This window comes from Gracilimonas mengyeensis (assembly GCF_900182705.1).
In the GTDB taxonomy this organism is placed as follows: domain Bacteria; phylum Bacteroidota; class Rhodothermia; order Balneolales; family Balneolaceae; genus Gracilimonas; species Gracilimonas mengyeensis.
The window spans coordinates 173,015-230,685 of the sequence record NZ_FXTP01000002.1; the positions used below are offsets into that span (position 1 = coordinate 173,015).

The window sequence follows — 57,671 nt, forward strand, 5'->3', positions numbered from 1 at the left end:
GACAGGGGTTCCGGGGCTCTGGCATAATTTACTTCCTGCCCGTCGATGAGCCATGAGGTTCTGCCCATGCCAATTAGTTGCCTAAAGGTATTAACGCCCACATTTTGATTTCCAAGTTTACCGTAGGAAGCACGGATTTTTAAAGAGGAAATCACATCATCCAGAGCAGGAGTCCAAAAATTTTCCCGGTCTACCTGCCAGCCGAGACCCACGGATGGAAATAGTCCCCACCTGTTGTCTTCGGGGAATCTGGACGACCCATCATACCGGGCGTTCACTTCTAAGAGGTATTTGCCATCGTAATCGTAATTAAAACGTCCAAAGTATCCTTGCAGAGCCCATTCCAGCGTAGAACCTTCCATATCCAGTATTTGGGTTCCGAATGCAATGTTTGATTTTTCTACCGTAAGTAAGTCTTCAATCCGGGCTCCTATTCTGTCCCGGTCAAATACTTCCTGGTTAAAGCCAAGCATAAGTTTAAAATTATGCCTGGAAGCTATATCCTCTGTATAAGTTCCGTAGATATTCAGCGCTGTGTAATAATCTTTCCAGCGATATTCATTGTGACGATTCAAGCCGGCATCTTCAATGAGCTCAAGTTCATCACCTGATAAATAACTAAAGGGTTTATATGTGTAGGTTCTGTCCGTTCGGTCAATACTGTAATTGTAATCCATATTGAGCTCCAATTGGTCGAATGGACGTACTTCGGCTTTAAGCGTATTCGTCTGTTTTTCGTACTGCCATTGGCGATGAGCGGCGCCTTCCATTAAAGCTCCAAGCCGACCTACGTATCCGTTCCTGGTACGTCCTACACTTACACCTACTCCATCCACAGATACCGGGTGATTTGGAAAGAGGTCTCGCCATTTACTTACTCCAAGCGTACCACCCCAGCCATTTTTGGTACCCGCATACTGTTCATCATATCTGCTGCTAAACCTGCTAATAGCAGAAAGCTTGAGCCAATCATAAGGTGTAGCTGCTAAATTAAGTTGAAGGTTATATCTCTTCATCTCTGCATCCTGTATGTTTTGGATTTTCTCTCTTTCATATATTCTTCCTGATATGACGCCGGATAATTGTTCAGATCCTCCGGAGATAGAAATATTATGTGATGCATGTGGGCGCCTTTCCTTGAACAGCACATCGTAGAAGTCGGTATTCATAAAAAACTTGTAAGAGCCATCTGGTTGCTGTTCATAGAAAGGGTCTCGTTCGCCGTTGCCTACTTGCCGGGCAATTTCCCAGTCTTCTCCCTCATAACACACATAGCAGCCACTATGGTACGAGCCAATGGCTCCATCTGCCCATTGAGCATAGGTATAGGGATTTGTTACAAAATCAGTACGCGCCGTATTTTTGGTAAATCCAAAATTGTTGGAGTAGCTCACCTCAAATTCTCCTTCCCGGCCAGTTTTTGTTGTTACCAGTACTACCCCAAAGGATCCTCTGGCACCGTAAATGGCGGCTGATTGGGCATCTTTTAATACCGTTATACTCTCAATGTTATTCGGGTTGATATTTGCGAGATCTTCCTCTATCCCATCCACTAAAATAAGTGGCGAACCTCCGTTTATGGAGTTGAAACCACGAATATTGATTTCGGGTGTTTGTGAAGGATCACCACCCGATGCCGAGCGGATGTTTAAGCCGGGAACGGCGCCTTGTAAGGAGGTAGCAATATCAGCCGAAGGACGGCTTACTATGCCATCAACTTCTACCTGAGCAACCGAGCCAACAATGTTTTCTTCCCTTTGGGTACCATATCCTACAACTACAATGTCTTCGCCTGTCATTGTTGCTAACTGTAATTGTACATTGATAACTGTCCTGCCGTTAATGGGTATTTCCTTGTTCTCAAATCCAATAAAAGAGAACCTAAGTGTATCTTGGGGGGAAAGAGCCGTCAGAGAATATCGGCCTGTACTGTCCGTTGAGGTACCAATTGTTCTGCCATAAGTTTTGGCAGATCCTTTAACTCTTACGTTTACCCCGGTTAATGATTCAGAGTTTGAAGCGTCCGTAACACGTCCGGTTATTTCAAAGCTTTGTTGGTTGTCGGATCCTTCTGTAGTGTTTGATTGGCCATAAAGGGTATGATGGGAGAAGATAAAAACGAATAATATTAAGCAGAGAGTCGTTTGCTTAAGAATTCGTAGCCTATCTTTCCTTTGGTTGGGAAAGTAATTTTCCATAGTATAATGCCTTCCTTTAGTGTTACTGGTTATAGTTATTTCCGGTGATGCTAAATTCGGCCCGATTTCTAATCGATGACTGACGTGCAAATCTATTATCGAATTAGGTCGGGCTTTTTTTTAGATGTCAAAGAAAGGGAAGACCTCGATTTATTTCTTTATGGGAATGTTACTAAACTGTAACTCTTCTGTTGGCTTGTAATCAATTATTAATTTTGCACTTCTTTATTGGAAAAATGGTTTGCGCTATTACTGTTAAGCGTAAAGAAGCCCAGGCAATCTTTAAGCGGGCATAAGTTCGGGATGAGAAGTCAGCCTGTGGCTGATGAACAGATAGGTGAGATTTTTTACGTTAAGGCGGGCTGAAAGGGGGGGATAATAAAAAAGCCCTTCGGATGAAGGGCTTTTCAAAAAGTTCTCAAATGATGTGTCCTAAAATGAGGGGACTACATCAACGCGGTAAAGCATATCCAATAGAGTGATGCTGACCATCAGTATAAAAAAGGCAACGGCCATAAGCAGCAACATAGCATTGAACTTGGTATCCCAGTATAGGTTCATAAAGAAAGCGGCTACCAGGAAAGCTTTCACCAGGGCGATGCTCAAGGCTACAATAACATCAAACGGTGGGGGGATGGCAACAAATTTTGCCATTACCACTGTCAATATAGTTAAGATGAATAACCCTGCAGCAACGGCCCAAAGTTGGCCTGCAGAAGAAACATGGTGTTCGTGATTTTGTCCGCTCATAGCTTGTAAAAGTAATTAATTCGGTGTTGAAAGAGTTGGTTGAGAAGGATAGCTGTCATTCAATGAGATATAACAGAGGGAACAGGAAGATCCAGATCAGGTCAACCAAGTGCCAGTAAAGGCCTGTCATTTCCACAGGAGTGTAGTAATCGCTGCCAAACTCTCCGCGTCGGGCACGTACGTAAATCCACATCATCAACCCAATACCAATGATAACGTGCAAGGCGTGAATGCCGGTCATCATATAGTAGATGCTAAAGAAAATGGGCGCCTGTGCATGTTGCAGCCCTTCATAGCTGTAAAACTGTCCGGGGAAGATGCCTAAATGGAATTTATGGGAGTATTCAAAGCCTTTAATCACCATAAACACAATGGCAAGGCCAATGGTTATAAGCAGGTTTATTTTAAGGCCTTTGGTCTGATTCTTCTGTGCCGAACGGATAGCCATGGCCACGGTTAAACTACTACCAATAAGCACGATAGTGTTTACTGCTCCCCAGAACGTATTCAGTTCAAGGGCGGCTTCCGTAAACAGTTCGGGATACCAGGCTCTGTACACGATATAAGCCATGAAGAGCCCGCCGAAGAATAAGATTTCATTTACCAGAAATACCCACATGCCCAGTTTGGCGGTATCAAATTGCTGATCTCCATCAACAAAGTGATGCTGCACATGAGCCGTTTGTGTTGTCGAATGATTCGCCATTTACTTGCGGAGTTATGTTAGTTTTAAAAAATGTTTTAGTGAGCCGAGACTTTTTCTACGTCGATGTCTTCGGCGTGTCCATGACCATTATGGGAGTTTGCCAGCCCAAGCTGAAATTCTTCCATTGGTTTGTGATAGTCATATGGTCCATGAATTACTACCGGAGTGTGATCAAAGTTGTGCAGATCGGGAGGGGAGGTAGCTTGCCATTCCAGTCCACGGCTTCCCCATGGATTTGAAGGAGCTTTCTCTCCGCTCATCAGCGAACGGAACAAGTACCAGGCTATCAATAAAAAGCCAACGCCGAGGATGTACGATCCAAGGGTGGATGTTTGATGGAAAATGGTGAACTGATCGATGTAGTTGTAATAACGACGTGGCATCCCTTGCGAACCCATAATGAATTGGGGCAGGAAGGTCATGTTAAAGCCGATGAAAATTAGCGCGGCTCCAATCTTAGCCTGGAACTCATTGTACATCTTACCCGTCATTTTTGGCCACCAGTAGTGGATACCGGCCAGGAGGGCAATCAGCGTTCCGCCCATCATCACATAGTGGAAGTGAGCCACTACGTAGTAGGTGTCGTGCAAGTGGATATCAGCGGCCAGAGAACCCAGCATAATACCGGTGAAACCACCAATCGAGAATAGGAACAGGAAGATGAATACATAAATCATCGGGGTCTTCATCTCGATAGAACCTTTGTATAAGGTTGCCACCCAGTTCAAAATCTTAATACCGGTTGGAATTCCTACCAGGAAGGTGAGGAATGAGAAAATGGTGGTAGCAACGCCACTTTGGCCAGAGGTAAACATGTGGTGTCCCCAAACCAGGAAGCCGATAAAGGCAATGGCAAGGGAGGACAAGGCAATAGCCCAGTATCCAAAAATGTGTTTCTTGGAGAAGGTGGTAATCACTTCAGAAATAATACCGAAGCCCGGTACAATCATGATATATACCGCAGGGTGTGAATAGAACCAGAAAAAGTGCTGGAATAAAATCGGGTCACCGCCCATAGAGGCATCAAAGATTCCCATTCCAAGCACACGCTCCATAGTTAGCAGCAACAGGGTAATAGCTAATACCGGAGTAGCCAGAATCTGAATGATACTGGTGGCATACAAGGCCCATAGGTTCAATGGCAACTTGCCCCAGGTGATACCCGGTGCACGCATCTTGTGGATAGTGGCAATAAAGTTGGTTCCGGTTAAAATAGATGAGAACCCAAGTATAAAGACGCCTAAAGTAACCCAGATAACGCTGGAGGTTGAATCGGTACTGTAAGGAGTGTAGAAAGTCCAGCCGGTATCTAAGCCATTGTTAGCCAGAGCAATAAATGTAAAGACGGCACCAATCACGTAGATATAGAAACTGGTGAGGTTAAGTTTGGGGAAGGCTACATCCTTGGCTCCCAATTGCATAGGCAATATGAAGTTGCCAAGGGCGGCTGGAATGGAGGGGACCAGTACAAAAAATACCATAATGGCCCCGTGCAGTGTGAAAAACTGATTGTAAGTGTCAGCTTCAATAAAGGTTTTAGCTGGTGTTAGCAGCTCGGTACGTAGTAACAGGGCAAGAGCTCCGCCCAGTAGAAAGAAAAATGTTACCGAACCCAAATACATCAGGCCAATTTTCTTATGGTCAACGGTAGTTAACCAAGACCACAGACCCTTCTCTTCGGTCAGGTAGGTTTTCTTAGGATTTTCAGACGGTTTATAGCGCTTTACCTGTAGGGTCTTCATATTCCCTGAGGGTGATGCTTCAGCAGTTGCCATATTATTCTTCTAAAGTTTTTATGTATTCAATAATGTCGGAAATGTCATCGTCACTCAAACGGCCCTCATAGCTGACCATTTGGTTTTGGTAGCCTTCAACAATCTTGGCCCCGGGATCGAGAATGGACTCACGAATGTAGTTTTCATCAGCTGTGATCGTAGATCCGTCACTCATTGTTTCTTCACGTCCGTATAAGCCCTGGAAAGAAGGACCGATTTTTTGGGAACCATCCACAGAGTGGCAGGTTACACAGCCTTGGAGGGTAATGAGGTTTTCGCCGCGTTCAGCAGGAGTTCCGCCTCCACCTGAGCTTTGTTCAGATAGCCAGTTTTCAAAATCTTCCGGGGTATGTACTATTACTTTGGCAAGCATGTCAGAGTGGGAGGTACCACAATACTCAGTACAAAATACCTGTGACTCGCCGGCTTCCTCTGCCTGGAACCAAACGTAGGTGTATCGGTTTGGCAGTACATCCTGCTTAATCCGGTAATCCGGTACAAAAAAGGAATGGATAACATCCTCTGAACGCATCACAAGTTTTACGGGTTGCCCGGCGGGTACGTGCACTTCGTTACCAACCTGGGCACCATTTTCATACGAAAAAGTCCAGCCCCACTTGTAAGCAGAAACCTGGATTTCATACGCATTATCCGGTACGGATTTGAGATTAAGCCAACCTTTATATCCCCAGCCAAACACGATAAACACCAAGAGCAGCGGTATAACCGACCAGGTGATTTCCAGTTTGTTATTGTGAGTGATTAAAGGGGTTTTATCATCGTCTGATCTACGCCGGTATTTGATGGCGAAATAAATCATGGCGACGGTAACACCGGCCAAAATGATGAAACTGACGATGTGGATGAAACCCATCAGCGCATCGGTAGTAGCCCCCGTCATCGGAGATTTAAGCTCCGGGAGCATAAAGTCGAATAAACTGCCCATTATGTAGTGAATTCAGTTATTAAGATTGGATTTTCTTCGTTTTTCTCGAAGCCATAGCATACCAAGGAATATACCGAGAATAATCAGCGTAGCCAAGCCGCCCAGCTTCATAATATTGATCGCAACCGGAGCATAACTTCCGGATTCGGGATCATATTGGTAGCAATACATCACCACTTTATCGATGGTACTGCCAATATTGCCGTCCGCCGCTTCGTAGAGAGCGTTACGAACGTTAAATTCATCGTAGGAAATACCGTATAAGTACCGGGTTATTTTTCCCTCGGGACTCAGGAGCATAATAGCCGCTGAATGGGCATATTCTCCAGTTTCTTGTATTTCTTTGTATTGAAAACCAACTGATTGAACCACCTTGTCGATTTGGGATTTCTTGCCGGTTAAAAAATGCCAGCTGTCCCGTTCGCTTTCGGTCAGGTTTTTCAGATAGTTTTGTTTTGATGTTCTAGCCAGCGTTGCATCCTCTTGAGGATCAATACTGAACGAAATAACAACAAAGTCTTTGCCGGGTTTCCAGCTTAAATCATTCACCACATTTATCACACCGTCAATCACCAGGCCGCAAAGCATGGGACAGTCATAATAAAGGGGATTAAGCAGAACCGGTTTTCCTTCCTCCAACAAATCGCCTAAACGTACAGAATCACCTTCCGAGGTTGCAAATACAGCATCCAAGGGGATGGTCTCTCCAAGGTTTTCATCAATGCCGAGCTCTTGCAGCGCATCCGGCTGTTCACGGTTTAACTGCGCTTGTGCAGCTTGTGAAGTCAGAAGCACTGTGAGCCCAACAACTGCTAACAGTGCAAAGCGTCTCATGTATTATTTAGTCGACAGCTATTTTACTAATAGCGCTATCTATTGGGATTCTATAAATACCTTCTTCAATGTCTACTACGCCAAAACTATTCAATTCTTCTTCCTGGCGTTCATACAAATCATTAACATCGGAAAAAACTGTTTGGTTCGAAACTTCCCGCTGTGCTTCAAACAAGCTGTATTGCGAGAAGAACACCAAACCAATCACAAAAATGATAACAAGTGCTGTACCAAAGGATGACCAGAAGATCAGCTTCTTATAATTGAGCTCATCACTCATTACTCCCTGGCTTACGGCCACTGCAAACTCATCATCTTCCGTAGCAATTTCTACGTCTTCGGCATCACTCTCTTCTTCATGGGCTGATTGTGCCGCAAAAATGCGAGCAGCATCCTCATGTAACTGAGCTGTCCAGGCAATCACCTGGTCTTCAGACAGGTCGTACTTTTCAGCAATCTTCTCAATTACGGTACGGCCTTGTGAAACAGCTTCGAGAGCAACTTTTGCTTTAAATTCTGAACTATACTTTTCTGACATCGGTCAAATCAATTATTGATGATAAGTTTTGGATAAACAATCTTCGAGCTTCGGATCGTTCTTTGGCACCATATTGTGCTTTTTAAACGTTCTGAAGAATAATCCAAAGAAAATTCCTCCCAATCCAAGGAAGGCCGCAATGTCCATCCAGCTGAAGTGGATGCCGTGATCATAAAAAGCGGGCATCGCAATCCAGTAAATTTCTGCAAAGTGAACAATCAGTACCAGGGCTGACACAAGGCCAAGCACGGTACGGTTTTTCTTGGCTTCCCGGTTCAACAAAACAATAAAAGGAAGCACAAAACGGAAAATGAGTAAGCTGTACGCAATGTATTGCCAGCCACCCTCCAAACGGTGGTAATACCACAGGGTCTCTTCAGGAAGGTTTGCATAATAGATCAATAAGAATTGGCTAAATGCGATGTAAGCGTAAAATACAGTGAATGCGAAGAACCATGCGCCAAGATCGTACACATGTACTTGTCGGATGGTTTCTTGCAGCAGGCCTTTGCGGTGCAGGTAAAACACGGTAAGAATCATAACCGCCCAGAAAGCCTGGAAGCTCATGGCGAAAAAGTACACGCCAAACATGGTAGAGAACCAGTGTGGATCCAGAGACATCAACCAGTCAAAGCTTGCAAAAGCAACGGTAAAGGCAAATAACAGGATGCCTGGTGCACTGAACTTTCGTAGCAGGGAAGTAAGTCCCCAGTCGTTGGTTCTGTCCATCTTAACAGACACTTGATGGAGTTTATATCCTAAAAAGCCCCAGATGGCGAAATAGATGAACTGACGAATTACAAAAAAGGTAGAGTTCAGGTAGGCGGATTTACCACTGATAATCTTGTCGTACTCTTCGGTGCCGTATTCCAATAATTCAGGATGACTCCAGTGGAACAGGTTATGAATACCTAAAATGATAGGCAGTACAAAGATAGCCCATATCCAAAGGTTTGAGAAGAAAGACTCGGATATCCGGCGAACTACTACGCCCCAGCTGCTGCGTGTTATGTGATGTAACATCACCATAAGAAGAGCGGCCAGTGCAATACCGGTAAAAAAGACAAAACTAACCAGGTACGAGAAAAAGAACTGGTCGGCATCCAGGAAATAGCCGATAATAGTGGCAATTAAGCCTGCGGCACCCAATCCAAACAGGGCGCGCGGAACTTTGCTGTCGGCTGGAAATTGTAAAGAATCTGTAATTGTAGGCTTATGACTCATTGTGTAAGTGTATTAAGCAAAGTTCTTAGTTATTAAGATTTTCGATGTACAGGATAATGGACTCAATCTCTTGCTCTGAAAGATAGCTGTAGGAGGCCATAACACCCTGTTCAAAATCTACAGGTTTCTTGGCTTCGGGGGAAACTATCGATTCGCGAATGTAGTCTTCATCTTTGGTTACAGTGATGGTTTCGCCTTCAGCTGTCACTACCTCGCCAACACTGCCAAATAATCCTGCCCAAGTAGGTCCAATTCCGGAAGAACCGTCTTCGCTGTGGCAAGTACCGCAGGCATTTGCGGTGATAGCTTCTTTACCCATTTCTATAGATGGTTCGGCGCTTCCGGCACTATCTTGCTTAGCTGCTGCAGCAGAATCGGCTGCAGCCTGCTTTTCTCTAAATTCTGCCTGCATTTCAGAAAGGTCTACATCATATTGATTCATTTCGGCTTCAGGCACGTTTTGGCTGGCCTGTAACGCTCTGATGTAACCAACAATAGCCCAGCGGTCTTTAGGTGCAATCTGCGTTGCATACGAAGGCATCGTTCGTACACCGCTGTAGATAGCATCGTATAGCTGGCCGTCTGGTAAATCAAGAATTCTTTGGTCGTGATAGGAAGGAGCAGGTACATATCCGTAGTTACCTTCCATGATTACTCCGTTGCCGGCTCCGCCTTTACCGTGGCAAGGCATACAGTACACTTCGTAGCGGTCTTTACCGCGGTAGAGAAATGATTTTGTGAGCTCAACGGGGATATAGTCAATGTAATCGCCGTTCTCGTCAACGCCTTCGTAATAGGCACGATCGGTTTTGGCGTAACCGCGGGCAACCGTCCCTTCAACCGGGGCACGCATAGAGCGTCCATCTGCAAAGAAGTTGTTTTCTTCCTGTGCTTCCATGCGAGGCTGCTGATCCATGTTCATATTGGGATGAACAGGGGGCTTGTCGGAAAGTTGTCCCTGGCAGGCCGTAAGCCCAAGACCGAGCGCAACAATACCGGCAAGTTTAAACATTCCTTTAATCTTCATTCCTGGAAATGATATGTAGGTATTCATGTTAGTCATATACTTCCTCGATGTGGGTAGCACCGGCTTCTTCAAATAATGCTTTGACTTTCTCAGTCTCAAACAGCTTGTCGTCTGCTTCAATGCAGGCAAAAAAGCCATCGTCGGTTACTTTTTTAAATCTTTTTGAATTGAATAGCGGGTTGTGAAGTTTTGGCAGGCCGTTCAGGAAAAACATCCCGAAAACAGCGCCAAAAGCTGAAAGCAACACCGTTAGCTCAAAAGTAATGGGCACCCATGCCGGAGCATTTAAAAAGGGTTTACCACTAATATTGATAGGATAATCCACTACTGACATGAAATACATCATGGCAATAGCACCGGTAAATCCTACAAGCCCATGGCCAAGTACAATCCAGCCCAGTTTTGATTTTTCCAACTTCATAGCCTTATCCATTCCATGAATAGGGAAGGGGCTGAAAGTATCAAATTGCTTATAGCCGGATTCGGACATGACTTTAGCCACGTCTGTTAACTCCTTGGGGTTTTTAAATTCGGCGAGTATGCCGTGTAATTCTTTTTCTTCAGTCGTACTCATAATCTTTCTTATACCTTCTCTGGTTGAGGTTCAGGTACTTCTACTTTCGGTTCGTGGAATTCACCGGTTTCCTCATCATAGTTATGAGGATCGCCCAATGGGATTACCGCCTTAACTTCGGCGAGAGCAATCATAGGCAGGAAGCGCAGGAACAAGAGGAACATGGTAAAGAACAGTCCGAATGTGCCTACGTAAGTCAACACGTCCCAGATGGTTGGTGAGAAATAATCCCAGCTGGAAGGTAAATAGTCATTTGCCAGTGAAGTTACGGTAATTACAAAACGCTCAAACCACATACCGATGTTCACTACAATAGAAATAAAGAAGGTAAAGCCTACACTACGGCGTAATTTCTTGGACCAGAAGAACTGGGGAGAAAGCACGTTACAAGTCATCATAATCCAGTAAGCCCAGGCGTAAGGTCCGGTAGCACGCAAAATAAAGATGGCTTTTTCATATTCAACGCCACTGTACCAGGCGATGAAGAACTCCATCATGTAAGCAAAGCCTACCATAGAGCCGGTAACCAGGATCACAATATTCATTTTCTCCATGTGATCGTCGGTCATAATGTCTTTCATGCCGTAGATCTTACGAGCGATAATCATCAGCGTAAGCACCATGGCGAAACCGGAAAAAACAGCACCGGCAACAAAGTAGGGAGGGAAAATGGTGGTGTGCCAGCCGGGAATCATGGAAACGGCAAAGTCAAAAGATACAATGGTGTGTACTGAAAGTACCAGTGGAGTAGCCAGACCGGCCAGAATCATATAAGCTTTTTCATAATTCCACCAGTGACGGTTGCTACCGGTCCATCCCAGCGAGAAAATACCGTAAGCTACTTTTCGAATCTTGTCGGTAGCGCGGTCACGGATAGTGGCAAGGTCAGGAACCAGGCCTACATACCAGAATAGCAGTGAAACGGTGAAATAGGTGGAAACCGCAAACACATCCCAAAGCAGGGGAGAGTTAAAGTTGGGCCACATGGCCATTTGATTGGGGATGGGGAATACCCAGTAAATCACCCAAATACGACCTACGTGAATGGCGGGAAATACCCCGGCACACATTACGGCAAAAATGGTCATAGCTTCCGCAAAACGGTTAATGGCGGTACGCCAGTCTTGGCGGAAGAGGAACAGGATAGCGGAAATCAAGGTTCCGGCGTGGCCGATACCAACCCACCATACAAAGTTAATAATGGCCCATCCCCAGCCTACAGGGTTATTTAGTCCCCATATTCCGGTTCCTTCCCAAATCAAATATCCAATAGCTACTACCATAAGCATCAGCAGTGCATTGGCCCCAATCATGGCTACATACCATGCTTTGGGAGTGGGTCGTAAATTTATATCAGTAACCAGTCGTGTTAGGCTCGAAAAATCGTGATCGCCTTTTACAAGAGCGGGTTCCGGTACGTATTGGTATTTACTCATCTTTTGGTTCTGTTCCTGATTAATATCTTAAGCCAAGGCCGGGTTAGGATTGGTAAGTTTCGCCATGTAAGAAGTTCTTGGACGCGTATTCAGCTCTTCCAGCATCTGGAAGTTTCGCTCGTTGCGCTTCATTTTTGCAACTTCGCTGTTATCGTCGGTGAGATCACCAAAGTAAATGGCGTCGGCGGGGCATGCCTGCTGGCAAGCTGTTTTCACGGTGCCGTCGGCCGGTTTAGGTGAACCTGTTTCCTTCTTGGCTTCAATTTTGGCGCGGTTAACACGCTGCACGCAGTAGGTGCATTTTTCCATCACCCCGCGGAAACGAACGGTTACTTCCGGGTTCATCGCCATTTGGATGATATCGGGATCGTCGCCCGTGGTTAAATATTCTTTTGGATAGTTGAAGAAGTTGAAGCGACGCACTTTGTACGGGCAGTTGTTGGCACAGTAACGGGTACCGATACAGCGGTTGTAGGTCATTTGGTTCATGCCGTCTTCGCTGTGGGTGGTAGCGGCTACCGGGCAAACCTGCTCACAAGGCGCCAGCTCGCAGTGCATACAAGGTACTGGCTGGTGAACCGCTTGTGGTTCGTCTGCATTATCGCCTACATAATAGCGATCGTTACGGATCCAGTGCATCTCGCGGCCGTTTTTAACTTCTTTCTTGCCTATTACCGGGATGTTGTTTTCACTCTGGCAAGCGATAACACATACTCCGCAACCAAAGCAGGAGTTCAGGTCAATGGCCATACCCCACTGTGGTTCGTAATCGGGATAAGTTTGCTCGTCGAAGAGAGAAATAGGTTCATCTTCGCCCATTTCTTTGGCTTCTTTCATGCCAGGTACAGGATAGGTGTGTACCGACTCAAAAGAGGCGAAGTCCGGATTTTCTTTGTATTCTGAGATGGAAGCCTGTCGGTACATGTCACGGCCTTCGAGGCTGTGATGATCCTGTACACAAGCAATTTCGTAGGTATCTCCGGTACTTGAGACATCGGCAGAGGCGTAAAGTGCATTTTCAGCATTACGCAGCGGGTAAACATCCACTCCGCCGGCAGTATAGTCTATATAGGATGTGGCAACGCGGCCCAGACCTTTGCGGCCATAACCGGTGGTTAAAGTAATACTGTCATCCGCGTGGCCGGGTTGTAACCATGCGGCAATGCGCACAGACTGGCCATTTACGGTGATTTCAACCACATCTTCATTTTCAACACCAAGTTGTTCGGCTGTAGCCGGACTCATGAGCGCTACGTTATCCCATGTAACTTTCGTCATGGGATCGGGCAGCTCTTGCAGCCAGCCAAGGTTGGCATAACGGCCGTCGTAAAGCGTGGCATCTGGTTTGATGACCACTTCGATACCTGAATTCGTGCTAACATTAGAGGTTGCACGGCTCATGTTACTTCCAAAGCCTGAAGCCAGACTCACAGAAGGGGCGTTGAAATTATCCGCTGTGTCAATACCATCATGAAGGATGGTAGTCCAGCGGTTTTCAAATCCAGTGTTGTAATAACTACGGAAGGTTTCTTGCACAAGGTCATATCCTTTGCCAATACTTCCGTTTACAATAGCGTTTAAAAATTCAATTTCGCTCAGTCCGTCATGCAGCGGTAAAATCTGTGGCTGAATGATAGAACGTGCGCCGCTGTAAGAGTAACCGTCTCCCCAGGCTTCCAAAAAGTGAGCCCGGTTAACATGCCAGTGCGATGCGCGGGCGGTTTCGTCCACGTAGTCTGACAGGTTGATTACGGTTTCTATATTACTCAATGCGTTTTTAAAGTCAACAGAACCGGATGCGGTGTACGCAGGATTCGCTCCTACAATCACGGCCGTATCAATATTGCCGGCTTTCATGTCAGCAACTACATCAGCAAAAGCTTGCTGGCTACTTTGTTCATCTACATGAGGTACGTCAAGATACTGTACCGTGGAACCGGCATTGCCCAGCGCCTGGTTGATGGCGGCCACTGCCGCGTGCACCTCAGCTTTATGTTGGGCGCCGGCTGAAACGGTACTGTTGCCTGCATTGGCAGCCAGTTCGTCCGCTAAAACGGTAATCCATTTGTGATCGGAAAATTCGTTGGAATAACCGCTGAAAGCATCCAGTCCGTTAACACGGGTGGATAATGCAGCCGCCAGAGCGTAAGTAAAAGCTTCTACCTGGCTGGCTTTGAGGCGTAAGCGGTTGTCGGCATACGAGCCGGTCAATGAAAAAGTATCTTCAACGGCGTAAATGCGATTCAGCTCGCCGCTGGTGTCTGTAACTTTACGTCGGGCAGAAAGTTGCTTGGCATATTCCACACTGTTAGGGTGGGTAGAAGCCATAAAGTCATCATTCAAAGAAACAACAACGTCTGCATTTCCATATTGATAGTGTGGGCGTAACCGTGAGCCAAAAGCAATACGGCTGCCTTCCAATACATTATCTTCTCCAAAAGGCTCATAGGTAACCCAGCTTGCATTACTGAATTTGCTGAGCGCCTGTTCTTTCAGCTTATTATAAGTAGGAGAGGAGTTGGCTTCCGATATAAAAGCAATACGCTGGTTGGTATTGGCAAAGTGAGAAGCCGCAAATTCTTCAAATTCCTGTCGGCTAACCTTGTTTCCGTTATTTAAAGGAGACTTCGATCGGTCGGGATCGTAAAGTCCAAGGATAGCGGCCTGGTTGTAAATACTGGTACCGCCTTTGCTGGCAGGATGCATGTCATTGCCTTCCAGCTTGGTAGGGCGGCCTTCATGGTTTTCAGCAATCAACCCAACGAGGTTACCTTGTACCGGCATTGCGGTGGCATAATACAATGGTTTGCCTTCCACAACATCTTCCGGTTGCTTGGAGTAGGGCAAAATCTTTTGAACGGGACGGCGGCAAGAGGCCAGTCCGGCGAGAGCCACAGAGGCTCCCATTACACGTAAAAATCCACGGCGTGATACGCCATCGGATAATTCGGTAGCATTTTCAGGAAATTCACGCTCGGTGAATTTTTGGTATTCCTTATTATTGGCTAACTCACTTAAGCTTTTCCAATACGTGGTTTCTTTAACTTCGCTCATCGGTTGATCTGTAGGTTCTAAATCCTTCATTAATAGTGACAGCCCTGGCAATAGGTTGGTGCATGAATATTTTGCTTATCTACCAGTTGTTTGCCCAACTCTAATTGATTCTCGACTTCGTAGCCCATGGTAGTTACTTCTTCAACGGGACGAATATACTTTTCAGGCTCCCGGTGGCAATCCAGACACCAGCCCATGCTAAGGGGCTCAGACTGATATACCACTTCCATTTTATCGACGCGTCCGTGACAGCTTTCACAGCCAACGCCCACTGTTGTGTGAGCGGAGTGGTTGAAATAGGCATAATCTGCCAGGTTGTGCACGCGTATCCATTCTATCGCTGCACCGGTTTCCCAGCTTTCTCGCACCAGGTCTAATTTCTCGCTGTCAGTTGCAATTTGATTGTGACAGTTCATACAAGTTTGCGTGGCAGGGATGTTAGCTGTCTTGGCGTCAAAAACATTGGTGTGGCAATATTGGCAATCCAAGCCAAGTTCATCCACATGCAGTTTGTGACTGTAAGGAACAGGTTGTTCCGGAGCATAGCCAACATCGGTATATTCAGGTGAGAAGAAATACCAAACGCCAAAGATGATGACGTTCAGTAAAACAATAAGTCCAATTAAAATTTTTCGGGGAACCTGATTTGTCCACTTGGGGAAAATCTGCGCCATAAAGATTGCGAATTTTAGGTTTAGGTATAGAGCTGGGATGCTCCCGGTTACGAGCCGGACAAAGCTATCAATTTTTTCATTCTTATAAGAATAAAAAGGGCGATCAGATTCTTATTTAAAACCTGTCTAAATAGGTCGGGCAATTCACCGGAATCCTCGAGGGATTATTGGGGCGGAAAAGATAGTATAGATTTTGCAAAAATGCCGAAAAAGGAATTGAAAAACTCTGGATTTAGTTTTAGAACCCTTACCTTAAATCTGTAACTACATAGAAGCAATGAGATGGCAGAGAAAATAAAATTACCTGAATCTTCAAAAATATTGGAACAAATCAGTGCTAAAAAAGCTATTGGCCTCATTATTGGGGTGAGTGTAGTGGCTGTTTTGTTCTTGTTCTGGTTGATTTACTTCAAGGACGGAGCCGAGGCCCCGGTTAGCTGGATTGAAAATCTTTCGGCGGTTAATGCAGGCTTGAATGGGTTGAGTACAATTTTTTTGCTGTTGGCTTTTCGTGAGATTAAGCGGAGGGACTTTCAAAAACATATGCGTTTTAACATTGCAGCCTTCGTTACTTCTTCACTTTTTTTAGTGAGTTACGTGATTTACCATCATTTTGTGGGTGATACCAAGTTCATGGGCGAAGGATTTGTGCGTCCGGTGTACTTTTTTATTCTGATTACGCACATCGTTCTGTCGATATTTGTAGTGCCCCTGGTGCTGGCCAGTTTTTATTTTTCCTTTAGCGGAAAATTCAGAACCCATAAAAAAGTCTCCCGCTGGACCTTTCCCATTTGGCTGTATGTGTCAGTTACAGGAGTATTGGTGTTTTTTATGCTGAAGATTTGGGGTTGATAGAATATCGAACAGGGAACATTGAACAAGGAATGTTGAGTTGGGTTAATTCAGATCTTTTGAAGTTGCACCTTAAACATACAACCGGGGAGATTAATGTTTCTTATCTGTACCATCTATTTGCAATGAGATGAAGTGATTAGAATAACTTTTTTGCCATAATTTTCGTTATTTATAATCAATAGTATTCTCAGAATATGTAGGAAGCAGGTGGTTGTACGCATGGAAACAATAAAAATTAACAGGAAAATAGACTCTACTCATTTGCAGATTGATGAGTTGAGTAATTGGATGGGTAAAGAAGTAGACATCATCATTAAAGAGAAACCCTCAAAACCAACATCTGTTAAAAATACTGCGGCTGGTCTGTTATCTGATTTTAAGAACAAGACTCTTATTGAAACAGAAAAAAAAGGGTGGGCTAAAGCCGTAAGGGAAAAACATGGAAATCGTTGATGCTAATATTATACTTCGATATTTGTTGAAAGACCATGAAAAGTTCTATACTAAATCTCAACAAATTATAGAAAAGAACGAAGTTCATATTCCTGCCGAAGTTGTTGCAGAAATTGTTTACGTGCTCGAGAAAGTGTACAAAGTTCCAAAAATAAAAATCTCAGAGGCATTGTTAGAGCTATTTACGTACACCAATATTTCGACACCAGATACACCTGTTTTGATCGAATCTTTGAAAATTTATAAAACTGAAAATATTGATTTTGTAGATGCTATTCTTGTGAGCTATAATTGGGTAAACAATCATGTAGTTTATACATTCGATAAGAAAGTAAGAACGCTTTGCGATCAAAGATAAATCTCTAAAGCCATTCATCCTGATAAAACCATTCTCCTTTACAATCTTTTGAGTGTTTTTCTTTTTTATTAGTCCCATTTTAAACCTTTACTCGAAGAGAAGTATTTCATACAGATATGCGAATGATCGACAGACCGATTAACCGATTTGCGAAGTGTGCTGCCAATTTTGAGTTAGGATAAATCTACTCCGCGCGGTTCAAAAATCATGTTAATCCTAAAATCCTTTAAACCAAGGTTCAAAACCTTAGTCCCTTATCACCTAATTTACTTATTCCCTCTCATTCACACACTACCAGGCGTAGCGCCCCCTGTCATCAGGTAAATGCCAAGAGCAATGAGCACCAAAGCCAGAGAAACCTGTAGTTTACTGGCTTTAATGCGCTGAGCGAGATACCAGCCCGAAATGGTGCCTATTAGTAAAGGTATGGTAAGAAAAAGCGCCAGATACCAGTCTACGGCCCCGTGAATCATATAGCCCACCGTAGCCATCAGTGAAATGAAAATAGATTGTACCTGGGCAAGGGCCACTGAGAGTAGCATAGGAACTCCCAATACCACCATGAGGGGAACCGCCAGAACAGGACCTCCAACACCTAAAAGTCCACCGGGTAAGCCCACGGCAATACCAACGCCCCCAAGCCAGGTCAGGCCTTTCAGCGTATCAATCTTGAGGCGCTTATCCGGCTTTAGTTGCTTCTTTTGACGGTACATGATTAGCAGTCCTGTGAAGAAAACAAACAAGCCCAAGAGTACCGCAAAAGTAGATGCGTTCAGCAAAGTGTTTATTTGTGCCCCGGCAAAAGCCCCAACTACTGAGGTCAGACTTAATACCCCGGCTGCTTTAGCTGCTATTTTTCCTTTGAGCTCTCCTGAGCGCAGATAGCCTAAACTCCCCACAACACCCGTGGCAATAAAGGTAGCGCTGGCTGTGCCTGCCACAGTGCTTGGTCCAATAGGCAGTAGGGCAAACAGGGCGATGGTTACAAAAATCCCGCCTGGCCCAATGGTGGTTATACAAACTCCTCCTACTAAAGCGATAATGAGCAACAGGATCATGATTTCCGTGCTCATTGCGGTCATGGCAGTAAGAAAGAGGCTGAAGAATAGAGTCATTAAGGAGGCGATGATTAGGTTTTGGTGTTTTCAAAGGATCAAGCAGATGTCTGCTGGTCTAAGCGGACGCTTGAACAAGGGTTGATTAGAGTGTAAATGTCTTGGTTATGATAACATCCCACCAAAAATAGCCCCGAGCACACCTTGTACAGAGTTGATAGCAATGTAAGCGGAAAACAGCACCAGAATAAAATTAACGGCATTAAGTTTCCATGAGTTGGTGTTGGCGCCCATCAGTTTTTTGTCGTTCATGGCCCAGAATAGAAGCGCGGCGGAGATGGGGAGCCCAAATACACCATTGAAGGCCGGGAACAGGGTAATCATCTCTACAACACTTAATCCGGTTACTTTTGCTACCAGCGGTGAAAACATACCAATTAGGATCCCTCCGGCAAAAATCAGCTTAAAGCTTTTACTGCTGCCTTCTTTATGGTCAATATCCAGGGCTTCCAGGATCATATAGGGAATCGTCCACATGATTGGGACAATACTGTTAAAGGCGGCAGCAATCACCCCAATTAAAAACACAATCATAGCCCAGCGGCCCAGTACAATTTCAAGGGCTTCGCCTGGCGCTACAAAGGTAGAGAGTTCGGTGTATCCGGCTGGTCGCAATACGGCAGCTGAAACAATGATAATAGCTACGGTTATCAACCCGCCAACGGTGTAGCCCATGGTAAGATCGGTGCGCATGCTTTTTACGTGTTTATCACTATTCCAGCCTTTACGCTTTACCAGGATGGATTCCAGAAAGAAATTGGGCCAAAGTGCCGTTGTACCTAGGATGGCGGCACCTAACAACATGGCGCCCGTATCAGGAATGGCAGGGATAAAGCCTTTGGCCACTTCAACCATGTCGGGGCCGTTGGCTCCCGCTACTACCAGGTATAAAACAAGTAATAAAAACATCATGCCGGTCATTACTTTTTCCACATATCCGTAGTGCAATACCCCTACAATGATAGCAACAATACCGGTAACAACAGCCAGGGGCTGCCAACTTACGGCGCCGCCTGTAAGTACTTCAAAGCTCATGCCGACGGCAGCTGTAAGAGCGAGGGTCCAGGCAATACATCCTAAAGAAAGGAAAAGAGCCAGGGCGAGAGCCCCGTTTTTACCCAGTTTCTTCCGGATGAAAGTCATTAGCGTATCCCCGTAAATACCCAGGCGAGCACTCATATCTTGTGCCATAAAACCAAGCAATACCGCACCAATTACTGCCCAAATCAACACATAGCCGTATTCTACACCGGCCTGACTTGCAATAAAGATAGAGCCGCTGCCAAAATAGCTGGCCACCATGATGAAGGACAATCCGTATTTATCAAAAAAGTTTGCAAAAAATTCTTTCATGTATCGATGTTGGTTTGGGGTTTTATTCTGCTGGGGTGATTTATTAACAAATATTGGAAACAAAGAAGGAAGAAAGGGTTGAAATAAAAGCTCAACATCCTTCTGTAGCATGTTCTGACAATAACGTGATTGTTATGCCAAAACGCAGACCTCAGCTATTATTTAGCTGCGCGAATGGTAAACATTTAAAAGCTTAATTAAAGTAAAACTGCGTAAGGACTTGCCGTGGAGGATATTATCAACTTAATGCTATGCATTCACCAAATCTTAACAAAGATCCGGTATTCTCGCCCCTGAAAACTATGAGGAATAATGATTGAAAATTTGATCCGTAAATACAACGTGCCGGGTCCAAGGTATACGAGCTACCCCACGGTACCCTATTGGGATGGTTCCGGCATAAGTACAGAAGTATGGGAAAGTTCATTGCTGCGTTCCTTAGAGGAATCACAGCAAGAAGGTATTTCGCTATATATTCACCTGCCTTTCTGCGAAAGCCTTTGTACGTTTTGCGGTTGTCATAAACGCATCACTAAGCGCCATGAGGTAGAAGATCCGTATATCTCTACCGTGCTTAGGGAATGGGATTTGTATGGAGAGCGGTTGCCTTTTGCTCCCGCCATAAAAGAGATCCATCTGGGAGGGGGGACGCCTACCTTTTTTAGTCCCGCCAATTTGGAGCGTCTTATTAATGGCATATTGCAAGGAGCCAAGTCCGCAGAAATTCCGGAGTTTAGTTTTGAGGGGCATCCGAATAATACCACAAAAGAACACCTGCAGGTTTTGTATGATCTGGGTTTCCGAAGGGTTTCCTACGGCGTGCAGGATTACGACCCACAGGTACAGCTGGCTATCAACCGGGTGCAACCGTTTGAGAATGTAGAGAAAGTACATAATTGGTCTAAAGAGATAGGCTATACTTCCATCAATCACGATCTGGTGTTTGGGTTGCCGCATCAAACCAAAGCGGGTATTGAGCATACCATTGAGAAAACACTGGAGCTGCTGCCCGACCGCCTTGCTTTTTATAGTTACGCGCACGTGCCATGGATTAAAGGGACCGGACAGCGTGGCTTTGATGAAAATGATCTCCCCAAGGATGCCGAAAAGCGTGAGCTGTATGAAACGGGTAAACGCATGTTTGCTGAAAATGGCTACGTGGAAATCGGCATGGACCATTTCGCTCGTAAAACCGATTCGTTATATAAAGCTATGGAAAATGGAACCCTGTATCGAAATTTCATGGGCTATACCACTACCAACACGAAAGTGATGATTGGTTTGGGCATGTCGTCTATCAGCGATAGCTGGTATGCGTTTGCTCAAAATGAGAAGAAGCTGGAGGATTATCAGGCGCGTGTGGAAGCAGGGGAAATTCCAATTTTTAAGGGACATCTGCTGAATGAGGAAGACCTGATGCTGCGGCAGAATATTCTGAATATCATGTGTCGTTTTGAAACAGAGTTTGAAGGAGATCCTGCATTGCTTGCCGAAATTAAAGCAGGGCTTGGAGAACTTGAAGAAGACGGTTTGGTGGAAATCTCGGGGAATAAGATTCAGGTGACAGAAAAGGGCCGCCCCTTTGTACGCAATGTTTGTATGGCTTTTGATTTGAAATTGCAGCGCAACAAACCTGATCGACAGATCTTTTCCAAGACGGTCTAAGAATATCGAATATTGAACACTGAATATGGAATTCAGAAGTGCTTCCTTTTTGTCGAGTGGCTTTTTGTTTATATACAATTGATATTTTGCTACTTGCCTGATTTCTTATTTATCAGTTTATTGCTTTCGCTTAAGAGATAAATATCAGATAAATAAAGAGAATAGCATGTGTTTATATAAAGGGTGCAAATGGCTGTGGGTGCCGGTTATTTTTTTGGTGATGATGAGCTGTGGAGAATCTCAACCCGAAGATCCCTGGGCGGTACTTGAGCGGGTACCGGAAGTGGTGCCATCGCAAATCCGGGCTTTTAATCAGGCCGATACCGTGTTTTTCGAACACCTGGGGTACGAAAGTGTGGTGATGAAAAACGGGACTGTACTGATTGCCGATCGTGGGAGAAACAACCTGCTTTTTCTAAATGAAGAAGGTGGACTTGAAAAACTCATTCGTGAAGGACGTGGGCCGGGTGAGGTGTTGGACCCATTTGCTTTTGTTAAGGATAAAAAAGGGCAGGTTTATACCTACGATCAGCACAATGATAAAATTTTGGTATTGGATGGAAGGGGTGAAGTGGTTCGCGAAATTATTCCTGCAGCCTATAAAGAAAGCGGGATTATAAAAGTATTTCCCGTTCAGGATAGTTTGTATTGGGTAGAGATGATGTCTTATGCCTTTCTGAGTGATGAGAATAAAAAGAGCGAGAAATATTTGGTGCAATATGATCCCTTTGAGAATAGCTATGGGGAGATGAAAGTGCTCAGGAATCATCCCTATGCCAGATACATAGAAGATGGTGAAGTACGCGGAGCAACAAAAGTTGATTTTGGTTCCGGACATTTATTTTCCTGGCGCCCGGAAAAACAAACCCTGTTAACTTTTGATACCCGTACCAATATAATTGCCGAATTGGATGCCAACCTTGATACCTTGAAGGCGATACGTGTTGAACTTCCTCAAGAAGAGTTAAATAATACGGAGTTTGATTCTTTGCGTTCAGCTTACAGAAACGCTCAATGGAAAACGGTTGAGCCGTTATTACCCGATCTAAAAGCCAAAGCAGATTACATGCTATACCACAACGGAGAGATTTGGCTGGGCACCCATCTCAGCGGGAAACTAAAAACCTGGCTGGTGCTCAACATGCAGGGAGAGATCTTGAGAAAAGTAATGTTGCCCCGGGAAGCCTTACTTACCCATGTTTCCGACAACCATTTGGGACTTCGTCTGGATGATGTTACGTTTGCCTTCTACAGTAATCCCAGTGAATAGTTAGTTGTGTTCCTAAAAACCAGTAGCTTCTAATCGCAGAATGGTGCAATTTAAGCACAAGTAAAACGCTTTTTCAGTGATCAAAGCCATAGATTATCTGATGGGGCTCTTATTAGTAGTTGTTGCCCATAAGATTAGTAAATTACTTTATTGAAGGTCACAGGCGGAATAAATGCGGTAAATTTTTTTTAGTATAAGTTCGTGTTCATATTTAGACTTATTCTGCCTTGCCATTCAAAAAGGAAAAAGCGATTTTCACGGCGCAGTGAAGCTATTCACAAAGCTTTCACAATTTTGTGTGAAGTTTGAACTCTAAGGATGTCAATCCTTATTCTGGTATCAAAATTTGAAATTATCTAAGACGTAAGTACATGCCTTCTCTTATCAAAGCACTGAATTCCCAGGTTGGCCGCAAAATTATGACTGGTATAACGGGTATCGGGTTGATGCTCTTTCTTATTGGTCACCTTGCCGGAAACTTTTCCATTTTTGGGGAAGCCGAAGCCTTTAATAAATACACTCACACGCTAGAGAGCTTAGGGCCTCTGTTATATCTTATCGAAGCCGGACTGGCTTTCTTCTTCCTGTATCATGCGATTTTGGGGATATCCATTTGGCGCCAGCGCAAAAAGGCGCGTCCCGAAGGCTATGATACGTACCGCACGAAAGGCGGTCCCAGCCATCAAACACTGGCATCAAAAAGTATGATTTATACCGGAATCATTATTTTGGTATTCCTGGTGCTGCACATCTGGCATTTTAAGTTTGGGCCAAGCTACACTACCATGGTGGATGGAACGGAAATGCGTGACCTTCGCAGATTGGTGATCGAAGAATTCACCAATCCCCTGGTGGCCTTTGGCTATATTGGCGTATTGGCACTCGCAATTTTACACTTGGCTCACGGCGCCTGGAGTGCTTTTACTTCTCTTGGAATGAAACATGGAGAGACGTCTAAAAAAGTACAGTTTGGAGCCTATATATTTGCCATCGTGCTGATGCTGGGCTTTATTTTTATTCCGCTTTACATCTTCCTTACCGGCGGAGAAGGCTCACTCATCGCTTACTAAAAGAGATTCAAGATTTAAGTTTATAGATTTAAGATTATCATGAAATTAGATTCAAAAGTACCCGGCGGACCGTTACAAGAAAAGTGGGACAAGCACATCAAAGACATCAATTTGGTGGCTCCCAATAATAAGCGGAAATTTGAAATTATCGTTGTTGGAACCGGTCTTGCCGGTGGAGCAGCAGCAGCCAGTTTTGCAGAGCTCGGATACAATGTGAGAAGCTTCTGTATTCAGGATTCGGCCCGTCGTGCGCATAGTATCGCAGCTCAGGGTGGAATCAATGCCGCGAAAAACTATCCCAATGACGGTGACAGTATTTGGCGGCTTTTTTATGATACCATCAAAGGGGGCGATTATCGCTCTCGCGAGGCCAATGTATACCGCCTTGCCCAGGTCTCAAACGAAATTATTGACCAGGCTGTAGCACAGGGCGTTCCTTTTGCCCGTGAATACGGCGGAACCCTTGCTAACCGCTCTTTCGGTGGAGCTCAGGTATCCAGAACCTTTTATGCCCGCGGCCAAACCGGACAGCAGTTGTTGCTGGGGGCTTATCAAGCCATGATGCGCCAGGTGCATTCCGGCAAAATCAAATATCACCCCAGACACGAAATGCTGGACGTGGTTGTGATTGATGGACAAGCACGCGGTATTATCACCCGCGACTTGGTTTCCGGAGAATTGTGCCGATGGGAAGCTGATGCCGTGGTATTAGCAACCGGCGGTTATGGTAACGTATTTTATCTCTCTACCAACGCCAAAAATTCAAACGTAACGGCGGCATGGAGAGCACACAAACGTGGTGCAGCTTTTGCCAATCCTTGTTATGTACAGGTTCACCCGACATGTATCCCCGTTTCCGGCGATTATCAGTCCAAATTGACGCTGATGTCGGAGAGTTTGAGGAATGATGGCCGCGTGTGGGTGCCTCGCAAAAAAGGTGATGATCGTCATCCAAACGACATCCCCGAAGACGAACGATATTATTATCTGGAAGAACGCTATCCAAGTTTTGGTAACCTGGTGCCGCGTGATGTGGCTTCCCGTAATGCCAAAATGGTTTGTGATGACGGACTGGGCGTAGGTGAAACCGGACTTGCTGTGTATCTCGATTTCCGGGATGCCATCAAGCGTGACGGCAAAGACACCATCTCAGCCAAGTATGGAAACCTCTTTGAGATGTATGAAAACATCACCGGAGAAAACCCATATGAGCGTCCGATGAGAATTTATCCTGCCGTGCACTATACTATGGGCGGCTTGTGGGTAGATTACAATCTCGAAACCACCATCCCGGGACTGTTTGCAGCAGGTGAAGCTAACTTCTCAGATCACGGAGCCAACCGGCTTGGTGCAAGTGCACTGATGCAGGGTCTTTCTGACGGCTATTTTGTTCTGCCATATACCATTGGTGATTACTTGGCGAAACAGGAGCCCGGCAAGCGTTATGGAACCGATCATGAGGCTTTTGCTGAAGCAGAATCCGAAGCTCAGGCCCAAATTGACAAGTTATTGAACATTGATGGGGATCGAACCATTATCGATTTCCATCGTGAGCTTGGCAAGATTGTTTGGGATAAAATCGGTATTGCCCGTAATGCGGAGGGGCTGAAGCAAGCCATTCAGGAAATTCGCGCACTGCGTGAAGAATTCTGGCAGAATGTAAAAGTGCCCGGAGAAAAGAATAATTACAACAAGTATTTAGAGTTTGCTGCCCGCGTGGCCGATTTCTTTGAATTGGCTGAATTGATGGCGGAAGATGCGCTGGATCGTGAAGAATCGGCCGGCTGTCACCTTCGTGAAGAGTATCAAACCGAAGAAGGAGAAGCTCTTAGAAACGACGAGGACTACTCTTATGTAGCCGCTTGGGAATACAAAGGTCTGAACGGTAAGTTGGAAGAAGAGCTTCATAAGGAAGATCTGGAATTTGAATTTGTAGAGTTGAAACAGCGTAGTTATAAATAATGTAACCCAGAATTGATGTGCTCCGCCATTTGCGTGCGGGGCATGGGTGTTAGTTATCCCGATAAATCTCGTTCCACACGCTTTGCGTTGGTCGAAAATTAAAGGCCACTAAATTCCCAAAGCACAAAATTTAAAGTTTAACCGGAAGAGCAATAACATGATGCAAGGTATAATTTCTGACAAGTTATACACTTCGTGTTTTAGAGCTTTCGTGGCAAAAATTATTGTATTATGAGCAAAGAAATGACCATTCATCTAAAATACTGGAAACAGAACGGCCCTAATGCGAAGGGATATTTCGAGGAGTATACGCTCGATAGTGTCAATGAGCATATGTCGTTTCTGGAAATGCTGGACGTGCTCAACGAAGAGCTGATGCTGGCAGGTAAAGAACCGGTAGAATTTGATTACGATTGCCGCGAAGGTATTTGTGGTTCGTGTAACCTGGTGATTAACGGTCAGGCCCATGGACCTAAGGAACGCGTTGCTGCCTGCCAGTTGCACATGCGTAATTACAGCGACGGTGACCACATTACCATTGAGCCGCCCAGAGCTGCAGCATTCCCGGTTATTAAGGATCTGGTAGTAGACCGTAATGCCTTTGACCGCATTATTGAAGCCGGCGGATATGTATCCGTGAAAACCGGTTCGGCTCCCGAGGCCAATGCCATCCCAATTGAAAAAGAAGATGCAGACACAGCTTTTGATTACGCTACCTGTATTGGTTGCGGAGCCTGTGTGGCCGCTTGCCCCAATGCCTCAGCATCTCTGTTTACCGGCGCCAAGATTGCCCACCTTAATAAACTGCCACAAGGCGAAGTGGAACGCAAGAACCGCGTGGTAGCCATGGTAGATCAAATGAAGGAAGAAGGCTTTGGAGACTGCTCGAATTACGCAGAATGTGAAGCGGTTTGCCCGGTAGGTATTTCCATTTCAGCGATTGCCGAAATGCGCAGAGATTATATGAAGGCGGTTATGAGCGGCGACTGATAACAGAATCTATTTTTCCGAAAAGATTAAAAGGGCGGGCAGTTTTGTCTGCCCTTTTTTATTGGATAGTGAACAAGGAATATAGAACTTCGAAGTACTCTGCCTTTCTTAAGTTCTGGCTATTTTCGTTTTCCACCTCTCGGTCCGACGGCTCCAAGCCGTCTGACCGATGGTTTAATTCATAGATATATTCTAAAGAGGCTACAATCTGCATATTCCATCATTCCGCTCAGCTACAAGTGGTAAAATGTTTTAATCTATGAGAGCGGGGTGATGGAGAGGTCGCGTTCGAGCAAATGGACTTTAGCAATCGATTGGACGGTCCCGGGAATTCGGGACAGGATTACAGGTACGGATGGGAATGTTAGCCGTCAGATCGAGGCAGGGGTGGTTTCAAAAATATTTCCATCCTTTAAAAAGTTTAGAACCTGAATTTGTGGGATATCCCACGAAGTTATATATTTTAAGCACTCCAATAAAAAACCTATTGTTATTTGTCCACGATAAATAAATACGAAGCTAAACTCGATTCCAAGAAACGTGTAACCATTCGCGGAGCACGAACGGACTATTATCATGTAACTGAGCATGAAGATGGCACCGTTGTATTAAGTCCGCGGATTTTAGTGCATCCTGATGAGATTTCTCAGCGATCATATAAAATGATTGAGAACGCAATTGAGAACCTGAACGACGGAAATGTTTCTGAACCGGTAGATATGGAGGAATTGAAAGAGCTTCTTAAAGAATAAATTATGTTCACTATCCGATTTGGAGTACCAGAAATGGAAAGTTTCTGGAATGATCTAAAGGAAAAGAAGACAAGTGGTAAAATATCAAAAGGCGAGAATTTGCTCTTCAAACAGCTTGCCAAAACTATCAAATTTCTTGCCGCTGATCCCAAGCATCCGGGATTAAATTCTCATGAAATTTCTCCTTTAAGCAGAAAGTTTGGTCGAAAAGTCTTTCAATCCTATCTGGAAAACAATACCCCTGGAGCGGGAAGAATCTTTTGGGTGTATGGCCCTGAAAGGAAAGAGATAACAATTGTTGGAATAGAACCTCATCCGGAGGATAACAAAAGAGGCGCTTACCAAAGAATAAAACTCTCAGACTTACCAGATTAAAGGGGTTTGAGGTCTTCCACCTCTCGGTCTGACGGCTCCAGCCCGTCTGACCGATGGTTTAATTAAGGCAACTAGTGCTTTGCAATCGATCGGGCGGTCCCGAGAATTCGGGACAGGATTGTAGGTACGGATAGGAACGTCAGCCGTCAGATCGGGTACGAGATCGTTTTACCATATCTTGGCCTCACTATTCTAAGTGCGCCCCGATAATTGAATCAAGACAACTTAAATAAACCTTAGCGCTCTTTGCGTCTTCGCGGTTAATAAGATGGTGCTTTAGCCTCAATCCAAAATCACCGTCTTATTCCCATAGATAAACACCTTGTCATCCAGCACCAGCTTGGCGGCCTCGGCCATTACTTTGCTTTCAATTTCACGGCCGGCCTGGGCCATTTGGTCGGCATCATAGCGATGATCCACAGGCGTAGTGCTTTGATAGATGATGGGGCCTTCGTCGAGATCATCCGTAACATAGTGCGCCGTGGCTCCGATAATTTTCACCCCGCGCTCAAAAGCCTGATGATAGGGGCGGGCTCCGATAAAGGCCGGCAGAAATGAATGGTGAATATTTATCAGCTTGTGGGCATACTGCTCTACAAAATCCGGAGAAAGAATGCGCATGTACTTAGCCAGAAAAATATAGTCCGGATCGTAGTTTTCAAGCACCTCCAGCACTTCCTGCTCGTGTTCTTTGCGAGTTTTGTCCTGATGAGGTACAAGATGAAACGGAATATCAAAACGCTCTACAAAGGGACGCAAGGTGTCATGGTTGCTTACGACAGCCTGAATGTTAGCCCGGTTCTCATCAAACTCATTCCGTATTAACAAATCGCCAAGCACGTGATGCTCTTTGGTAGCCATCACTACAATATTCTTATTTCGTGGGCTGGTCAGGCGGATGTTCGAATTGGCGGGAAGTTTCTTTTTCAGCTCATCCACCAACCGGGATTGATCAAAATCTCCTTCTACTACCGTGCGCATAAAAAAGTGCTTGCTCTCGTGTTCCACAAATTCACGGTTCAGCACAATATTGAGGTCAAACTGGTAAATCACGTCCGTGATTTTATGTACCAGTCCTTTAGCGTCCTCGCAAGCTATCAGCAAGGTGTTTTGGTTGGAAGTCATGATAATAAAGCGTCTGTGAGTTGAGTGAGATCTTCGGCGGTGTTATACACATTGGGAGAAACCCGGATGGAATCACCGCGGAAAGAAACTACTATATTTTTTTCACTGAAAGCAGCCTTAATTTTATCCATGTTATGGTTTTGCCCGAGCCGTATCCCAAACAGGTGAGAGCCCCGGTAGGCAGGTTCTTCCACTTGATAGCCTTTTTCCTGAAGTCGCTTAATGGGTTCTTCTGTCAGTAGTCTGCAATATTGCTGGATGTTCTCCACGCCCCAGTCATTCAGCTGATTGAGTGCGGTCAGCATCATGGGAACGAGGATGAAATTGCTGTGTTCGCCCACTTCATACCGCAGGGCTCCGGGTTGATAGGCATCGTTGTAATTTACCAGGCCGGCGAAATTTTCACTTTCATAGCGGTTGATCCAGTTTTCTTCTACCGGTTTACCCTCATCTAAAGCAGGTCCGTAATACGCCAGACCAATGCTATATGGCCCCATCAGCCATTTGTAGCCTGCGCAAATTAAGGCATCCGGTTGTATTTCCTGCACATCAAAGGGCAATGCTCCTACCGATTGCGTTCCGTCAATGGCTAGCCACGCATCAATTTCAAGCGTCCGTTTCCGAATGGCTTTCAAGTCAAACAGAGTCCCATCGGCCCAGTGTACATTGGCTACGGCTACCAGTTTCGTTTTTGGGGTGATGGCTTCCAGGATGCGTTCATTCCAAACCTTACCCCGGTTTTCTGTGGTTTCAGGCGGGGTGATGGTGATAATTTCAGTGCCAGATTCTTCAGCCGCACGCATCCACGGGTACACATTACTGGGAAATTGCTCGCCAACCAGAACAATGGTATCACCCCGAGAAAGAGAAAGATTGTGGGCAACATTGGCCATGCCGTATGAAACAGATGGAATAGTGACAATACGGTTGGACTCTTTAGCATTTATGAGCTTGGCAAAGGCTTCACGAAGTTTTTCGGTTTCACCAAAGAAATCATCGGAGGTAACTTGCTGAGGGTTTTGTTTACGCTGTATGCCTTCTATACCGGCTTCTTCCACTACTTTTAACTGTGGCGACATAAAGGCACAATTCAGGTAGGTTACGGAGTCATCGAGTGAAAACTTTGATTGTTGACAATTCATAAACTAAACTTTTAAAATTGATAGATTTAAAACTGTGCATTTTCGAAAATCAATACAATTAAAAATTCTACATGTTGTACAATAATTGAAGGTTCATTTGATTATAAGTCTATGAAGATCTCATCTAACATATTGATTTTTCTTTCTGTAATAATAATTGTGCAACAGCCGGTAAAAGCACAGTTTTATGTAAACTTAGATGCGGGTTTAGTAAAACAAAATATTGAGCTTAATAACTTTGGGGATAATTATTATCAACAGACTACGCCAAGTTTAATAAATGTTGGAGTGTTTGTTAAAACTGATAATTACCGGTGGAATGTCGACTTTACTAGCCAAAGTAGCAGGCTAGAACCGATGATTGAGGAAATAGATTATTATGATACGCATTTTGTAGATGTGAGCCGTCATGAGCTGGGAGTTGAGCACTTGAGAAAGGTTGAAGAACCGTCAAAAGGGCTTGATATATTTTTGGGTCTAGGCTATAAGGCGCAATTATCTGACTACAGCAAAAGGATAGAATCCAAGTTTATTGAGCGTACGACTGATTTTAAAGAATCAGTGGTTTTTGATCTTTCAATTTTAGGAGCTTTAGAATATTCAGTTGAGGAGAAACTTATACATGCCAAGGTGGGGATGGGCGTCTTAAGTTACAGGTTTACTAAAGAAGAAAACTGGTATAGGGATAAAAATTTCATTGGAATAGGTCCCGCTCTCATGCTAGAACTGGAAAGTAAAATATATGTACGGATACCGGTAGCACCTGGAATCTTCTTAAAACCTGAGTACTCGTTAAAGTATTATAGATACGAGAGGTACTCAGAAATGAAGGCTCTGCAACAGTATTTTCTTTTGGGAGGGGTTATCCAACTATGATGAAAAAGATATTGTTAGCAGGATTATTTTTAGGATGTATAAGTTGTGATAGCCTTGTGTTCGATGACAGTCCCACAGCTCCTCCCTTGGAAGTATATGATGCTTTTGTAGAGGAGTTGAAGACAAAAAACCCGTTTTTGCAGTATTTGTCGGTGGATGTTGACTCCCTGTTTGAAGCCAATCGAAGACTTATCAAGAAAAAGAAAACAGGACAGCAACTTATAGCATCGATAGATGAAATCCTGATTGTGATAAAAGATGCACATACTGTATTGGTATATGATGAAGCAGATAGAAATGCATACATAAACTATAGTGAATGGTTGGATCTGTATCCTGAAAACAGGTTATCGGATATCTCACATTATTTTGATAGTTATACTAATAACAAGAACGGAAGTATACAATACGGAAGATTGTTGAATACAAATATCGGGTATATCAGCATCAATAGAATGCCTTTTAGAGAGTTTAGGAAAAAAATCCGGTCCTATAATGATATGGATGGTGTGATTATCGACCTGCGATCTGCTTATACAAAGCATTACATTTCTATCCACGACTATGATATAGGAGCGGGGATTGTTAAGATGCTTAGTGATAGTTCGAGAACTTACCTCTATAAAAGAACAAAATTATCATCTGGAGATAGTGACTTTTCGAACTGGCAGCAAATGAGACCCAGTATTCCGGATAATCATAAACAAGAGTTTTCAAATCCAATAGTGGTATTAACCAACAGACAAACCAAAGATGCCGCAGAATTATTGACGGCAGGCCTCAAAAAGGTGCCAACTGTAACGGTAATTGGTGATACGACCGCAGGTTTTATTGGTAATCCTGATTTTACCCATTTGTCAGGTGTTTGGTATATGCAGGTATCAAATGAGGAATTTAAACTGCCCGATAATTATCAAGATTCTTCCCACCGGTTTCGCGGAATTCCGCCAGACAGCATAGTGCATATTAACCCTGATGATGCTGCATCCGGGATAGATACGATACTCGAAGCAGCAATAGAGGTGCTGTCACCTTAGTTTATTTTTAATAAAAGTTTTGGGTATATACTTGCTGAGTTTACCAAAAACGTGGATGTATTCTTTGACATAAATTGTGAATTGCAGACACCACCAGAAGTTTATTCCATCTCTGTTATGTCGAATTCATGTTAATTATATTAAAGGCTTGGAGTTACTAATTTTTGTTGAGTGGATTGTATATGAATATTCGAACAGCTACGGCTAACGACCTTCCCCGTGTTCTTGAACTAAATGAAGAAGCACTGCCTCATGTAAATAGTTTGGAGATCAAGGATATGGAATGGTTTCTGGAACATGCACATCGCTTTGTAGCGGTTGAAGTAGAAAAGGTACTGATAGGGTTTATGATTGTGCTTGAGCCGGGGTTGGATTACAAAAGCCTGAATTACAGTTTTTTTTGCAATAACTACAGCAATTTTGAGTATGTAGATCGTATTGTGATTGCGGAAACGCATCGGGGACAGAGGGTAGGCACAGCTCTGTATCAGCAGTTATTTGATCAGACGGAGAAAAAGCGGATAACTTGTGAGGTAAATGTGGAGCCTCCTAATCCAGCTTCCCTGGCATTTCATCGTTTTCTGGGATTCAAGGAAGTGGCTCGCCAACAGACTAATGGCGGCACCAAGAAAGTAGAGTTTATGGTAAAAGAGCTTTAGCCAATAACGCGACAGTGTAGGCTCAGCATGAGCATCATGATATCTTGCCGGCGGGCAGGGTGAAAAAGAAAGTGCTGCCTTCGCCCACTTCACTTTCTGCGAAAATTCGCCCCTTATTTTTTCGGACAAAATCTTTGCAAAGCATCAAACCAAGTCCGGTACCTTTTTCATTATTAGTACCGGTAGTGGAGTAAAAGGAATCGCCTTCAAACAGTTCATGCAGGATATCTTCGGGAATACCAACCCCAGTATCTTCAATAGAAAAAACAACTTCGTCTGCATTTTCGGTGGCAGACATCACAATTTTGCCTTGCTTGGGGGTGAATTTGACCGCATTGGAAAGCAGGTTTAACAACACCAGTTCAATCATATTTGGATCTGCATACACTTTGAGAGGACTACTAAGCTGGCTTTTAACCTCGATTTCTTTTTCCTGTATTTGGGGAGAGAGTATCTTTTGGGTTTCCTCCACTTTCTCTGAAAGGTCAAAAGTTGTGGGTACTACCTTATAGCCATCAAGCTGGCTGCGTGCCCAGTTTAACAGATTATTGAGCAGGGTAGAAGTGTACTTGAATTTGGCAGCCAGTTCAGGAATCATTTCCTGCATTTCTTCCTGAGAAAGAGCCTTCATATCGGTTAAAGTAATGAATCCATAAAGAGAACTCAGGGGGCCGCGAAGGTCATGGGCGATGATGGAAAATAAATGAGTTTTGATTTCATTCATCTCTTCCAGTCGTGCTGCTTGCTGTTCAATCTGGAGATTCTTCTCCCGCAATAAATCGTTGGCCTTTTTACGCAGCGAGGAGTTTCTGTATTGAGAATATGCGACAACGGCCATGATCAACAACAAAAACAAAGCAATGATGATATAGAGGTTACGGTCGGCTACCTGTTTGGCATTTTCAAGGTTCTGCTGCTGTTGGCTTTCCCTGAGTTCCAATTCGCGTTTACGGTACTCAACCTCGGCTTCAAGACGTCCAAGTTCCCTGCTGATGTCTTCATTTTTAAGGCTATCAGATAATTCTTTGTGCAATTCATGGTAACTCAACGCGGTTTCAAACTCACCTCTTTCTTTATAGATATTTGTGAGGGTTTCCGCCGTCATATTTTTTTCGGGAAGAGCCTCGTAGCTTTCGGCGATACGGAAAGCTTCACGGGCAATCTCCAGGGCTTGGTTTACATCGCCCATTTGAAGGTAGGTATTGGCAATGCCATCCAGGGATTGCACTTTTTGTGTTTCATTATCCAGCTGGTCGTATTCATCAATGGATAAGTTAAAGTGGTAGAGGGCTTGTTCGTACTCACCCTCGGCCAGGTAAATTTGTCCCAATTTAAAATGACTTAACGCCAGGGCACGTTGATCAAAGCCATCACCTTCAAAATTAAGTACCCTGTTCAACTGCTCTTTAGCTTTCGCGTATTCTTTTAATTCATAATAGATGAATCCCAGGTTTACGGGGATGGAAATTTTGGAAGCCTCGAGGGTATGGAGGGAATCCAGCTGCAAAAAGATCTGCAGCGCTTCTTCGTAATCTTCCAGTTTCAGGTAACTCACCCCGATGTTATTCATGTTTTGGAAAACACCAAGCTCATTATCCAGCGACGCAAACAAATCTCTGGCATCAATAAAATACTGCAGGCCGGGTTGATAACTACCCTGAGCAGAATAGGAGAGTCCCATCAACTGGTTTAGATAAGCCCTTTCTCTTTTGTAGCGGTCAGGGCCGGCTTCCTCCAGCGATGTGCGAGCCAGGTCATATACTTTTTGATACTGCCCCTTGTAAAAATAGGAAGTTCCCTGCAGGTACCGGGCGAATAGCGCCTCGGAAATATAATCGGCTTCACGGGCAAGTGATTCTGCCAGGCGAGCGTACTTGAGTGTGGAATCGGCATCCACCAGGCGATACGCCATGCCCAGTTCATTTAATAATTGTATGGTAGCGCTGTCTTGTTGTAACTGGCCATCCTGGGTGTAAGGAATGGCCGTTTTCAAACTATCAATAGTTCGCGACTGGCTATAACCTGCCCATGAGAATGTGACAGACAACAATAAAACTATCCCAAAACCATCAAGTAGATGTAGTCTCATATACCGAAATCATTATTTCCGGCCGGTAAATAAACCTTCCATTTCAAAGTGTCAACTATGATCATGTTATTTAACAATTGATGGGGCGGTATTGGCTTCAATGCATAAACTGAATCCGTATATTAGGTGGAATTTTAAACCAAACCCCATTTATGAGAAAGTTAGTTCTGATTATTGCATTATCTGCACTGATGATTTCCTGTTCATCTCCGGATAACCAAAAAGTATTTATCAATGCCAACGGCTATACGTTTAGCGGCGATACACTTACAAGATTTTCTACCCTTATTATCGAAGATGGTAAAGTAAAGGATATTGGCGGGGATGAACTGGCAGATGGAATAACCAGCGAGCAGGTAACGGATCTGCAAAACAAAACGGTGCTCCCGGGATTAACGGATGCACACGCGCACGTAATGGGATTAGGGTTCCAGGAATTGAATATCAACATTGCCGGTATCAACAGCCTGGAGGCTACCCTGGATTCCATCAAAGCGTATGCTGAAGCAAATCCCGATCTGGAATGGATACAAGGGCGCGGATGGAATCAAACGCTATGGCCGGAAAATGAATTTCCCACAGCTGAAGATCTCGACAGCGTGGTGCCGGATCGTCCTGTGTGGCTGACGCGTGTGGATGGGCATGCCGGCTGGGGGAATACCAAAGCTCTGGAGATGGCCAGTATCAGCCGGGATACCCCGGATCCACAAGGTGGACGAATTATTCGTGATGGCAGGGGAGATGCCACCGGGGTTTTTATTGATGCTGCCGAGAACTACGTGACCAAAGTAATCCCGGAACCAACGGCCCAGGAAAGAAAACTGGCCCTTGAAAAAGCCTTGGAGAAAATGGCCAGTGAGGGAATCACCTCCGTTCATGATGCGGGCATAACCGCTCAAACCTGGGATTTATACAAGGAAGTGGCCGATGCCGGAAACATGATTACCCGTATCTATGCTATGATTGGAGGTACCGGTGATGATTTTGATGAGTTATCGAAAAGTGGTCCTGTTGATTCTTATGCCAATGATCGCCTGGCCCTTCGTAGTGTGAAATTGTATTCGGATGGCGCGCTGGGAAGTCGGGGAGCGGCCATGAAAGAGCCTTATTCTGATGATCCCGGAAACCGCGGATTACTTTTTTACACGCAGGAAGAAATGAATGCCATGGTAAATAAGTCCATTTCAAATGGCTATCAAACCAACGTGCATTCTATTGGGGACCGCGCAAACCTGGAGGTGCTGGATGCTTTTGCCCAGGCCAAAGAAAAGTTTGGAGAACAGGGACTGCGCCATCGCATTGAACATGCCCAGATTGTTTCCCTGGAAGACATCCCCAAATTTAAAGAACTAAACCTGATTGCATCTATGCAGGCCACGCATGCTACCAGCGATATGAATATGGCCGAAGATCGTGTGGGGCCCGAGCGTATCAAAGGCGGATATGCCTGGCAAACCTTCTTGGATCAGGGCACGGTAGTAGCTAATGGCTCAGATTTTCCGGTTGAGCACGTGAACCCATTCTTTGGATTGTATTCTTCGGTGACGCGTCAGGATCATGAAGGAAATCCTCCCGGCGGTTGGTACCCTGAAGAATCACTAAGCCGGGAAGAAACGCTTAAATCATTTACCATCAATGCGGCATATGCCGGTCATCAGGAAGAAGTACTTGGTAGCCTGGAACCCGGTAAATGGGCTGATTTCATCGTGATTGATCGTGACTTCTTCGAAGTTCCTACCATTGAAATCTGGCAAACAGAAGTACTTCAAACCTGGGTAGCCGGGGAGAAGGTGTTTGGGGAATAAAGTGATTAAAGGTTAAACCTGCTCTCTCTAAACCTGTTTTTAGATCTTTCACTGCATTCCGCTATGCTACATTTCGTTCAAGATGACAAGTGGGTAAGGGGTAGGAGTCATAGGCGCCAAAGGCGTCTTATTGCGTGACTTGCTGTCTTGAGTGTCATCCAGACGAAAGAATGTAGCGTAGCGGAATGAATGAGGAAGGATCCTTTGTATATTGAATTAGTATATATCAGCATTTAGTACACTATTGAATAAATTAAAGATGAAAGATTAATTTTGAGTGCTGAGTGCTGAGTGCTGAGTGCTGAGTGCTGAGTGCTGAGTGCTGAGTGCTGAGGAACATCACTGCTTGCTTGAAGTCTAAGTACTGAACATCAATAAAAATAAAAGTCATGAGATCGATGTCAGCAAAATTCACCACTTTGATATTTGGAATGCTACTTGTTGTCGTTTCATGCGATAGTACAAATAGCAACAGCAACAATAATACACCACCAGAAATACCCCCTTCAGAGTCACTTAAGGCTGACTTTTCCGGCATGCAGCAAGCTGAAAAAGTGAAAGCTAAATCAGCAGTTGAATCCAATTTTGCAACGGCCTTAGTTGCAGCCGGAGTGATGAAAGTGATCCTGGATGTAAACCTTGTTATTCCCCGAACATTAATTAGCGCCGCCCAAAATCATGATCCCGAAAAAATTGCCAATGGCGAATGGGAGTGGGAATATTCCACCACCGTAAACCAGAATAATTTTGGCGTACGATTAACCGCGCAAGCTAACGGAGACAGCGACGCCACCTGGAGATTCTTCGTAACAAATTCAGCGGCCAATCCTCCGCTTGAAAACAGTTTGCTATTTGAAGGAGAGGCTACCTATGACGCCGAATCAGGCAGCTGGACTTATTATGAGCCTTCTTCCGGTGAACAGGTTTCGGTGATTAACTGGGAAGTTGGAGAAGAAGAGCGGTCACTAACCCTGGAAGTAACCAGCGACCGGAACGACAACTTTGGTGATACCATCGAATACACGGTGGATGGAAATATAAAAACCGTGATTTACACCGATGCTTCTTCAGGAGAGATATCCACGCTGGAGTTTAATTCTGAAACGCATATTGGTTTCATCATCTCACCGGATTATAATAATGGCGAGAAATCCTGCTGGGATGAAGACTTGAATAATGTAGCTTGTGATTCTTAACCACGGATCAAGGAAATAAGAATGAAGCCCCGGCCGATAGAGTCGGGTTTTTTATTGGTCCCAGCCGAGGCTCAAAAACCCTACACTTTTAGTGCAGCACGTTAGTATTCCGAAGAAATCTAATGGCTAAAATTATGATGTCATTCAGAAGCTACCGCTGAAGAACCTTAGCCAGATAATGATTACTAGCCAACCAATGGCAACAGCGCTTGAGCCACTGGAAATATAGTTCAGGAAATTGGTTGAAGAAGCTCTGCTAAATGCAAGGTCCATCGTCCAGATTCCGAATTGCTCGGGAGGGATGGTGGAGAAGCCGAGACTTTCAGTCCCTAACTAAACCCCTGCACTTTCAGCGAAGGGTATTTCAATTCATCTTAGACAGAATATCATACAAGGTAGCCCAAACGCGGAACAGACAACCTGCACCTCGCAACGCTGACTTGGCCTTGCACCTTTCTCGGAATACATATATTATATGTGTGATATATGTAAAATATTTATGAGGACTATGGCAGATACACAAAATCCATTGAGAGGAAGAGGCGCATCCGATAACCCGGTGAACCGTTTTGAAGGCAATTATATTGATTATGATCTGGATGAAGAAACAGGAGAGAAACCATCCCCAAAAACACAGTTAATACCCGATCACACCAAATCGGTTATCGCCTATAATAAAAGTGAGGATGTTGGTTTTAATGCCAGCATTAATCCCTATCGGGGCTGCGAGCATGGGTGCATTTATTGCTATGCCCGGCCTTATCACGAATACTTAGGTTATTCATCCGGCCTGGATTTTGAGTCAAAGATTGTGGTGAAGTATGATGCACCGGAGATCCTGAGGAAAGAATTATCCTCAAAAAACTGGAAGCCGCAAGTCATCGCTATGAGTGGTGTTACGGATATCTATCAACCCATTGAACGAAAGCTGGAGTTAACCCGCGGCTGTCTGGAGGTGCTGGCAGAGTTCCGGAACCCGGTAGGCATGATCACCAAAAACCATTTGATAACGCGCGACCTGGATCTACTCTGTGAGCTGAATGAGTACCAATGTGTAAGCGTAACCGTGTCTGTAACCAGCCTGGATAAAGATTTGACTGGTGTAATGGAACCCCGCACCTCAAGGCCAAAAAAACGACTGGAAACCATCCGCAAGTTGGCCGATGCCGGTATTCCGGTGGGCGTGAATGTAGCCCCAATTATTCCCGGACTCACCGATCATGAATGTGCTGAAATCCTGGAAAAGGCTGCGATGGCTGGGGCAAGTTTTGCAGGGTATACCATTGTAAGATTGCCCTACAAAGTGAAAGATTTATTCAAAGAATGGCTGGAGCAACATTTTCCGGACCGTAAGGATAAAGTGCTTAATAAAATTTTAGACATCCGGGACGGAAAGCTGAACAATTCGGAATGGGGCACCCGGATGAAAGGAGAAGGAAACTTTGCCCGGCAGATATCGGACTTGTTTAAGGTGCAAACCAAAAGGCTTGGTTTAAATGAAAGCAGGAGACAGCTTACTACCGATCATTTTATCCGAAGTGCAGGCAATCAGCTTAACTTGTTTGGCGGATAAGCAAGAATATGGAACAATGGCGTCAGGCTACGGTATCAATATTTACAAAAATTAATTGATTAGTCAGTAACAATTGCTGCTAATCGACGTGATACTGCATGTAGCTTGACCCGATATCTTTCCAAAAGTAGCTTTTTTAACATAGTAGCCTGCTTTTCCCGATATCGGGTTTTTTTATTTCTGTTAATTTCTCTTCATCGTTTCTTCAAGTGCAAAAGTTATTTCTAATTTGACATTGCAATGATTGGCAAGTACAATCTAAGTGCCAATCTAAATCTCTTAAAAGGAGGATAGTTATGAACGAAGAAGCTTTTCTTGAAGCCGCAGAAAGCGGCGACCTCGACACAATAATTGGGCTCATCAATGATGGGGTTGATGTAAACTCCAAAGATATACATAGCCGTACGGCGCTATTAAAAGCGGCAAAACACGGACACTATGATGTGGTAGAATTTCTAACGAAACACGGAGCAGAAGTAGATCACAGAGATAACAGGGGCACTTCCCCTTTATATTGGGCTTCAGCCAATGGTCATTTTAAGATTGTTCAGTTTTTGATAGAACATCAAAGCGATGTGGATGTTCATGACGACCGTGGTTGGTCGGCCAAAGATCAGGCGGTTACGCACCATTACAACAATGTGGTAGAATTATTAGACGCTGCAGGCGCGCACTAATTCAGTTCATTAGTATTTATTAGATAATAAAAAAGGCCGTGATAATTTCTCATCACGGCCTTTTGTTTATCGAGGCTATTAGTTTTCGATAGGTATTGAGCGCTGCTCAATTTCTTCAATCAGGTTCGGCAGTTCTCCTTCAAAAATTGGTTCTACCTTTTCAAATTGTTCGTCCACGCGCTGTGCAAGATCCTCATACACGGCGTATTGTTGTTCGGTGGGCCTTCCATCGCCAGAAGCTACAGTATTTGCCAGCGAGGCCAGCTTGTTATTAAGCTTGATCTCGTAGTTCAGCACATCCTGGAATGATTCGGCTTTCACCTGCATCAATTCTCCTTCCACTTCTGCCAGTACTTTAAGCATGGCATCGGCGCGCTCCTGTACTTCTTCGCTGTCAGTAAAGTCAGATTTCACCTTGTTGATCTCATCCCGTACTTCGCGAATACGGTTGATGGTTTTATGTGTAGTATCCAGCTTGGCGATGATGGTTTGCTGAAGATCAAACTGGGCTTGGAAATCTTCCTGCGTGGTTTCAATGCGTGGATCTTTGCTGATCACGAATTCTTGCGAACCTACCACTTCGTCATCTACCAACAAGCGTACCTGGTAGGTTCCTGGTACTGCTCGTGGACCAATGGTAGACCCAGACCATAAAATCTGCGTTCCGTTGATATCAGCCGCACCGGGATAGCGCATGTTCCATTCAAACATGTTTTGTCCCTGATTGATGCTCAATACATCCGAAGGGGTATTGTCCTCTTCTTCATAGAACTCTTCGGATTCTTTCACCGGTTTACCATCAAGGTCTTCTTTACTGGAGAAAGTACGAATGAGGTCTCCATCGGGCTCCAGGAACTCAAGTTTCACTTCGGCATCGGGTACATTATTCAGCGTGTAATAAACCACTACACCGTCTTTAGGGTTTTCGCCAACAGTTTCACCGGGATCGGGTTCGCTGTGGCGGCCAAAGAGGTAGGTGTTCTCTGGTTCATAGAGATAGTAGTCAGCGCTGCTAACTTCGTCACTTAACTGGTGCAGAACCGAAAGGTCATCCAGAACCCAGAAAGAACGTCCCTGTGTGGCAATGATCAGGTCTTTGTCTCGCTTATGAACCGTCAGGTCAGTAATGGGAACGGCTGGCAGGTTCAACTGAAGTGGTTGCCATAGTTCTCCATCATTGAAAGAAACATACACGCCGGTTTCAGTTCCGGCATACAACAATCCTTCTTTATTTGGATCTTCCCGAATGGTTCGGGTGAAGTCTCCTTCTGGTATTCCGTTGGTGATCTTGGTCCAGCTGCGGCCGTAGTTATCGGTTTTATACAGCATGGGAGAGAAGTCATCAAACTTGTACCGTGTAGCGGCCAGGTAAGCCGTTGCCGGATCGTGTGGAGAAGCATCAATGATGCTGGCCATGGCCTCAGGCATGCCCTCAGGAGTTACATTGGTCCAGGTTTCGCCGTTATCGCGGCTCACGTGGATCAGTCCGTCATCGGCACCGGCCCAAAGTACGCCGGGTTCTACGGTAGATTCAGCAAAGGTAAAGATGGTATTGTAATACTCTACACTGGTATCATCTTTGGTAAGCGGACCACCGGATTCGCCTTGCTTCGATTTATCATTTCGGGTTAAATCGGGGCTGATGTCTTCCCAGCTCATACCCTCGTCTGTAGAGCGGTGTACATATTGAGAAGTAGCATACAGTACATCGGAATTATGAGGGGAAATGTAAATAGGGAAAGTCCACTGGAACCGGTATTTAAGGTTCTCAGCACCGGCGCCCATGGGGTTGTCGGGCCACACGTCAATACGATCGCTTTGGTTGGTGAAGTCGTTGAATTTGTTGAAATAACCGCCGTAGCTACCGCCATAGGTCACATTTGGATCGTCGGGATCGGGGGCAATATAACCACTCTCACCACCGGCTACAGGAGCCCAGTCGCGCTCGGTGATGCCGGATCCGGCTGTACGGCTTTTGATTCCAACGGTGCTGTTATCCTGCTGTGCCCCATAAATGTAATATGGGAATTGGTTGTCGGTGATAACCTGGTAGAATTGTGCGGTGGCATACTTGTAATAAGAAGACCAGCTTTCACCGCCATTGTATGACACCTGTCCACCGCCATCATCGGCAATAACCATGCGCTTGCTGTCATTGGGATCAATCCATAAATCATGATGATCACCGTGGGGAGTTCCCAGGCGGTCGAAAGAACTACCACCATCGGTAGATTTGTAGAAACCAACATTCAATACAAATACTTCATCCTCACTTTCGGTGCCGGCTACAATGTGCGTGTAATACCAGGCTCGCTGGCGCAGGTTTCGATTTTTGTTGGTACGCTGCCAGGTTGCACCGCTGTCATCTGAACGGAATACTCCGCCATTATCATTTTCAATAATAGCCCAAACGCGATCGGGATTGACGGGAGAAATGGCTAGCCCAATTTTACCAAGAAGTCCTTTAGGCATTCCGGGGCGCTGGGAGATATTTTCCCAGGTTTCGCCGCCATCAACACTTTTGTAAAGACCGCTGCCTTCGCCGCCACTCGACATTTCCCAAGGGTTACGGTAGGCTTCCCAGAGTGAAGCATAAAGAATTCGGGGATTAGTTGGGTCGATTTCAATATCTACAGCACCTGTTTTTTCATTGTGATAGAGTACTCGCTCCCAATTTTTACCACCGTCAGTGGTTTTGAAAACACCGCGCTCGCTATTTCCTTCATTGCCAAAAGCATGGCCTAAAACAGCTACCCAAACAATGTCTTCGTTGGTAGGATGTACTACAATCTCTCCAATAAAATGGGAATCACCCAGTCCGATATGTTGCCAGGTTTTACCACCGTCAACCGAACGGTACATGCCATCCCCGGCCGACATATTACCGCGAATACAGGTTTCTCCCATACCGGTGTAAATGACGTTTTGGTTTGATGGGGCTACACTGACAGCACCTACCGATCCCGTTTTGAAATATCCGTCTGATACGTTGTTCCAGTTAATCCCTCCATCGGTAGTTTTATACACACCTCCACCGGTGAATCCGGCATAGTACGTATGGGGTTGATCAGCATGACCACTTACGGCTACCGAACGCCCGCCGCGAAAAGGCCCAATGTTTCGGTATTCCAATTCCTGGAATAAAGATTGCTCATAAGTAGGATTTGAAACGTCCTCACCATGGCCGAATATCTGGGCCTGAACCGGTGATGACAATCCCCAAATTAATAGGGATGCTGCGCATAAAAATATGCTGCCAACAAGTTTATAAAGGATGTTTTGGTGTGTCATAGATACCTAATTTTATTGAAGATTTGCGTTATGGATGCTGTTTTTTGAATGTATAAAAAAAATGATGAGATGAGCGTAAAAAAATGTCAATGGGGGTAATAAACAGGGGGTAGTTATGTTACAATATGTTACCAAAAAAAGCCCCGGACGAAAAACCGGGGCTTTATGTGTAAATGGGTAATCAAAACGCAGCTCTAATTGTAGGCTTCGTTTTGCACAAGGTTTTCGTTGGCATCGATATCACGGGACGGGATTGGGAAAACCTGGCGTCCTGCATTTGTTAGTGAAACGGGATCACTGTTGATGCGGTCAACACCGGTGAGTTCAGAAAGTGCCACACCAGTTCGGATCAGGTTAAACCAGCGATGGCCTTCCATCATAAACTCAATGCCTCGTTCATGTTCAATAGCTCCCATAATCTGGTCGGCTGTTGAAACACCAGCACCAAGCGTATCGGCAAGGCCGGCCCGGTTGCGGATTTCATTTAGATCAGAAAGGGCCCCTGCAAAATCAGGAGTCGCTTTTAAAGTCCGGGCTTCGGCACGGTTCAGGTACATTTCTGCCAAGCGCAATACCTGGATGTTGTCATCACCACCGGCTTTAGCATATTTGCTGGGGTAGTATGCCCCTACGTTATCATCAAAGCCAATCAGGTTACCGCGTACATCGTTGCTGCGAGACATTACCATCTCGGCAAAATCGGTATGCAGGGCAATATCACCCCGGCCACCTGCGCTGGATGGGAAGTACCAGAAACGGATGTCGTTACCATCGGTAGTATTATATGCCAGCTCAAAAATAGCTTCTGAGGTGTTTTCATCCCGGAAGATACTCGCGTATTCATCCACCAAATCAAAGTTATAGTCGTTGATAACTTCGCTGGCGTAGCTTTCGGCAGCAGAATAATCTCCCGTGTAAAGGGCAAGGCGGGAAAGCAATGCTTTTACCGCAGCCTCGGAAACTCGGGATGGAGTAGAGAATCCGGAAAGCAGACCTTCGGCTTGTTCCAAATCACTTCTTACCAAAGCATATGAGTCACTGATAGATGCTCGGGATGGGAAGCTGCTCTCATCAATCTGACGCGCGGGTGTAGTTACCAGGGGTACACCAATTTCGCCATACACGCCTTCAACACCACCAAAGGTGCGGGTTAAGTCAAAGTAAGCCAGTCCACGAATGAAATATGCTTCTCCGAGTAACTGGTCTTTCGTTGCTTGAGGAATATCATCCAGTCCAGGCATCGCCTCAATGATATTATTGGCGTGATTTATAGTAGTATAAGCCTGAGACCAAAGGTTTCGGTTTTCCAGGTTACCGGCAGAGGTCACATAGGTATCCATCTCTCGGTAAAAATCCCAGGTACCAATACTTTGAGAGATATCGGAAGTCACATCACTCATAATGAATAAGTTGCTTCCGTAATAATCGGTTGACTGCAACTGGCTGTATAGTCCGTTTAGTGCGGCTTCGGCACTTTTCTGATCCCGGATAGCAATTTCATCGGAAATGGCCGTCTGGGGTTCCTGATCTAACACATCACAGCCCACGGCTGCCAACAGTGCAATAAGTAGATATTTTTTAAAGTGTTTCATGAGGTATATAAAATTTTTCAATTAAAATGAGAGATCAATTCCACCAATAATGGATCGGGCTTGCGGCATGGTATAGAACTCAATACCTCGCGTGAGAGCGGTAGAAGCCGTCGCGGTTACTTCAGGATCCAGGCCGGTGTAGTTGGTGAAGGTGAGCAGGTTTTGGCCGGTCAGGTAAATACGTGCCCGTGAAATACCTACGCCTAGTTTGCTCAGCAATTCAACCGGCAGGGTGTAGCCGATGGTGGCATTTTTCAGTCTCATGTAAGAACCGTCTTCAACAAAACGGGAGGGGCGAAGGTTACCGGCGTAATTTGCACTGGTCATACGTGGTACCATAGTTTTGTCGCCCGGTTCTTGCCAGCGGTCCAACTGAGTGCTTATGTAACCGGTATTACGTGCTCCACCATGCTCCTGGAAGAATCGGTTCCAGTGTAGTTGCTCATTTCCGTAGCTATACTGGAAGAACACAGACAAATCGAAGTTTTTGTAGTTGAAGCGATTGGTAATACCTCCAAAGAAATCCGGGTTGGCATCACCTACAATTTTGCGGTCAACATTTGGGTTAAACGTGCCGTCGCCATCTACATCAGTAAAGATAGGTGCTCCGGTCTGTGGATCAACGCCCGTCTGCTCATGAAAATAGAAGGAGTACATGGGCTTTCCTTCTTCGTAACGATAAATGTCACGGTTGTACACGTTAAAGGGTGCGGCCAGCTTCAAAATCTTATTTCGGTTGCCGGCAATGTTGAACAGTACATTCCAGTTAGCATCGGTTGTTTGAATGATATCAGCCGCTACAGAAAACTCAATTCCTTTGTTTTCCAGCTCACCAAAGTTTTGTACCAGCTCGGCAAATCCGGTAGATAGGGGTACTGGTACGGCAAGCAGCAGGTCTTCGGTTTTCTTATTGTAGTAATCAAACACCAGGTTAACGCGGTCCTCAAAAAGTCCGAGGTCAACGCCGATATCAAGCTGCTTGGTGGTCTCCCATTTCAAGTCAGGGTTGGCCAGCTGAATTGGGCTGGTTCCTGGGCTGTCGGTATAGCTTTCGCCACCCCACAGGCCGCGGGACTGAAAGTTGTCGATACCGCTTTGGTTACCGGTAATACCATAACTGGCACGGAATTTCAGTTCGGAAATTGCCCCTACTTCAAAAAAGCTTTCTTCAGAAACTAACCATCCAAGCGCAACGGATGGGAAAGTTCCCCAACGGTTGTTTTCACCGAAGCGGGATGAGCCATCACGGCGAACGGTTAAGGTGGCCAGGTACTTACTGTCGTACTCATATTTCACACGACCGAAGAAAGATGCAATGCCCCAACTGGTGCCGGTAGATAAGGCCGTTTGAACCGCGGCATCTTCAATCCTTCGGAAATCATTACTTGGAAACTGTTCACCTTCAGCGGTGGTACGTTCAAACTTTGATTCCTGCACACTAGTACCCAGTAGAACACTGAAATCATTTTTACCCACATCAAAGAGATAACTGAGGGTATTTTCTGCGGTCCAGTTACGGATCAGTGCTACTGTTGAAAGTGCGCTACCATTTACAGCTGAGCCGTTGTTAAGGAACGTGTTATCGTAGCGGTCCTCTTTAATCTGGTTGTAATCCAAGCTCCAGCTGGTTCGGAATGTGAGCCCTGGAATGAACTCATAATCGGCAAATACGTTTCCGATCAAGCGGTTAACATCCATGTTGAAGTCAACCTCGTTGGCCGCTGCAACCGGATTCTCGAAGATACTGAACTTGGTGTATCCACCTTCACTATTATAAACGGGAAGGTTTGATGGGAGAAAGTAAACGCCACCCAAAACACCGGTGATGTTATCGTTATTCCGTGCGCGGTTACGATTTGAAAATGAATAGGTGGTGCTGGTTCCAAATGTCAGTTTTTCTGATGCCAGAATGTCGAGGTTCAGACGGGCACTGCTGCGAGTATAAGTAGCAGGTTTTACAACCCCGTCCTGATCAAAATTAGAACCGGATACGGAATATTTAATGTTCTCATTACCACCGCTAACAGTGAGATCATAGCTGGATACACGACCTGTGCGGAACACCTGGTCGCCCCAATCGGTATCAATCGCACTTTGGGGATTGGCATAAGGCTCTGGTTGCCCATTGTTGCGGGCTGCTTCATTCATTAACATTTCGAACTCCGGTCCGCTAACAAGGTCGGGGGTATTTACTGGTTCTTCGAAACCGGTATAAGCCGTGAAACTTACTCTTGGTTCGGAGAAACTTCCCCGTTTGGTTGTGATTAAAACCACTCCGTTGGCTGCACGTGCTCCGTAAATAGCTGTTGCAGACGCATCCTTCAGAATCTCGATAGACTCAATATCGGATGGGTCAACATCAGCCAGTGCACTGGTGGTTTCACCTCCCAAACCCAAGCCGAAGTCGCCGGTTTGGATGGGTACACCATCAACAACATACAGTGGATCACTGCCGCCTGAAATGGATGAGGTACCACGGATTTTTACGAAGATACCTCCGCCCGGTGTACCAGAGTTGGCGCTTACCTGAACCCCGGCTGCCCGGCCTTGCATAAGCTGGTCACTGCCTGCAACGGGTGTGTTGGCAACATCTTCAGCACTAATTGAAGATACCGCACTGGTAAGTGTTTTACGGTCTTGTTCACCATAACCAACCACTACTACATCTTCGAGCAGCTGGACGTCTTCTTCCAACTGAATATTGATGGTTTCACGATCTCCTACTACAGTCTCTTGTGTGATGAAACTGATATACGTAAAGGTGAGTACGGCATCGGGGCCTGAGACCTCTATTTCGTAGTTACCTTCCACATCGGTACTGGTACCGTTCATCGTCCCTTTTTCAAGGACATTTACTCCCGGCAACGGACTTCCATCTGCTGCAGAAGTTACGGTTCCGGATATCACTACCTGGGCGTAGCTGATGCTTGTAGTAAGTGTTAGTGCAAATAAAAAAAGGCAGGTTAATCGCCAGCCTCTTCCCAGAATACTTATAAAGTTGTCCTTAAAAGTAGATACAGTTAGGGCTGTACCTGATTGGTATTTGTACATCATAGTTACCTTCCTGTTATTTTAGTTGTATATGTATTTCAGGTCCAAGTGAAAATTAGCCCTTCCGTATTTTCATTTTTGATACCTGAATAATCCCCAAGTTAAAGGCGTTCAAAAGGGTGGATTTATCGTAGTTTTTAATTCCCCTAATGTTGTTTTTTTTGCGCTTTTTTTGTGGGACAGGTCTACTCTACCCAATAAGAAAGTTAATTTCAATATTATTGCCCGAAAATTTACTTAGCCCTTGTTGTATTATAAATATATGATTTATAGTTGCTTGTAAATATTTTATAGCATTTAATATTGGTAATTAAACGTAAAAAGGGAAAAATCGGATGGTCTGGGTTATCGCTCAGCCGATGAGAAGAGATGCGAAAAATTTACACGGATTTTACTTAGAAAAAGGGCTGGTTTGGCGCTATTTTCCATAGAGCAAAAAGATGGTAGGCCGTTTATGCAAATTGGGCAATTTACCCGACTTCCAGTCTCCAACAGTTTTGCTGTGAATTTCCTCATCAGGCAGGGTGATGTCGGTAGCCGTACACAGCTTGGTTTCTGGCCGGCAGGTTTGCAGGATGTCTTTAAGCAGCTCGTTGTTTCGGTAAGGAGCTTCCATGAAAATCTGGGTACGGTCGTGCCGTCGTGATTCCCCCTCAAGCTGGGTAATCATTTGTTTTCGGGGATGTTGGTCGATGGGCAAGTAGCCATGAAAAGCGAAGTTTTGCCCGTTAAAGCCGGAAGACATCAGCGCCAAAAGAATGGATGAGGGGCCTACAAGAGGCACAACCTTGATGTTATTCTGATGAGCCAGTTTTACCAGTTTAGCACCGGGATCGGCCACGGCAGGTGCTCCCGCTTCGGAAAGAATGCCAGCATCTTTACCCGCTTTAAGGGGCCTTAAAAAAGAATAGATTTCCTGGTCGGGCGTGTTTTTATTGAGATGATAAAATTCAATCTCATATTCCGGAATAGTATCGCCTACCCACTGAAGAAAAGAAGTGGCACTCCGCAGGTTTTCAACCATCAGCACTTCCAGCTGGCGCAGTACATTCAGCGTGTATTCCGGGATGGTATTGTTTTCGGGCGTTTTACCCAGTGTAGTTGGTATTAAGTATAAAGTGCCTGGCATCAGTCTACCCGTTCAATGTTAAATTTATCTTCGTTAGCATTTGCTGCTTTTCGCTTCACATACCGGTTAAGAAAAAAACCGGCGGCCCCTGCAATGATGAGTCCAATAATAGCTACGCTCATATTAAAGAGGGAGGTACTGCGCTGAATATCATAGGTGGGAAAAAGCACAATTTCCTGTGCATTGCCTTCTTTATACCGGATGGGAATATTGGAACTCTCCATCAACTTTTGAGCCATCTGTATGGATAGAGTAAGCCGGCGCTCGATAAGTTTGCCTTCGTCGGTTTCAAACCGGATATCTACATAGCCGTTACTTTGGGCCGCAATTTGTTTGATATCAAAATCCGTTACCTCAGCCAGATAAGAAGTCCCGTTCTCATAAGTATCCTGAGAGCTGGTGTACACGGTAGCCTGCTGAAAAATTAAAAATAACAGGTAAGCCGGAACTAACCAGTATGCATACAAAAACCGATATTTACTCATTACTTACTCTGTTGAATTTGGTTGAGGGTGGTTTCGTAGAGTGCGGGGTCCCAAATCAGTCGTTGTTGAAAATCTTCCTGCATATGGTTGGCCGACATATGCACCCAGAAACCCACAGGCAACTGATCAAAAAACACAGCCTGTACCGAGGTATGCCCGTCATAGATGGAAGTGCCAAAATCAATGCCTCCCAATAGTCCCATACGGTTATCATAAATGGCAGCGTAGTCATCAAAACTTCGGCTGATGGGTTCGGAGCCCATTGGCCAACGGAGCTTCGTTTTAATTTGGTTAGAAATTTTTGGGGTGAAGATGTTGTCCTCCAGCAGCTCTTGCATCAGCCCGGCTAAAAACCGTGTGTTAGCCCGTGGGAAATAGGCCAGGGCATCGCGTTCCTGCATAAAAGTGAGGGACAGGCGGCCATCCTCAAACTGGTTTTTCACACGTTGATTATAAGCCGGATTTTCATTCAGGCGGCGCGCGGCTTGGATAGAACGCTGAGCAAAATCAGGGAAGTTATCTGCTGAAAGGCTCGCCGTATCACTCAAGGAAGGATTGATAGTGGTATACATGCCGCTGAAAGGCAAGGGCAGGGCCGTTTCGGGGAGATTGAGTGAATCTGCCAGGGCACGCAGGTTTTGTTCCCCCAGACGAAACCACAGGTAGTCGGCAGAAACCAAATCACTGTTCTGCAGCATGGCTTTGACCACTTCATCAAGAGGGGCCGTACCGTCTTCAAAAGTATCAATCAGTTTCTGGTGGTTGTTTTCACTGATTTCAGGCAGGGCAAATTTCTGAATTTCGGCTATCTCAATGGTTTCATCAGGATTTAGCTTTCCGTTAGCTACTTGCCGTTCATATTCTATCAACAGAAATAAATTAGCTGTGGCACCCAATGCTCGAGGGATATTTTCACGATAAAAAATCCCGGAATCAGGATTACTTACGTTATAGGATGTGATGGATACCCATTCGGGATGTTCGCCAACGAATTCGGCAAGTCCCTTCAGGGAATAGGTGTTTTCAATGTATTCACTGCCTTCGGCCATGCCGGCTTCGTTTTCAAATAAAGTCTCAAAGCCGGAATAATTCAGCCCTATGACCATTGCAAAAACAAAAGCTGCCGCTGCCAAAAAGACCAATAGAAATTTAAGCGCTCTCTTCAAGAATGGAGAATTTAACAAGGTTAGGATTTTGAGCTTTAAAGATACAAAGAAGAAGGCAGCATATCCGTTTTTTTCAGTGAGTAGTGAGCGGTTCACAGGTTTCCGTCAAAACATTTGTATTTGCTCTTAAAGGAACACCAACAGAGACCGTATTTGCTAATCTACTTATTTCCTTCATTCCCTTTCTTTACTCTGAGAAAATTCCGTACTTAGCCCGCCTATCAACCCCAAAAAATAAACTCTCTGCATTCTCCATAATGAAGAATCCATTTAAGCGTAACGCTCCTGAAAAGGAATTTGTAATTGCGGGCAAAAAGGGAGGATTAGGTACATTCGGTGGGGTTTTTACACCTTCTATTCTTACCATTCTCGGCGTAATAATGTATCTGCGCTTTGGCTGGGTTGTGGGCAATGTGGGGCTGATAGGTACACTTCTTATTGTTACCATTTCCACCTCAATTACTTTTCTTACGGCATTATCTATCGCCTCTATCGCCACCGACCAGCGCGTGCGTATCGGCGGGGCTTACTATATGATCAGTCGTTCGCTGGGTATAGAATCCGGGGGAGCAATTGGCATACCGCTTTATTTAGCCCAGGCACTTTCAGTGGCTTTGTATACAGTAGGTTTTGCTGAAAGTGTGGTAGGCGTTTTCCCTGGGTTCGACATTAAGATTGTTGGGTTGATTACCACTATTGCTGTTGCAGGCTTAGCGTTAGTATCGGCAAAGGCGGCTATTCGTGCGCAGTATTTTATCATGTTTGGGATTGCACTATCACTCTTATCATTGCTTTTCGGAAGTCCGATTGAGCAATCCAGTATCGAGATGTGGGGTGCTTCGCAGGAGAACTCCGCAGGTTTCTGGGTAGTGCTGGCCGTATTCTTTCCAGCGGTGACAGGTATTATGGCTGGCGTAAATATGTCGGGTGATTTAGAGAACCCATCCAAGTCGATACCTAAAGGAACCTTTGCTGCTATCGGAGTAGGGTATATAATTTATATGGGGCTGCCGATCATTTTGGCCAACCGAGCTGATGCACTTACACTCATCGACGATCCGCTGATTATGCGCAAAATTTCTTATTGGGGTGATGCTATCCTCATTGGTGTTTGGGGAGCCACCCTCTCAAGTGCGGTCGGTAGTATCCTTGGAGCCCCTCGCGTATTACAGGCCCTGGCCCGTGATGGCGTTTTGCCCCGATGGTTACGCTGGTTGGGCCGTGGAGACGGTGAAGACGATTCCCCCCGTGTTGGTACGGTGTTGACTTTAGGCGTGGCGCTTGCAGCGGTATGGCTTGGCGATTTGAATATGATTGCTCCCATACTCACGATGTTTTTCCTGACTACCTATGGGGTGTTAAATATCACAGCCGGTATCGAGCGGTTGCTTAACAGCCCATCTTTCCGTCCCAAGTTTAAAGTACACTGGGCCTTTTCGTTATTAGGAGCCGCGGGTTGTATTGCGGTTATGTTTTTGATTAATACGGTTGCTACTATCATTGCTTTTGTGTTTGTAGTGTTGATATTTCTGTGGTTGGAGCAGCGGGAAATGAAAGCGGCCTGGGGGGACGTACGCAATGGAATCTGGATGGCCATCACACGGGCAGGCCTGATGCGGATTGGCGTGGAAGAGGAATCCAAAACCTGGCGCCCACATCCTTTGGTGCTTTCCGGGGCGCCCACTAAACGCTGGCATCTTATTGAGCTGGCTTCATCCCTGACCCACAACCGGGGGATTTTGACGGTAGCCACGGTACTGACCAGCAGCGATATCGCAGCTAAACGCCGCAAAAATATGGAGAACAACATCCGCGAGTTTTTAAATAAGCGCAGCATTCAGGCTCTGGTACGGGTAACTACCGCTCCCGATGCTTTTGAAGGAGGAGAACGACTCATTCAATCGTATGGACTGGGTGCCCTGGTACCTAATACCGTTATTTTAGGGGATAGTGAAAATGAAGAGTACCGATCAAAATATTGCGGAATGATCTCCGGATTTCACAACCAGCAACGCAACGTGATGGTGGTTCATCAAAATGAAGATCAGGGGTATGGCGACCGCAAGCGTATCGACATCTGGTGGGGTGGACTAAAAGGAAATGGCGGCTTGATGATGATCTTGGCTTACCTGTTGCAAAGCAGCCGTAATTGGTACGATGCGGAAGTACACCTTAAAATGGTGGTTGAAAACGAGATGGCCGGTAAGGAAGCCCAAAAGAACATCGAACGCATCGTAGAAAAAATACGCACAGGTGCAGAGCCTGAGATTATTGTTTCCAATGGGCGTCCCTTCAATGATATCCTGCATGAATCGTCAAAAGATGCAGATCTGGTACTTATGGGGATGGCTGAGCCGGACGAGAATTTCAGTGAATATTATGCCGGGCTCCAACAGCGCCTCAAAGGCTTGCCTACTACTATTATGGTGCTGGCCGCCGAAGAAATATCCTTTGGCGAAGTACTGATGCAGCAAGATAACTTCCAGGAAGACTGAAGAACTTCGAACATTGAACATTCAATGTTGAAGGGAGAACTGTTTGTATTCTCGGTTGCAGATAAGTTGTGACAATTGGCGCTGTTGGAATAGATGTCGGAAAAAATGTTTTATGTAACAAAGCATGTTTCGGGATGATATCGGGTCTTTAGAAGGCCATAACATTATCCCTCTCCGGAGAGGGCATGCGAAATGAGCTTGCTCATGAAGCGAGGGAGAGGGAAGCCAACGCCCCTGCCGCTGAACACAAAATACCCATTGGGACTACCCTCTCTGGTTTTTATCTGCACGGTGGCTGCTTGCAAACCGGTGTCTCCAAAGAGACACAGGATATGGGGGAATGGAAAACCAAGATCTGGATTTTTTTAAAGTCTGGAAGGCTATTGGTGCCAGATATATTTCAAGAACAAGTTATTGGTGAGGCTGTTGGTTGCTTCCCAGAGCAATCCCGCCTGCGCATATCAGAATGTCACTTTTTTCTCCTATCCCAAAATCAACCTGCCTCTTTAGAAATTGTTAACTATATTATTTTATAAGAAGACACAATAAAATCATACATATGACGTATGTTCAAGAGTATGTTAAAAAAATCGGGCGTTTTGGCTTTATTTAATCTCACTTCATTATGAAAAAAAGATTCGCGGTTCCATCTGTTGTAGTAGTAGGGTTATTAATAATGTGGTTTGTTTTCGGGGGGGAATCGACAGATGAGATAGAATTGACCGCCACGCCTCAAACGGGAGAGTTTGTGGTAGATGTAACCAGTAGTGGCGAACTCCGGGCCAAAAATTCCAAAGAAATCATGGGCCCACAAGGAGCCAGAGAATTTCGGGTCAATCAGCTCACCATTCAAAGGCTTATCCCTGAAGGATCTATTGTAAAGGAAGGAGATTTTATTGCCGAACTGGATCGCTCCGAAATTATGGGAAAGCTTCAGGATGCACAGCTCGATCTCCAATCAGCAGAATCCCAGGTAACCCAGGCACAACTGGATAGCACACTGGAACTCTCGCAAGCCCGGGATAATCTCATCAACCTTGAATACGCACTGGAAGAACGCCAGATTGAGGTTGATCAATCCAAGTATGAATCACCTGCCGTACAGCGGCAAGCCGAAATTGAGCTCGATAAAGCACGGCGGCAACTGGCCCAGGAAACCAAGAATTATAAAACCAAAGTCCGGCAGGCCGAGGCCAAGCTCCGCGAAGTAGAGGCTGAGATGACGAAGAAACAAAATGAGATTCAGAAGATCCGGGAACTGATGACTCAGTTTACCGTTTCGGCCCCGGATCAGGGAATGGTGATTTACCAGCGCAACTGGGATGGAACCAAAATAACGGAAGGCAAGCAGATTAGTGCCTGGAATCCCGTGGTAGCTGAGCTCCCTGATTTCTCGGTGATGGAATCAGCGACCTATATCAATGAGGTGGATATTCAAAAAATTGAACTGGGCCAAACGGTTACCATCGGCTTGGATGCAGTTCCCGATAAAGAGCTAACCGGCGTGGTAACTGATGTGGCTAACATTGGGGAGCAGCGCAAAAATTACGATTCCAAGGTGTTTGAAGTCATCATTGAAGTGAATGAAAGCGACAGCCTGCTTCGCCCGGCCATGACAACGAGCAACAAGATTCTGATTGATAAAGTAGATGATGCCTTATTTGTGCCCTTGGAAACCGTTCATGCCATCGATTCTTTAAGTTTTGTTTTTCTAAAGGATGGAGCCTCACCGGTGATGCAACAGGTTGAGCTGGGGCTGATGAATGAAAACGCAGTGATTGTTCAGCGCGGGGTAAGCATAGAAGATGAATTATACCTTTCGGTACCGGCAGATACTTCGGGGATACGCAGAAATTATCTGGGCGAATCAATTACGCAAAAATAGAAGGATAGCCCGTGCTTAATAAATTACTTTACAATTTTGACATAGCCATAGAAGCTATTCAGCGTAATAAGTTGCGATCATTTCTTACCTCACTGGGGATTATTTTTGGGGTTTCTTCGGTGATAGCCATGCTTGCCATTGGTACCGGCGCTCAGCAGGAAATACTCACTCAAATGCAGTTACTGGGTACCAACAATGTGATCATTCAGCCGGTACTTGAGCAGGTTGAGGGTAGTGTGGCAGAAGCCGAACAAAGTCAGGGCGATCAACGGAAATACTCACCGGGCCTTAACCTTCAGGATCTCAACAGCATTAAAGAAGTGATGCCTGAGGTAGAACACATCAGCCCTGAAATCATCTTTGAAACCAATTTTATACGGAATGCCCGCATGCGCAGCGGAAAGATAGTTGGCGTGAATGACGAGTATTTTGAGATCAATAATTTTACCCTGCAAAGTGGGAATAATTTTAGCGATGAACAGATAGAAAATTCTTCGTCGGTATGTATCATAGGTTACGATGTTAGAGCACGGTTTTTTGCAGGTGAAGATCCGATAGGAAAAAAGATCAAAGTTGGAAATTTATGGTTAACGGTAGTCGGGGTGTTGGAGAAGAAAGAACTCAGCACCGAGAATATTGAAAACCTGGGAATCCGGAATTATAATCTCGATATCTATACCCCGGCCACTACTATTCTTCTGCGTTTTAAGAACCGGGGACTCATCACCAAAGATGATATTGATGCAAGTGCTGGCGGCGGAATGCGGGTTTTTATTGTTGGGGGTGATGAAGAGGAGGAAGAGGAAGGTTCTACCAATTATCACCAATTGGATAAACTCATTGTCCAGGTTTCTGATTCCAGGTACAGTGTTTCCATTGCAGAAGTGCTCTCACGAATGTTGAAACGCCGGCATAACGGAGTGGTAGATTTTGAGATCATCGTGCCAGAACAGCTCTTGCAGCAGGAGCAGCGCACCAAGCGAATTTTTAACATCGTGCTGTCTTCCATTGCCTCCATCTCATTAATTGTGGGAGGCATCGGAATTATGAATATCATGCTGGCCTCGGTGGTTGAACGATATCGCGAGATTGGAGTTCGCATGGCGGTGGGAGCGCAGAAGCGGGATATTGAGCTCCAGTTTCTCACCGAAGCACTGACCATTAGTGTAACCGGAGGCGTAGTGGGTATTATTCTTGGAATGGCTTTGAGTTACGGAATTGAAATGACTTCTGATATCGCCACGATTGTAACCCCCTTATCTATCATTATTTCATTCGGGGTGGCCCTGATAATTGGAGTGATCTTCGGATATTATCCCGCCAAGAGAGCGGCTAAACATGACCCTGTACACGCTTTACGCCATGAATAAATACGTTTTCGGAATAGTAGTTTTTGTGACCCTATTTTCAGCACACGGTTTTGCCCAGCAATCCCAAACCCTCACCCTGGAACAAAGCATTGAAATTGCCAAACAAAACAGCCCCCTTTCCCGGGCAGCCCGTTTTTCGCTTATTTCCGCCAAGTGGCGATATAAGTCATTTAGGGCGGATTTGCTCCCCGGTTTAACTTTATCGGGAGATGCTCCGAATTATAATAAGTCCATCTTTTCCAATACACTGGATGACGGGACGATTACCTTTTCATCCCGGACGCAGTCGGAAGCATCCATGGCGCTTTCAGTGAACCAGAATATTATGCCCACGGGCGGGGTGCTTTCGGTTTCAAGCGGGATAACCAAACTGGGAATATTTGCAGGTGAGAATACCTATTTGTGGCAGAGCACTCCTTTGGTGGCTTCGTTTCGCCAACCCCTTTTTCAGTTTAACAGCCTGAAATGGCGAAACCGTATTGAGCCGCTCCGTTACCAGATTGCCAAGAAACAATTTGTGGAAGATATGGAAGACCTGGCATTTACGGTTACCCAAAGCTTTTTCGACTTCCTGCTGGCAAAAATTAATGTAGAAGTTGCCGAGTTTAATGTGACGGTGAATGATTCCATTTATAATATATCAAGAGGGAGGTTCCAGGTGGGAAGCATTGCCGAGAACGACCTTCTGCAAAGTGAGTTGCAATACCGGAATGCAGAAACCTCGCTAACAACCGCCCGGTTGAATTTCCAGCGGGCAGAAGAAAATTTCAAAGCCCTGCTTGGGATTGATGATGGAATAGAGATAGAGGTTCTTCCCCCAGCCGAAGCTCCAGAATTAAATGTTGATGCGGACAAAGCACTGGAGCTGGCGCTAAAAAATAACAGTACATCATTGCAGTTTAGGCTCAATGAAATTATGGCCAATCAGTCCTTTGCCCAGGCCAAACGGGAAGCAGGTTTTTCAGCCACATTACAAACCAGTTATGGGTTGAATCAGACCTCAGCTGATTTTGATCGATTGTATGATGATCCCCAAAATCGACAGTTTTTTACCATTGGCTTTGAGATTCCCAT

At 45.1% G+C, this 57,671-nt stretch carries 47 protein-coding genes (2 of these 47 running past the window's edge); 22 read left to right on the forward strand and 25 right to left on the reverse strand.

Translation table 11 applies throughout. The features are described 5' to 3' along the window. The 13 genes from FN815_RS03065 to FN815_RS03125 form a co-directional block, all read right to left on the reverse strand. On the reverse strand, window positions 1–2,198 hold the 5' portion of the coding sequence (locus FN815_RS03065) for a SusC/RagA family TonB-linked outer membrane protein (protein WP_142453139.1). Its footprint begins 1,171 nt before the window's first position; the window shows 2,198 of its 3,369 coding nt (coding positions 1–2,198); the start codon lies at window positions 2,196–2,198; the stop codon falls past the left edge of the window. A 432-nt stretch (window positions 2,199–2,630) separates the two neighbouring features. Beyond that, the gene (locus tag FN815_RS03070; protein ID WP_142453140.1) at window positions 2,631–2,948 is read right to left on the reverse strand and encodes a cytochrome C oxidase subunit IV family protein; all 318 of its coding nucleotides are present in this window, start codon (window positions 2,946–2,948) and stop codon (window positions 2,631–2,633) included. Window positions 2,949–3,003: 55 nt separating this feature from the next. After that, entirely contained in the window at window positions 3,004–3,654 is a 651-nt protein-coding gene (locus FN815_RS03075; protein ID WP_142453141.1) for a cytochrome c oxidase subunit 3 family protein, read from the reverse strand. 35 nt (window positions 3,655–3,689) lie between these two features. Next, window positions 3,690–5,429 carry a cytochrome c oxidase subunit I gene (ctaD, locus tag FN815_RS03080; RefSeq protein WP_142453142.1) on the reverse strand — a complete coding sequence of 580 codons (1,740 nt, stop codon included), beginning with the start codon at window positions 5,427–5,429 and terminating at the stop codon, window positions 3,690–3,692. Window position 5,430: 1 nt separating this feature from the next. Continuing rightward, entirely contained in the window at window positions 5,431–6,375 is a 945-nt protein-coding gene (gene coxB, locus FN815_RS03085) for a cytochrome c oxidase subunit II (RefSeq protein ID WP_142453143.1), read from the reverse strand. Window positions 6,376–6,387: 12 nt separating this feature from the next. Next, window positions 6,388–7,209, reverse strand: coding sequence for an SCO family protein (locus FN815_RS03090; RefSeq protein ID WP_142453144.1), 822 nt, complete (start codon window positions 7,207–7,209; stop codon window positions 6,388–6,390). Between the two features lie 7 nt (window positions 7,210–7,216). Further along, window positions 7,217–7,747 carry a transposase gene (locus FN815_RS03095; protein ID WP_142453145.1) on the reverse strand — a complete coding sequence of 177 codons (531 nt, stop codon included), beginning with the start codon at window positions 7,745–7,747 and terminating at the stop codon, window positions 7,217–7,219. Between the two features lie 12 nt (window positions 7,748–7,759). Beyond that, a complete protein-coding gene (locus FN815_RS03100) occupies window positions 7,760–8,971 on the reverse strand; it encodes a hypothetical protein (RefSeq protein ID WP_142453146.1) in 1,212 nt (403 codons plus the stop codon). Between the two features lie 25 nt (window positions 8,972–8,996). Beyond that, entirely contained in the window at window positions 8,997–9,998 is a 1,002-nt protein-coding gene (locus tag FN815_RS03105; protein ID WP_246075131.1) for a c-type cytochrome, read from the reverse strand. Window positions 9,999–10,026: 28 nt separating this feature from the next. Further along, window positions 10,027–10,572 (reverse strand): DUF3341 domain-containing protein, encoded by a 546-nt coding sequence (locus tag FN815_RS03110; RefSeq protein ID WP_142453148.1) that lies wholly within the window; start codon window positions 10,570–10,572, stop codon window positions 10,027–10,029. 8 nt (window positions 10,573–10,580) lie between these two features. After that, window positions 10,581–12,008: an NrfD/PsrC family molybdoenzyme membrane anchor subunit gene (gene nrfD, locus FN815_RS03115; RefSeq protein WP_142453149.1), complete on the reverse strand. Its 1,428-nt coding sequence runs from the start codon at window positions 12,006–12,008 to the stop codon at window positions 10,581–10,583. A 27-nt stretch (window positions 12,009–12,035) separates the two neighbouring features. After that, the gene (locus FN815_RS03120; RefSeq protein ID WP_142453150.1) at window positions 12,036–15,092 is read right to left on the reverse strand and encodes a TAT-variant-translocated molybdopterin oxidoreductase; all 3,057 of its coding nucleotides are present in this window, start codon (window positions 15,090–15,092) and stop codon (window positions 12,036–12,038) included. After that, window positions 15,092–15,736, reverse strand: a complete 645-nt coding sequence (locus tag FN815_RS03125; protein ID WP_142453151.1) for a cytochrome c3 family protein — start codon at window positions 15,734–15,736, stop codon at window positions 15,092–15,094. The genes FN815_RS03120 and FN815_RS03125 overlap by 1 nt, the downstream gene beginning before the upstream one ends. Window positions 15,737–16,018: 282 nt before the next feature. Here FN815_RS03125 and FN815_RS03130 point away from each other — a divergent pair, with 282 nt between their 5' ends. From FN815_RS03130 to FN815_RS03140, 3 genes are all read left to right on the forward strand, one after another. After that, a complete protein-coding gene (locus FN815_RS03130; RefSeq protein WP_142453152.1) occupies window positions 16,019–16,588 on the forward strand; it encodes a DUF420 domain-containing protein in 570 nt (189 codons plus the stop codon). Window positions 16,589–16,810: 222 nt separating this feature from the next. Further along, complete coding sequence (locus FN815_RS03135) at window positions 16,811–17,044, forward strand: hypothetical protein (protein ID WP_142453153.1); 234 nt, start codon at window positions 16,811–16,813, stop codon at window positions 17,042–17,044. After that, entirely contained in the window at window positions 17,031–17,402 is a 372-nt protein-coding gene (locus FN815_RS03140) for a type II toxin-antitoxin system VapC family toxin (protein ID WP_142453154.1), read from the forward strand. The genes FN815_RS03135 and FN815_RS03140 overlap by 14 nt, the downstream gene beginning before the upstream one ends. 284 nt (window positions 17,403–17,686) lie before the next feature. Here the strand turns inward: FN815_RS03140 and FN815_RS03145 are convergent, their stop codons facing one another. Then, window positions 17,687–18,517 carry a sulfite exporter TauE/SafE family protein gene (locus tag FN815_RS03145; RefSeq protein ID WP_221930226.1) on the reverse strand — a complete coding sequence of 277 codons (831 nt, stop codon included), beginning with the start codon at window positions 18,515–18,517 and terminating at the stop codon, window positions 17,687–17,689. A 105-nt stretch (window positions 18,518–18,622) separates the two neighbouring features. Continuing rightward, a complete protein-coding gene (locus tag FN815_RS03150; protein ID WP_142453156.1) occupies window positions 18,623–19,870 on the reverse strand; it encodes an Nramp family divalent metal transporter in 1,248 nt (415 codons plus the stop codon). Window positions 19,871–20,182: 312 nt separating this feature from the next. On the opposite strand from FN815_RS03150, the gene hemN reads away from it, so the two are divergent. The 7 genes from hemN to FN815_RS03185 all read left to right on the forward strand — a co-directional run bounded on the left by hemN (window position 20,183) and on the right by FN815_RS03185 (window position 27,954). Continuing rightward, a complete protein-coding gene (hemN, locus tag FN815_RS03155) occupies window positions 20,183–21,535 on the forward strand; it encodes an oxygen-independent coproporphyrinogen III oxidase (protein WP_142453157.1) in 1,353 nt (450 codons plus the stop codon). A 166-nt stretch (window positions 21,536–21,701) separates the two neighbouring features. After that, window positions 21,702–22,805 carry a 6-bladed beta-propeller gene (locus FN815_RS03160; protein ID WP_142453158.1) on the forward strand — a complete coding sequence of 368 codons (1,104 nt, stop codon included), beginning with the start codon at window positions 21,702–21,704 and terminating at the stop codon, window positions 22,803–22,805. A gap of 371 nt (window positions 22,806–23,176) precedes the next feature. Continuing rightward, entirely contained in the window at window positions 23,177–23,875 is a 699-nt protein-coding gene (locus tag FN815_RS03165) for a succinate dehydrogenase cytochrome b subunit (protein ID WP_142453159.1), read from the forward strand. 39 nt (window positions 23,876–23,914) lie between these two features. Next, the gene (locus tag FN815_RS03170) at window positions 23,915–25,837 is read left to right on the forward strand and encodes a fumarate reductase/succinate dehydrogenase flavoprotein subunit (RefSeq protein ID WP_142453160.1); all 1,923 of its coding nucleotides are present in this window, start codon (window positions 23,915–23,917) and stop codon (window positions 25,835–25,837) included. Window positions 25,838–26,068: 231 nt separating this feature from the next. Next, the gene (locus FN815_RS03175) at window positions 26,069–26,827 is read left to right on the forward strand and encodes a succinate dehydrogenase/fumarate reductase iron-sulfur subunit (protein ID WP_142453161.1); all 759 of its coding nucleotides are present in this window, start codon (window positions 26,069–26,071) and stop codon (window positions 26,825–26,827) included. A gap of 494 nt (window positions 26,828–27,321) precedes the next feature. Beyond that, complete coding sequence (locus tag FN815_RS03180) at window positions 27,322–27,579, forward strand: hypothetical protein (protein WP_142453162.1); 258 nt, start codon at window positions 27,322–27,324, stop codon at window positions 27,577–27,579. 3 nt (window positions 27,580–27,582) lie between these two features. After that, window positions 27,583–27,954: a hypothetical protein gene (locus tag FN815_RS03185; protein WP_142453163.1), complete on the forward strand. Its 372-nt coding sequence runs from the start codon at window positions 27,583–27,585 to the stop codon at window positions 27,952–27,954. Window positions 27,955–28,236: 282 nt separating this feature from the next. Here the strand turns inward: FN815_RS03185 and purU are convergent, their stop codons facing one another. Together purU and FN815_RS03195 are read right to left on the reverse strand one after the other, a co-directional pair. Continuing rightward, window positions 28,237–29,079 carry a formyltetrahydrofolate deformylase gene (gene purU / locus FN815_RS03190; protein WP_142453164.1) on the reverse strand — a complete coding sequence of 281 codons (843 nt, stop codon included), beginning with the start codon at window positions 29,077–29,079 and terminating at the stop codon, window positions 28,237–28,239. Beyond that, complete coding sequence (locus tag FN815_RS03195; protein WP_142453165.1) at window positions 29,076–30,221, reverse strand: aminotransferase class V-fold PLP-dependent enzyme; 1,146 nt, start codon at window positions 30,219–30,221, stop codon at window positions 29,076–29,078. Before FN815_RS03195 ends, purU begins: the two co-directional genes overlap by 4 nt. A gap of 111 nt (window positions 30,222–30,332) precedes the next feature. On the opposite strand from FN815_RS03195, the gene FN815_RS03200 reads away from it, so the two are divergent. The 3 genes from FN815_RS03200 (at window position 30,333) to FN815_RS03210 (ending at window position 32,793) form a co-directional block, all read left to right on the forward strand. Next, on the forward strand, window positions 30,333–31,097 hold the full coding sequence (locus FN815_RS03200) for a hypothetical protein (protein ID WP_142453166.1): 765 nt from the start codon (window positions 30,333–30,335) through the stop codon (window positions 31,095–31,097). Continuing rightward, window positions 31,094–32,134 (forward strand): S41 family peptidase, encoded by a 1,041-nt coding sequence (locus FN815_RS03205; protein ID WP_142453167.1) that lies wholly within the window; start codon window positions 31,094–31,096, stop codon window positions 32,132–32,134. The genes FN815_RS03200 and FN815_RS03205 overlap by 4 nt, the downstream gene beginning before the upstream one ends. A gap of 182 nt (window positions 32,135–32,316) precedes the next feature. Then, on the forward strand, window positions 32,317–32,793 hold the full coding sequence (locus tag FN815_RS03210) for a GNAT family N-acetyltransferase (RefSeq protein ID WP_142453168.1): 477 nt from the start codon (window positions 32,317–32,319) through the stop codon (window positions 32,791–32,793). Between the two features lie 34 nt (window positions 32,794–32,827). Here the strand turns inward: FN815_RS03210 and FN815_RS03215 are convergent, their stop codons facing one another. After that, complete coding sequence (locus tag FN815_RS03215; protein WP_142453169.1) at window positions 32,828–34,882, reverse strand: tetratricopeptide repeat-containing sensor histidine kinase; 2,055 nt, start codon at window positions 34,880–34,882, stop codon at window positions 32,828–32,830. Between the two features lie 152 nt (window positions 34,883–35,034). Between FN815_RS03215 and FN815_RS03220 the strand changes: the two genes are divergently transcribed. After that, window positions 35,035–36,687: an amidohydrolase gene (locus FN815_RS03220; protein ID WP_142453170.1), complete on the forward strand. Its 1,653-nt coding sequence runs from the start codon at window positions 35,035–35,037 to the stop codon at window positions 36,685–36,687. Between the two features lie 253 nt (window positions 36,688–36,940). Here the strand turns inward: FN815_RS03220 and FN815_RS03225 are convergent, their stop codons facing one another. Further along, window positions 36,941–37,225 carry a hypothetical protein gene (locus FN815_RS03225; RefSeq protein WP_142453171.1) on the reverse strand — a complete coding sequence of 95 codons (285 nt, stop codon included), beginning with the start codon at window positions 37,223–37,225 and terminating at the stop codon, window positions 36,941–36,943. Between FN815_RS03225 and FN815_RS03230 the strand changes: the two genes are divergently transcribed. The 3 genes from FN815_RS03230 (at window position 37,224) to FN815_RS03240 (ending at window position 40,133) form a co-directional block, all read left to right on the forward strand. Continuing rightward, window positions 37,224–37,883: a hypothetical protein gene (locus FN815_RS03230; protein WP_142453172.1), complete on the forward strand. Its 660-nt coding sequence runs from the start codon at window positions 37,224–37,226 to the stop codon at window positions 37,881–37,883. The two genes, FN815_RS03225 and FN815_RS03230, sit on opposite strands and share 2 nt — an antisense overlap. A 508-nt stretch (window positions 37,884–38,391) precedes the next feature. Continuing rightward, the gene (locus FN815_RS03235) at window positions 38,392–39,456 is read left to right on the forward strand and encodes a PA0069 family radical SAM protein (protein ID WP_142453173.1); all 1,065 of its coding nucleotides are present in this window, start codon (window positions 38,392–38,394) and stop codon (window positions 39,454–39,456) included. A 296-nt stretch (window positions 39,457–39,752) separates the two neighbouring features. After that, the gene (locus tag FN815_RS03240) at window positions 39,753–40,133 is read left to right on the forward strand and encodes an ankyrin repeat domain-containing protein (protein WP_142453174.1); all 381 of its coding nucleotides are present in this window, start codon (window positions 39,753–39,755) and stop codon (window positions 40,131–40,133) included. A gap of 78 nt (window positions 40,134–40,211) precedes the next feature. Here FN815_RS03240 and FN815_RS03245 read toward each other — a convergent pair whose 3' ends face one another. The 6 genes from FN815_RS03245 to FN815_RS03270 all read right to left on the reverse strand — a co-directional run bounded on the left by FN815_RS03245 (window position 40,212) and on the right by FN815_RS03270 (window position 50,847). After that, entirely contained in the window at window positions 40,212–43,424 is a 3,213-nt protein-coding gene (locus FN815_RS03245; protein ID WP_142453175.1) for a VPS10 domain-containing protein, read from the reverse strand. A 194-nt stretch (window positions 43,425–43,618) separates the two neighbouring features. Next, window positions 43,619–45,016: a RagB/SusD family nutrient uptake outer membrane protein gene (locus FN815_RS03250; RefSeq protein WP_142453176.1), complete on the reverse strand. Its 1,398-nt coding sequence runs from the start codon at window positions 45,014–45,016 to the stop codon at window positions 43,619–43,621. Window positions 45,017–45,037: 21 nt separating this feature from the next. Further along, window positions 45,038–48,070 (reverse strand): SusC/RagA family TonB-linked outer membrane protein, encoded by a 3,033-nt coding sequence (locus FN815_RS03255; RefSeq protein ID WP_246075132.1) that lies wholly within the window; start codon window positions 48,068–48,070, stop codon window positions 45,038–45,040. 415 nt (window positions 48,071–48,485) lie between these two features. Next, entirely contained in the window at window positions 48,486–49,196 is a 711-nt protein-coding gene (locus FN815_RS03260; protein ID WP_142453177.1) for an SAM-dependent methyltransferase, read from the reverse strand. Beyond that, window positions 49,196–49,681 (reverse strand): hypothetical protein, encoded by a 486-nt coding sequence (locus FN815_RS03265; protein WP_142453178.1) that lies wholly within the window; start codon window positions 49,679–49,681, stop codon window positions 49,196–49,198. Before FN815_RS03265 ends, FN815_RS03260 begins: the two co-directional genes overlap by 1 nt. Then, a complete protein-coding gene (locus tag FN815_RS03270; protein WP_142453179.1) occupies window positions 49,681–50,847 on the reverse strand; it encodes a serine hydrolase in 1,167 nt (388 codons plus the stop codon). The genes FN815_RS03265 and FN815_RS03270 overlap by 1 nt, the downstream gene beginning before the upstream one ends. Before the next feature lie 257 nt (window positions 50,848–51,104). On the opposite strand from FN815_RS03270, the gene FN815_RS03275 reads away from it, so the two are divergent. The 5 genes from FN815_RS03275 to FN815_RS03295 all read left to right on the forward strand — a co-directional run. Further along, window positions 51,105–53,342 (forward strand): APC family permease, encoded by a 2,238-nt coding sequence (locus FN815_RS03275; RefSeq protein ID WP_142453180.1) that lies wholly within the window; start codon window positions 51,105–51,107, stop codon window positions 53,340–53,342. 185 nt (window positions 53,343–53,527) lie between these two features. Beyond that, entirely contained in the window at window positions 53,528–53,878 is a 351-nt protein-coding gene (locus FN815_RS03280) for a hypothetical protein (RefSeq protein ID WP_142453181.1), read from the forward strand. Window positions 53,879–53,967: 89 nt separating this feature from the next. Next, on the forward strand, window positions 53,968–55,227 hold the full coding sequence (locus tag FN815_RS03285) for an efflux RND transporter periplasmic adaptor subunit (RefSeq protein ID WP_142453182.1): 1,260 nt from the start codon (window positions 53,968–53,970) through the stop codon (window positions 55,225–55,227). A gap of 11 nt (window positions 55,228–55,238) precedes the next feature. Next, window positions 55,239–56,597, forward strand: coding sequence for an ABC transporter permease (locus tag FN815_RS03290; RefSeq protein WP_142453183.1), 1,359 nt, complete (start codon window positions 55,239–55,241; stop codon window positions 56,595–56,597). After that, window positions 56,590–57,671 carry the 5' portion of a TolC family protein gene (locus tag FN815_RS03295; protein WP_142453184.1) on the forward strand. It continues 388 nt past the right edge of the window, so 1,082 of the gene's 1,470 nt are visible here — the first part of the coding sequence; it begins with the start codon at window positions 56,590–56,592; its stop codon lies off the right edge, out of view. Before FN815_RS03290 ends, FN815_RS03295 begins: the two co-directional genes overlap by 8 nt.

What these genes read in the sequence shown, in the direction of transcription:
- FN815_RS03095 (WP_142453145.1), bottom strand. Translation starts at nt 7,747, where the DNA reads ATGTCAGAAAAGTATAGTTCAGAATTTAAAGCAAAAGTTGCTCTCGAA.
- FN815_RS03090 (WP_142453144.1), bottom strand. Translation starts at nt 7,209, where the DNA reads ATGAGACGCTTTGCACTGTTAGCAGTTGTTGGGCTCACAGTGCTTCTG.
- FN815_RS03130 (WP_142453152.1), top strand. Translation starts at nt 16,019, where the DNA reads ATGGCAGAGAAAATAAAATTACCTGAATCTTCAAAAATATTGGAACAA.
- FN815_RS03205 (WP_142453167.1), top strand. Translation starts at nt 31,094, where the DNA reads ATGATGAAAAAGATATTGTTAGCAGGATTATTTTTAGGATGTATAAGT.
- nrfD (WP_142453149.1), bottom strand. Translation starts at nt 12,008, where the DNA reads ATGAGTAAATACCAATACGTACCGGAACCCGCTCTTGTAAAAGGCGAT.
- FN815_RS03185 (WP_142453163.1), top strand. Translation starts at nt 27,583, where the DNA reads ATGTTCACTATCCGATTTGGAGTACCAGAAATGGAAAGTTTCTGGAAT.
- FN815_RS03215 (WP_142453169.1), bottom strand. Translation starts at nt 34,882, where the DNA reads ATGAGACTACATCTACTTGATGGTTTTGGGATAGTTTTATTGTTGTCT.
- FN815_RS03075 (WP_142453141.1), bottom strand. Translation starts at nt 3,654, where the DNA reads ATGGCGAATCATTCGACAACACAAACGGCTCATGTGCAGCATCACTTT.
- FN815_RS03250 (WP_142453176.1), bottom strand. Translation starts at nt 45,016, where the DNA reads ATGAAACACTTTAAAAAATATCTACTTATTGCACTGTTGGCAGCCGTG.
- FN815_RS03160 (WP_142453158.1), top strand. Translation starts at nt 21,702, where the DNA reads ATGTGTTTATATAAAGGGTGCAAATGGCTGTGGGTGCCGGTTATTTTT.
- FN815_RS03225 (WP_142453171.1), bottom strand. Translation starts at nt 37,225, where the DNA reads ATGCCGGAAAAGTCAGCCTTAAGTGACTCTGAAGGGGGTATTTCTGGT.
- purU (WP_142453164.1), bottom strand. Translation starts at nt 29,079, where the DNA reads ATGACTTCCAACCAAAACACCTTGCTGATAGCTTGCGAGGACGCTAAA.
- FN815_RS03195 (WP_142453165.1), bottom strand. Translation starts at nt 30,221, where the DNA reads ATGAATTGTCAACAATCAAAGTTTTCACTCGATGACTCCGTAACCTAC.
- FN815_RS03145 (WP_221930226.1), bottom strand. Translation starts at nt 18,517, where the DNA reads ATGACTCTATTCTTCAGCCTCTTTCTTACTGCCATGACCGCAATGAGC.
- FN815_RS03100 (WP_142453146.1), bottom strand. Translation starts at nt 8,971, where the DNA reads ATGAGTCATAAGCCTACAATTACAGATTCTTTACAATTTCCAGCCGAC.
- FN815_RS03275 (WP_142453180.1), top strand. Translation starts at nt 51,105, where the DNA reads ATGAAGAATCCATTTAAGCGTAACGCTCCTGAAAAGGAATTTGTAATT.
- FN815_RS03170 (WP_142453160.1), top strand. Translation starts at nt 23,915, where the DNA reads ATGAAATTAGATTCAAAAGTACCCGGCGGACCGTTACAAGAAAAGTGG.
- FN815_RS03285 (WP_142453182.1), top strand. Translation starts at nt 53,968, where the DNA reads ATGAAAAAAAGATTCGCGGTTCCATCTGTTGTAGTAGTAGGGTTATTA.
- FN815_RS03200 (WP_142453166.1), top strand. Translation starts at nt 30,333, where the DNA reads ATGAAGATCTCATCTAACATATTGATTTTTCTTTCTGTAATAATAATT.
- FN815_RS03245 (WP_142453175.1), bottom strand. Translation starts at nt 43,424, where the DNA reads ATGACACACCAAAACATCCTTTATAAACTTGTTGGCAGCATATTTTTA.
- FN815_RS03210 (WP_142453168.1), top strand. Translation starts at nt 32,317, where the DNA reads ATGAATATTCGAACAGCTACGGCTAACGACCTTCCCCGTGTTCTTGAA.
- FN815_RS03240 (WP_142453174.1), top strand. Translation starts at nt 39,753, where the DNA reads ATGAACGAAGAAGCTTTTCTTGAAGCCGCAGAAAGCGGCGACCTCGAC.
- FN815_RS03265 (WP_142453178.1), bottom strand. Translation starts at nt 49,681, where the DNA reads ATGAGTAAATATCGGTTTTTGTATGCATACTGGTTAGTTCCGGCTTAC.
- FN815_RS03220 (WP_142453170.1), top strand. Translation starts at nt 35,035, where the DNA reads ATGAGAAAGTTAGTTCTGATTATTGCATTATCTGCACTGATGATTTCC.
- ctaD (WP_142453142.1), bottom strand. Translation starts at nt 5,429, where the DNA reads ATGGCAACTGCTGAAGCATCACCCTCAGGGAATATGAAGACCCTACAG.
- FN815_RS03125 (WP_142453151.1), bottom strand. Translation starts at nt 15,736, where the DNA reads ATGGCGCAGATTTTCCCCAAGTGGACAAATCAGGTTCCCCGAAAAATT.
- FN815_RS03150 (WP_142453156.1), bottom strand. Translation starts at nt 19,870, where the DNA reads ATGAAAGAATTTTTTGCAAACTTTTTTGATAAATACGGATTGTCCTTC.
- FN815_RS03230 (WP_142453172.1), top strand. Translation starts at nt 37,224, where the DNA reads ATGCAGCAAGCTGAAAAAGTGAAAGCTAAATCAGCAGTTGAATCCAAT.
- FN815_RS03165 (WP_142453159.1), top strand. Translation starts at nt 23,177, where the DNA reads ATGCCTTCTCTTATCAAAGCACTGAATTCCCAGGTTGGCCGCAAAATT.
- FN815_RS03135 (WP_142453153.1), top strand. Translation starts at nt 16,811, where the DNA reads ATGGAAACAATAAAAATTAACAGGAAAATAGACTCTACTCATTTGCAG.
- FN815_RS03105 (WP_246075131.1), bottom strand. Translation starts at nt 9,998, where the DNA reads ATGAAGATTAAAGGAATGTTTAAACTTGCCGGTATTGTTGCGCTCGGT.
- FN815_RS03260 (WP_142453177.1), bottom strand. Translation starts at nt 49,196, where the DNA reads ATGCCAGGCACTTTATACTTAATACCAACTACACTGGGTAAAACGCCC.
- FN815_RS03120 (WP_142453150.1), bottom strand. Translation starts at nt 15,092, where the DNA reads ATGAAGGATTTAGAACCTACAGATCAACCGATGAGCGAAGTTAAAGAA.
- FN815_RS03110 (WP_142453148.1), bottom strand. Translation starts at nt 10,572, where the DNA reads ATGAGTACGACTGAAGAAAAAGAATTACACGGCATACTCGCCGAATTT.
- FN815_RS03235 (WP_142453173.1), top strand. Translation starts at nt 38,392, where the DNA reads ATGGCAGATACACAAAATCCATTGAGAGGAAGAGGCGCATCCGATAAC.
- coxB (WP_142453143.1), bottom strand. Translation starts at nt 6,375, where the DNA reads ATGGGCAGTTTATTCGACTTTATGCTCCCGGAGCTTAAATCTCCGATG.
- FN815_RS03070 (WP_142453140.1), bottom strand. Translation starts at nt 2,948, where the DNA reads ATGAGCGGACAAAATCACGAACACCATGTTTCTTCTGCAGGCCAACTT.
- FN815_RS03140 (WP_142453154.1), top strand. Translation starts at nt 17,031, where the DNA reads ATGGAAATCGTTGATGCTAATATTATACTTCGATATTTGTTGAAAGAC.
- FN815_RS03255 (WP_246075132.1), bottom strand. Translation starts at nt 48,070, where the DNA reads ATGATGTACAAATACCAATCAGGTACAGCCCTAACTGTATCTACTTTT.
- hemN (WP_142453157.1), top strand. Translation starts at nt 20,183, where the DNA reads ATGATTGAAAATTTGATCCGTAAATACAACGTGCCGGGTCCAAGGTAT.
- FN815_RS03280 (WP_142453181.1), top strand. Translation starts at nt 53,528, where the DNA reads ATGCGAAATGAGCTTGCTCATGAAGCGAGGGAGAGGGAAGCCAACGCC.
- FN815_RS03175 (WP_142453161.1), top strand. Translation starts at nt 26,069, where the DNA reads ATGAGCAAAGAAATGACCATTCATCTAAAATACTGGAAACAGAACGGC.